This window comes from Thalassovita taeanensis (assembly GCF_900110775.1).
Taxonomy (GTDB): domain Bacteria; phylum Pseudomonadota; class Alphaproteobacteria; order Rhodobacterales; family Rhodobacteraceae; genus Litorimicrobium; species Litorimicrobium taeanense.
Genome location: NZ_FOEP01000004.1, coordinates 288,267 through 343,968 on the forward strand (window position 1 = coordinate 288,267; position 55,702 = coordinate 343,968).

General features: G+C 60.0%; 56 protein-coding genes (1 of these 56 running past the window's edge). 19 read left to right on the forward strand and 37 right to left on the reverse strand.

Annotated features, from left to right (window positions below; all coding sequences use genetic code 11):
- Positions 1-42 precede the first annotated feature (42 nt).
- Positions 43-1,194: a phosphoserine transaminase gene (locus BSF79_RS08195; RefSeq protein WP_090269370.1), complete on the forward strand. Its 1,152-nt coding sequence runs from the start codon at positions 43-45 to the stop codon at positions 1,192-1,194.
- A 125-nt stretch (positions 1,195-1,319) separates the two neighbouring features.
- Positions 1,320-2,915 carry a phosphoglycerate dehydrogenase gene (gene serA, locus BSF79_RS08200; RefSeq protein ID WP_090269371.1) on the forward strand — a complete coding sequence of 532 codons (1,596 nt, stop codon included), beginning with the start codon at positions 1,320-1,322 and terminating at the stop codon, positions 2,913-2,915.
- Between the two features lie 58 nt (positions 2,916-2,973).
- On the opposite strand, the gene BSF79_RS08205 is transcribed toward serA, so the two are convergent.
- Positions 2,974-3,345: a hypothetical protein gene (locus BSF79_RS08205; protein ID WP_090269480.1), complete on the reverse strand. Its 372-nt coding sequence runs from the start codon at positions 3,343-3,345 to the stop codon at positions 2,974-2,976.
- 187 nt (positions 3,346-3,532) lie between these two features.
- Here BSF79_RS08205 and BSF79_RS08210 point away from each other — a divergent pair, with 187 nt between their 5' ends.
- Together BSF79_RS08210 and BSF79_RS08215 are read left to right on the forward strand one after the other, a co-directional pair.
- Positions 3,533-4,267 carry a metallophosphoesterase family protein gene (locus BSF79_RS08210; protein WP_090269372.1) on the forward strand — a complete coding sequence of 245 codons (735 nt, stop codon included), beginning with the start codon at positions 3,533-3,535 and terminating at the stop codon, positions 4,265-4,267.
- Positions 4,268-4,698: 431 nt separating this feature from the next.
- Positions 4,699-5,874, forward strand: coding sequence for an acetyl-CoA C-acyltransferase family protein (locus BSF79_RS08215; protein WP_090269373.1), 1,176 nt, complete (start codon positions 4,699-4,701; stop codon positions 5,872-5,874).
- A 284-nt stretch (positions 5,875-6,158) separates the two neighbouring features.
- On the opposite strand, the gene pbpC is transcribed toward BSF79_RS08215, so the two are convergent.
- Positions 6,159-8,195, reverse strand: a complete 2,037-nt coding sequence (gene pbpC / locus BSF79_RS08220; protein WP_090269374.1) for a penicillin-binding protein 1C — start codon at positions 8,193-8,195, stop codon at positions 6,159-6,161.
- Positions 8,192-13,624, reverse strand: coding sequence for an alpha-2-macroglobulin family protein (locus tag BSF79_RS08225; protein WP_090269375.1), 5,433 nt, complete (start codon positions 13,622-13,624; stop codon positions 8,192-8,194). The genes pbpC and BSF79_RS08225 overlap by 4 nt, the downstream gene beginning before the upstream one ends.
- Positions 13,625-13,778: 154 nt before the next feature.
- Between BSF79_RS08225 and BSF79_RS08230 the strand changes: the two genes are divergently transcribed.
- Entirely contained in the window at positions 13,779-15,995 is a 2,217-nt protein-coding gene (locus BSF79_RS08230) for a response regulator (protein ID WP_090269376.1), read from the forward strand.
- On the opposite strand, the gene yaaA is transcribed toward BSF79_RS08230, so the two are convergent.
- From yaaA to BSF79_RS08245, 3 genes are all read right to left on the reverse strand, one after another.
- Positions 15,971-16,747 (reverse strand): peroxide stress protein YaaA, encoded by a 777-nt coding sequence (yaaA, locus tag BSF79_RS08235; RefSeq protein ID WP_090269481.1) that lies wholly within the window; start codon positions 16,745-16,747, stop codon positions 15,971-15,973. The two genes, BSF79_RS08230 and yaaA, sit on opposite strands and share 25 nt — an antisense overlap.
- 30 nt (positions 16,748-16,777) lie before the next feature.
- Positions 16,778-18,829 carry a DNA helicase RecQ gene (gene recQ, locus BSF79_RS08240; protein WP_245776350.1) on the reverse strand — a complete coding sequence of 684 codons (2,052 nt, stop codon included), beginning with the start codon at positions 18,827-18,829 and terminating at the stop codon, positions 16,778-16,780.
- Between the two features lie 75 nt (positions 18,830-18,904).
- The gene (locus BSF79_RS08245) at positions 18,905-19,192 is read right to left on the reverse strand and encodes a YggT family protein (protein ID WP_090269377.1); all 288 of its coding nucleotides are present in this window, start codon (positions 19,190-19,192) and stop codon (positions 18,905-18,907) included.
- A 129-nt stretch (positions 19,193-19,321) separates the two neighbouring features.
- On the opposite strand from BSF79_RS08245, the gene BSF79_RS08250 reads away from it, so the two are divergent.
- The 7 genes from BSF79_RS08250 (at position 19,322) to BSF79_RS08280 (ending at position 25,747) form a co-directional block, all read left to right on the forward strand.
- Positions 19,322-19,858, forward strand: a complete 537-nt coding sequence (locus tag BSF79_RS08250) for an acyl-CoA thioesterase (protein ID WP_090269378.1) — start codon at positions 19,322-19,324, stop codon at positions 19,856-19,858.
- Positions 19,859-19,925: 67 nt separating this feature from the next.
- A complete protein-coding gene (locus tag BSF79_RS08255) occupies positions 19,926-21,266 on the forward strand; it encodes an MFS transporter (protein WP_090269379.1) in 1,341 nt (446 codons plus the stop codon).
- The gene (gene mepA, locus BSF79_RS08260) at positions 21,245-22,168 is read left to right on the forward strand and encodes a penicillin-insensitive murein endopeptidase (protein ID WP_090269380.1); all 924 of its coding nucleotides are present in this window, start codon (positions 21,245-21,247) and stop codon (positions 22,166-22,168) included. The genes BSF79_RS08255 and mepA overlap by 22 nt, the downstream gene beginning before the upstream one ends.
- Positions 22,141-23,058 (forward strand): esterase-like activity of phytase family protein, encoded by a 918-nt coding sequence (locus BSF79_RS08265; RefSeq protein WP_090269381.1) that lies wholly within the window; start codon positions 22,141-22,143, stop codon positions 23,056-23,058. The genes mepA and BSF79_RS08265 overlap by 28 nt, the downstream gene beginning before the upstream one ends.
- 63 nt (positions 23,059-23,121) lie before the next feature.
- Positions 23,122-23,745, forward strand: a complete 624-nt coding sequence (locus BSF79_RS08270) for a queuosine precursor transporter (RefSeq protein WP_090269382.1) — start codon at positions 23,122-23,124, stop codon at positions 23,743-23,745.
- 281 nt (positions 23,746-24,026) lie between these two features.
- Positions 24,027-24,449: an alternative ribosome rescue aminoacyl-tRNA hydrolase ArfB gene (gene arfB, locus BSF79_RS08275; protein ID WP_090269383.1), complete on the forward strand. Its 423-nt coding sequence runs from the start codon at positions 24,027-24,029 to the stop codon at positions 24,447-24,449.
- An 83-nt stretch (positions 24,450-24,532) separates the two neighbouring features.
- Positions 24,533-25,747 (forward strand): MFS transporter, encoded by a 1,215-nt coding sequence (locus BSF79_RS08280; RefSeq protein ID WP_090269384.1) that lies wholly within the window; start codon positions 24,533-24,535, stop codon positions 25,745-25,747.
- A 73-nt stretch (positions 25,748-25,820) separates the two neighbouring features.
- Here the strand turns inward: BSF79_RS08280 and trhO are convergent, their stop codons facing one another.
- On the reverse strand, positions 25,821-26,735 hold the full coding sequence (gene trhO, locus BSF79_RS08285) for an oxygen-dependent tRNA uridine(34) hydroxylase TrhO (RefSeq protein WP_090269385.1): 915 nt from the start codon (positions 26,733-26,735) through the stop codon (positions 25,821-25,823).
- A gap of 96 nt (positions 26,736-26,831) precedes the next feature.
- Between trhO and pncA the strand changes: the two genes are divergently transcribed.
- The 3 genes from pncA to pncB all read left to right on the forward strand — a co-directional run bounded on the left by pncA (position 26,832) and on the right by pncB (position 31,135).
- Positions 26,832-27,443 carry a bifunctional nicotinamidase/pyrazinamidase gene (pncA, locus tag BSF79_RS08290; RefSeq protein WP_090269386.1) on the forward strand — a complete coding sequence of 204 codons (612 nt, stop codon included), beginning with the start codon at positions 26,832-26,834 and terminating at the stop codon, positions 27,441-27,443.
- A 66-nt stretch (positions 27,444-27,509) separates the two neighbouring features.
- Positions 27,510-29,741 carry a PAS domain-containing hybrid sensor histidine kinase/response regulator gene (locus BSF79_RS08295; RefSeq protein ID WP_090269387.1) on the forward strand — a complete coding sequence of 744 codons (2,232 nt, stop codon included), beginning with the start codon at positions 27,510-27,512 and terminating at the stop codon, positions 29,739-29,741.
- Between the two features lie 104 nt (positions 29,742-29,845).
- Positions 29,846-31,135, forward strand: coding sequence for a nicotinate phosphoribosyltransferase (gene pncB / locus BSF79_RS08300; RefSeq protein WP_090269388.1), 1,290 nt, complete (start codon positions 29,846-29,848; stop codon positions 31,133-31,135).
- A 147-nt stretch (positions 31,136-31,282) separates the two neighbouring features.
- Here the strand turns inward: pncB and BSF79_RS08305 are convergent, their stop codons facing one another.
- Positions 31,283-32,017 (reverse strand): SDR family NAD(P)-dependent oxidoreductase, encoded by a 735-nt coding sequence (locus BSF79_RS08305; RefSeq protein WP_090269389.1) that lies wholly within the window; start codon positions 32,015-32,017, stop codon positions 31,283-31,285.
- A gap of 132 nt (positions 32,018-32,149) precedes the next feature.
- Between BSF79_RS08305 and argB the strand changes: the two genes are divergently transcribed.
- From argB to BSF79_RS08320, 3 genes are read left to right on the forward strand one after another with little or no spacing between them, the layout of a single operon-like run.
- Positions 32,150-33,028: an acetylglutamate kinase gene (gene argB, locus BSF79_RS08310; RefSeq protein WP_090269483.1), complete on the forward strand. Its 879-nt coding sequence runs from the start codon at positions 32,150-32,152 to the stop codon at positions 33,026-33,028.
- 2 nt (positions 33,029-33,030) lie between these two features.
- The gene (locus tag BSF79_RS08315; protein ID WP_090269390.1) at positions 33,031-33,678 is read left to right on the forward strand and encodes a ferredoxin; all 648 of its coding nucleotides are present in this window, start codon (positions 33,031-33,033) and stop codon (positions 33,676-33,678) included.
- On the forward strand, positions 33,675-34,184 hold the full coding sequence (locus BSF79_RS08320; protein ID WP_090269391.1) for a SixA phosphatase family protein: 510 nt from the start codon (positions 33,675-33,677) through the stop codon (positions 34,182-34,184). Before BSF79_RS08315 ends, BSF79_RS08320 begins: the two co-directional genes overlap by 4 nt.
- A 53-nt stretch (positions 34,185-34,237) precedes the next feature.
- Here the strand turns inward: BSF79_RS08320 and BSF79_RS08325 are convergent, their stop codons facing one another.
- The 29 genes from BSF79_RS08325 to rpmC form a co-directional block, all read right to left on the reverse strand.
- Positions 34,238-35,029 carry an amino acid ABC transporter ATP-binding protein gene (locus BSF79_RS08325; RefSeq protein WP_090269392.1) on the reverse strand — a complete coding sequence of 264 codons (792 nt, stop codon included), beginning with the start codon at positions 35,027-35,029 and terminating at the stop codon, positions 34,238-34,240.
- A gap of 11 nt (positions 35,030-35,040) precedes the next feature.
- On the reverse strand, positions 35,041-36,354 hold the full coding sequence (locus tag BSF79_RS08330; protein ID WP_090269393.1) for an amino acid ABC transporter permease: 1,314 nt from the start codon (positions 36,352-36,354) through the stop codon (positions 35,041-35,043).
- A 1-nt stretch (position 36,355) separates the two neighbouring features.
- Entirely contained in the window at positions 36,356-37,624 is a 1,269-nt protein-coding gene (locus BSF79_RS08335) for an amino acid ABC transporter permease (RefSeq protein ID WP_090269394.1), read from the reverse strand.
- 132 nt (positions 37,625-37,756) lie between these two features.
- The gene (locus BSF79_RS08340) at positions 37,757-38,773 is read right to left on the reverse strand and encodes an amino acid ABC transporter substrate-binding protein (RefSeq protein WP_090269395.1); all 1,017 of its coding nucleotides are present in this window, start codon (positions 38,771-38,773) and stop codon (positions 37,757-37,759) included.
- Between the two features lie 198 nt (positions 38,774-38,971).
- Positions 38,972-39,688: an ATP12 family chaperone protein gene (locus tag BSF79_RS08345; protein WP_090269396.1), complete on the reverse strand. Its 717-nt coding sequence runs from the start codon at positions 39,686-39,688 to the stop codon at positions 38,972-38,974.
- The gene (locus tag BSF79_RS08350; protein ID WP_090269397.1) at positions 39,685-40,371 is read right to left on the reverse strand and encodes an HAD-IA family hydrolase; all 687 of its coding nucleotides are present in this window, start codon (positions 40,369-40,371) and stop codon (positions 39,685-39,687) included. The genes BSF79_RS08345 and BSF79_RS08350 overlap by 4 nt, the downstream gene beginning before the upstream one ends.
- Positions 40,368-41,411: an RluA family pseudouridine synthase gene (locus BSF79_RS08355; protein ID WP_090269398.1), complete on the reverse strand. Its 1,044-nt coding sequence runs from the start codon at positions 41,409-41,411 to the stop codon at positions 40,368-40,370. The genes BSF79_RS08350 and BSF79_RS08355 overlap by 4 nt, the downstream gene beginning before the upstream one ends.
- On the reverse strand, positions 41,408-41,785 hold the full coding sequence (gene crcB, locus BSF79_RS08360) for a fluoride efflux transporter CrcB (RefSeq protein WP_090269399.1): 378 nt from the start codon (positions 41,783-41,785) through the stop codon (positions 41,408-41,410). Before crcB ends, BSF79_RS08355 begins: the two co-directional genes overlap by 4 nt.
- A 157-nt stretch (positions 41,786-41,942) precedes the next feature.
- On the reverse strand, positions 41,943-43,253 hold the full coding sequence (locus BSF79_RS08365; RefSeq protein ID WP_090269400.1) for a replication-associated recombination protein A: 1,311 nt from the start codon (positions 43,251-43,253) through the stop codon (positions 41,943-41,945).
- Between the two features lie 7 nt (positions 43,254-43,260).
- Positions 43,261-44,640 (reverse strand): Do family serine endopeptidase, encoded by a 1,380-nt coding sequence (locus BSF79_RS08370; protein ID WP_090269401.1) that lies wholly within the window; start codon positions 44,638-44,640, stop codon positions 43,261-43,263.
- A 131-nt stretch (positions 44,641-44,771) separates the two neighbouring features.
- Positions 44,772-45,191, reverse strand: a complete 420-nt coding sequence (gene rplQ / locus BSF79_RS08375; RefSeq protein ID WP_090269402.1) for a 50S ribosomal protein L17 — start codon at positions 45,189-45,191, stop codon at positions 44,772-44,774.
- 199 nt (positions 45,192-45,390) lie between these two features.
- Positions 45,391-46,407 carry a DNA-directed RNA polymerase subunit alpha gene (locus tag BSF79_RS08380; RefSeq protein WP_090269484.1) on the reverse strand — a complete coding sequence of 339 codons (1,017 nt, stop codon included), beginning with the start codon at positions 46,405-46,407 and terminating at the stop codon, positions 45,391-45,393.
- Between the two features lie 113 nt (positions 46,408-46,520).
- Positions 46,521-46,913: a 30S ribosomal protein S11 gene (gene rpsK, locus BSF79_RS08385; RefSeq protein ID WP_090269403.1), complete on the reverse strand. Its 393-nt coding sequence runs from the start codon at positions 46,911-46,913 to the stop codon at positions 46,521-46,523.
- 15 nt (positions 46,914-46,928) lie between these two features.
- The gene (gene rpsM, locus BSF79_RS08390) at positions 46,929-47,297 is read right to left on the reverse strand and encodes a 30S ribosomal protein S13 (protein WP_090269404.1); all 369 of its coding nucleotides are present in this window, start codon (positions 47,295-47,297) and stop codon (positions 46,929-46,931) included.
- A 456-nt stretch (positions 47,298-47,753) separates the two neighbouring features.
- Positions 47,754-48,395: an adenylate kinase gene (locus tag BSF79_RS08395; RefSeq protein WP_090269405.1), complete on the reverse strand. Its 642-nt coding sequence runs from the start codon at positions 48,393-48,395 to the stop codon at positions 47,754-47,756.
- On the reverse strand, positions 48,392-49,753 hold the full coding sequence (gene secY / locus BSF79_RS08400) for a preprotein translocase subunit SecY (protein WP_090269406.1): 1,362 nt from the start codon (positions 49,751-49,753) through the stop codon (positions 48,392-48,394). Before secY ends, BSF79_RS08395 begins: the two co-directional genes overlap by 4 nt.
- Positions 49,754-49,861: 108 nt before the next feature.
- Positions 49,862-50,347, reverse strand: coding sequence for a 50S ribosomal protein L15 (rplO, locus tag BSF79_RS08405; RefSeq protein ID WP_090269407.1), 486 nt, complete (start codon positions 50,345-50,347; stop codon positions 49,862-49,864).
- Between the two features lie 135 nt (positions 50,348-50,482).
- Entirely contained in the window at positions 50,483-51,016 is a 534-nt protein-coding gene (locus BSF79_RS08410; protein ID WP_090269408.1) for a hypothetical protein, read from the reverse strand.
- 119 nt (positions 51,017-51,135) lie between these two features.
- The gene (gene rpmD, locus BSF79_RS08415) at positions 51,136-51,324 is read right to left on the reverse strand and encodes a 50S ribosomal protein L30 (protein ID WP_090269409.1); all 189 of its coding nucleotides are present in this window, start codon (positions 51,322-51,324) and stop codon (positions 51,136-51,138) included.
- A 12-nt stretch (positions 51,325-51,336) separates the two neighbouring features.
- A complete protein-coding gene (rpsE, locus tag BSF79_RS08420; RefSeq protein ID WP_090269410.1) occupies positions 51,337-51,897 on the reverse strand; it encodes a 30S ribosomal protein S5 in 561 nt (186 codons plus the stop codon).
- A 12-nt stretch (positions 51,898-51,909) separates the two neighbouring features.
- A complete protein-coding gene (gene rplR / locus BSF79_RS08425) occupies positions 51,910-52,269 on the reverse strand; it encodes a 50S ribosomal protein L18 (RefSeq protein ID WP_090269411.1) in 360 nt (119 codons plus the stop codon).
- 11 nt (positions 52,270-52,280) lie between these two features.
- Complete coding sequence (gene rplF / locus BSF79_RS08430) at positions 52,281-52,814, reverse strand: 50S ribosomal protein L6 (protein ID WP_090269412.1); 534 nt, start codon at positions 52,812-52,814, stop codon at positions 52,281-52,283.
- 11 nt (positions 52,815-52,825) lie between these two features.
- Entirely contained in the window at positions 52,826-53,218 is a 393-nt protein-coding gene (gene rpsH, locus BSF79_RS08435; protein ID WP_090269413.1) for a 30S ribosomal protein S8, read from the reverse strand.
- Between the two features lie 13 nt (positions 53,219-53,231).
- Complete coding sequence (gene rpsN / locus BSF79_RS08440; RefSeq protein ID WP_090269414.1) at positions 53,232-53,537, reverse strand: 30S ribosomal protein S14; 306 nt, start codon at positions 53,535-53,537, stop codon at positions 53,232-53,234.
- Between the two features lie 17 nt (positions 53,538-53,554).
- Positions 53,555-54,118, reverse strand: a complete 564-nt coding sequence (gene rplE, locus BSF79_RS08445; protein ID WP_090269415.1) for a 50S ribosomal protein L5 — start codon at positions 54,116-54,118, stop codon at positions 53,555-53,557.
- Positions 54,111-54,422 (reverse strand): 50S ribosomal protein L24, encoded by a 312-nt coding sequence (gene rplX, locus BSF79_RS08450; RefSeq protein ID WP_090269416.1) that lies wholly within the window; start codon positions 54,420-54,422, stop codon positions 54,111-54,113. The genes rplE and rplX overlap by 8 nt, the downstream gene beginning before the upstream one ends.
- 1 nt (position 54,423) lies before the next feature.
- Positions 54,424-54,792, reverse strand: a complete 369-nt coding sequence (gene rplN / locus BSF79_RS08455) for a 50S ribosomal protein L14 (RefSeq protein ID WP_090269417.1) — start codon at positions 54,790-54,792, stop codon at positions 54,424-54,426.
- A 66-nt stretch (positions 54,793-54,858) separates the two neighbouring features.
- Positions 54,859-55,095, reverse strand: coding sequence for a 30S ribosomal protein S17 (gene rpsQ, locus BSF79_RS08460; RefSeq protein ID WP_090269418.1), 237 nt, complete (start codon positions 55,093-55,095; stop codon positions 54,859-54,861).
- Between the two features lie 13 nt (positions 55,096-55,108).
- On the reverse strand, positions 55,109-55,312 hold the full coding sequence (rpmC, locus tag BSF79_RS08465) for a 50S ribosomal protein L29 (RefSeq protein WP_175545287.1): 204 nt from the start codon (positions 55,310-55,312) through the stop codon (positions 55,109-55,111).
- 207 nt (positions 55,313-55,519) lie between these two features.
- Between rpmC and BSF79_RS08470 the strand changes: the two genes are divergently transcribed.
- Positions 55,520-55,702 carry the 5' end (the start) of a 2OG-Fe(II) oxygenase family protein gene (locus BSF79_RS08470; RefSeq protein WP_090269421.1) on the forward strand. Its footprint extends 438 nt past the window's final position, so the window shows 183 of its 621 coding nt (coding positions 1-183); the start codon lies at positions 55,520-55,522; the stop codon falls past the right edge of the window.

The window sequence follows — 55,702 nt, forward strand, 5'->3', positions numbered from 1 at the left end:
CCCCTCCCCAACGGGGGGCGCTTATCTGGAAGGGTAGCACAAATGACGACGACACAACCGGCACTGCGGCCGGCAAATCCGCGGTTCTCCTCTGGCCCCTGTGCCAAAATCCCCACATTTGATCTGGCCAAACTGTCTGGCGCGCCCTTGGGCCGCTCGCACCGTGCCGCTGTTGGCAAAGCCAAGCTGAAAGCCGCGATCGAAGGCACCCGTGAGATTCTCGGCATCCCCGCCGATTACCGCATCGGCATCGTGCCCGCGTCAGATACCGGCGCCGTCGAAATGGCGCTCTGGTCACTTCTGGGCCAACGCAAAGCTGAAATGGTCGCATGGGAAAGCTTCGGCGCGGGCTGGGTCACCGACGTGGTCAAGCAGCTGAAAATCGAAGCCGAGGTCAAGACCGCCGACTATGGCAAGATCGTTGATCTCAGCAGCATCGACTTCAACAACGACGTTGTCTTCACCTGGAACGGCACCACCTCGGGCGTGCGCGTCCCGAACGGTGATTTCATTCCCGCCGACCGTGACGGCCTGACCATCTGCGACGCCACCAGCGCTGCCTTCGCGATGGACCTGCCTTGGGACAAGCTGGATGTGACCACCTTCAGCTGGCAAAAAGTGCTGGGCGGCGAAGCAGCCCACGGCATGATCGTGCTCAGCCCCCGCGCGGTGGAACGCCTCGAAAGCTACACCCCCGCTTGGCCGCTGCCGAAAATTTTCCGCATGACCAAGGGCGGCAAGCTGATCGAAGGTATCTTCGTCGGTGAAACCATCAACACCCCCTCGATGCTGGCAGTCGAAGATTACCTGCTGGCCCTCGATTGGGCGCGCGACGTTGGCGGCCTGTCCGGGCTGATCGCCCGTGCGGATGCCAATGCCGGGGCGGTCTGGGATTTCTGCGCCGCACGCGACTGGATCGACAATCTGGCCGAAGATGACGCCACGCGCTCGAACACCAGCGTGTGCCTGAAATTCACCGATGACCGCATCAAGGACGGCGCCGCATTCGCCAAGGCAGTGGCCAAGCGTTTGGAAGCGGAAAACATCGCGCTGGATATCGGCGCCTATCGCGACGCGCCCGCCGGTCTTCGGATCTGGTGTGGTGGCACGGTTGAAACCTCGGATGTGGCGGCGATGCTGCCCTGGCTCGAATGGGCGTTCGAGGCCGAGATCGCAGCGCAGGCTGCGGCCTAACGATATTCTGGCTGCGCATTCGTGCGCAGCCTCCCCCAAAATTGGAAACTTTCGTGCGAAAATCGCGTATGCATGTGATGTGTATGCCCTGTGCATCGAAAGTGTAGAGCAAAAAGGACCCAGAAATGGCCCCTCGCGTACTCATCTCTGACAAACTCTCTGACGCCGCCGTACAGATCTTCAAGGATCGCGGTATTGACGTCGATTTCCGCCCCGAGCTGGGCAAAGACAAAGATGCCCTGCTGGCCGTGATCGGCGAGTATGACGGCCTGGCGATCCGTTCGGCCACCAAGGTGACCGACAAGATCCTCGAAGCGGCCACCAACCTTAAAGTGGTCGGCCGCGCCGGGATCGGCACCGATAACGTGGACAAGGACGCCGCCAGCAAAAAAGGCGTGATCGTCATGAACACGCCCTTCGGCAACATGATCACCACCGCCGAACATGCCATCGCCATGATGTTCGCCGTCGCCCGCCAGATCCCCGAGGCATCCGCCTCAACCCACGCTGGCAAATGGGAAAAATCGAAATTCATGGGCGTCGAGCTGACCGCGAAAACGCTGGGCGTGATCGGTGCAGGTAACATTGGCGGCATCGTTTGTGACCGTGCCCGTGGCCTGAAAATGAAAGTGGTCGCCTTCGATCCTTTCCTGTCCGAAGAAAAAGCCGCCAAGATGGGCGTCGAAAAAGTCGAGCTCGACGAGCTGCTGAAGCGCGCCGATTTCATCACCCTGCACGTGCCGCTGACCGACACCACCCGCAACATTCTGTCGGCTGAAAATCTGGCCAAAACCAAAAAAGGCGTGCGGATCATCAACTGCGCCCGTGGCGGTCTGGTGGATGAGGCCGCGCTGGCGGAACTACTGAAATCCGGCCACGTTGCCGGCGCCGCCTTCGACGTTTTCGCCGAAGAACCCGCCACCGAAAACGTCCTCTTCGGCCTGCCCAACGTCGTCTGCACCCCCCACCTCGGCGCCGCCACATCCGAGGCGCAAGAAAACGTAGCCCTGCAGGTGGCCGAGCAGATGTCGAACTATCTGCTTGATGGCGCAGTAGAAAATGCGCTGAACATGCCGTCGATGACCGCCGAGGAAGCCAAGGTCATGGGCCCTTGGGTCAAACTGTCGGGTCATCTGGGCAGCTTCATCGGTCAGCTGACCGACGAGCCGATCAAGGCGATCAACATCCTTTATGATGGTGTTGTGGCCGAGATGAACCTGGCCGCACTGAACTGCGCCGTGGTCGCCGGGATCATGAAAAAATCCAACCCAGACGTGAACATGGTGTCAGCCCCGGTTGTCGCCAAAGAGCGCGGGATTCAGATCTCGACCACCAATCAGGACAAATCCGGCGCCTTCGAAGGATATGTCAAAGTGACGGTCGTGACCGAAAAGCGCGAGCGTTCGATCGCGGGTACGGTGTTCAGCGATGGCAAGCCGCGCTTCATCCAGATCAAGGGCATCAACATCGATGCCGAGGTCGGTGAAGACATGCTCTACACCACCAACGAAGATGTCCCCGGTATCATCGGGACGCTGGGCGGTCTCTTGGGCAAAAATGGCGTGAACATCGCCAACTTCACCCTCGGCCGCGCCAAAACCGGCGGCGAGGCGATTGCCCTGCTCTATGTCGATGGCCCGCTGCAAGCCAATGTTCTGCAAGAACTGACCGCGACCGGTCTGTTCCGGCAGGTCAAACCGCTGCACTTCGACATCGCATAACAAATTGCCCCGGTGCCGTATTCGAACGGCACCGGGGCCTCAGATCGGCCATACTGTCTCAGCCACGGCGTACCTGCAGCACAACGATCACCAGAAACACCAGCATTGAGGCGAGCGTAAGAAGCGAGCCCAGCTTGGCCAGTGTTTCCCCGGTTTCTTTCACCGCCATGGCAATGCCCGGCACGATCGTAACCAGCCCCAGCACTGCCAGCGCCAGATGCAGTTTGGGCAAAGCCCCCAGCGCCGCGTCCGGCACAAGGTGATAGTAAAAGGCAAAAATTGCCATAGACACCCAGCCCAGCAAGTTCAAATGTGCATGCGCCGGTGCCATGATATGATCATGGCTGGCAGACATCTGAATGCCCCAGATCATACCAAGAGAGACCGAAACAATCGCGACCAGAAAGAAATAGATCGAAATACCCTTCATCTGTGCAGACTCCGTTGAATTGAGTTGATTTGTATACATCCGACCGGAAAATGCCGACGGACAGCGGGCACAATACCCTATTTCCCCGCGCCAATCACGCCCGTCCAACACTTCAGACTGTCAAAGTCTTTCCGCACCATCGGCAATGCGCTAATAACGCCCCGAGCAACACTGAAACGAGTTCCAGATGCCCGACTTTCCACTTTATGCGATCGGTGACATTCACGGTCAGATCGACATGTTGAACGCGGCGATTGCGCTGATCCAGGACGATGGCGGCGCCGATGCCAATATCGTGTTTCTTGGCGATCTGGTGGACCGCGGCCCCGGCAGTCGTGAGGTGATTGATCTGTTGCAACAGGGCCAGTCCGCAGGGCGCCCTTGGACCGTACTTTCAGGCAATCATGATAGGATGTTCGCCGATTTCTTGTCCAGCGGAAGGATTGACCACCCGCGTATTCTGTCGGGTATTTCCTGGGAGAATCCACGTTTGGGGGGGCTGGAAACGCTAGCCTCCTATGGCGTGAACGCGATCGACATGCCCGTTGAACACCTCTGGGCCGCCGCGCAGGAGGCCGTGCCCGCGCGGCATTTGGCATTCCTGAACAATTTGCCGACATACCATGAGGTTGAGGATCTTCTGTTTGTGCACGCCGGCATCGCGCCGGGTGTACCACTGCAGATGCAGACAGCCGAAGATATGATGTGGATACGAGGCCCGTTCCTGACGCACACCAAGCCGCACCCGTGGCTGGTTGTGCATGGGCATACCGCGGTTGATCAGGCAGAGCATCAAGGGAACCGCGTCAATCTGGACAGTGGTGCAGGCTACGGTCGCCCGATCACCGCAGCGGTGTTTGAGAGCGGCCAAGTCTGGACCCTGAAGCCGGGAGGGCGCCAGGCTCTGCGACCGGTCGTTTGACTGAGACCTGCGGCGGGCCGCTGTTTCAGGCCGGTCCTTTGCAAACTTTTGGCAAAAAAGTTACACCACATGCTCGCTCCCCGGAGAGGCGCATTACAAGCCTGAGAAACGATAATGCGCCAGAAAATCAAACGGATCAGGCCGAGCTTCTGCCAGAAAGTCTGCATGCCGTGCCGCGCGGCGAGCAGACGGAAAACCGGCGTGGTCCGACTGCTGAGTGAAATCAACGCGTAGAGCATATGTCAGACCGGCTGGAGCAGTGAAACATACCCGACGGGCACTTTCCGGGTAGGAAAATTCAACCCCGCGCCGCCTGTCCAAAACCTATACCAACGGGGTAGAAACCGAAGTTCTGGCGCAGGTTCACGCTGTATATTGCTCAATCGATAGGGTAGCCTTCGCCAGAAATCACTGCTTCGGAGAGAACACCCATGACTGATATCGTAATCTTGGACGGTGCCCGCACCGCCATCGGCACGTTTGGCGGCTCTTTGGCGGGTATTCCCCCCACGCAGCTTGCGACGATTGCCGCAAAGGCCGCGATGGAACGCTCGGGCGTCGAACCCGGCCAGATCGGGCATGTGGTCTTTGGCCATGTGATCAACACCGAACCGCGCGACATGTATCTCAGCCGGGTTGCCGCAATTGACGCGGGCATTCCTGATACGACACCCGCGATGAACGTAAACCGCCTGTGCGGATCGGGTGCGCAGGCAATCGTTTCTGTTGTGCAATCACTGATGCTGGGGGATGCCGAATTCGGCCTGGCCGGCGGCGCCGAAAACATGAGCCGCTCGCCCTATATCGTGCCAGATCAGCGCTGGGGCAGCAAGATGGGCGACATCCGCACGGTCGACATGATGCTGGGCGCGCTGAACTGCCCGTTTGGCACCGGCCACATGGGGGTGACTGCAGAAAACGTGGCGGACGAAAATAACGTCACGCGCGAACAGATGGACGCCTTCGCACTGGAAAGCCAGCGGCGCGCGGCGGCCGCCATCGAAGCCGGATATTTCGCGTCACAGATCGTGCCTGTCGATGTGCGCGTAAAACGCGACACGGTGGCTTTTGCCACAGACGAGCACCCCAAAGCCACCACAGCCGAAGCGCTCTCCGGCCTGCGTCCCGCCTTCCGCAAAGATGGCGCCGTGACAGCGGGCAACGCCTCGGGTCTGAATGATGGCGGTGCAGCGCTGGTTCTGGCCCGCGCCGACGCGGCCGAAAAAGCTGGGCTGAAACCCAAAGCCCGCGTCATCGGCTATGCCCACGCCGGCGTGCGCCCCGAGGTAATGGGAATCGGCCCGGTTCCCGCCGTGCAGAATTTGCTGGCCCGCACCGGCCTGAGCATTGCCGATTTCGACGTGATCGAATCGAACGAAGCGTTTGCCGCGCAGGCACTGGCAGTCAATGCCGGGCTGGGCCTGGATGCGACCAAGGTGAACCCCAACGGCGGCGCGATTGCACTTGGCCACCCGATCGGTGCCACCGGCGCGCTTATCACCATCAAAGCTCTGTATGAACTGGAGCGGATTGGCGGCTCGAAAGCGCTAATCACCATGTGCATCGGCGGCGGTCAGGGTATCGCGCTTGCGATCGAGCGTATCTGATCTTCACTTTGACAAAAATACTCCGGGGGAACGTTCCAAATCGCAGATTGGGAACGTGGGGGCAGCGCCCCCGCCCCGCCCGCCGCAGGCGACATGCTTGCGTTTGCTTGGCTCCCCCGGTCTTTCCGATATCCACCCCAGAAAACACCTCAAGTGCCGCATGAACGGCTTGAATGGACGCTAGGGCGCGCAGATATGCATACGGATTTGCCCGACCGCGAGCAATTTGGTTAAGTTTTCCGCAGGAAAATCCGTACCAATCCAATTCGCCCCGTCCCGCAATCTCACTCAACTCTCAGATGCACGCGGTCTGACCTTCCCTGCGCGTCGATCACAGACAGCGTGACAAATCCCGCACCGATTCCCTGCAACACGGCCTGACGCCCATGCGCGCCCGTCAGCACCGGCGTGCCATCTGCCAGCCAGGTGAAAGGCGGCACCCCGTCGCGCAGCTTGACCGTCAGGGCGCCCCCTTCCAACGGCAACTCTGCGCCATCGGGCGGAAAGATCAACTTCGGCGCATCGGCTTGCGGCAAAAAAAGCGCCTGCCGCCCGCGAAATCTCTGTAACGGCTGCGGCAGCAGCGAAGCGCCGACCAGCAGCGTTTCCGGCGGCGGTGGCGGCAGCGGTTCAAGCTTTGGCTTAAGCCGCTGAAACGCCTCGAACAGGACGGGGGCCGCCAAATCGCCGCCGAAGGCCCCGGGCACCGGCGTGCCATCCGGCCGCCCAAGCCACACACCAATCACATGCGCCCCATCAAACCCCAGCGCCCAAGCATCGCGGTGGCCATAAGACGTGCCCGTTTTAAAAGCCAGCCGGTTGCGCGGTGCGCCAGGGGGCGGCGCCATGTCAGACAGGATATTCCCCACTTGCCAGGCCGCGGTACGGCTGACGATCTGGGCCCCCACCGTGGCCGGTCCCGGTCGCCAGTGTAGCGGTTTGGCGACACCACCATTGGCCAGCCCCCCATATAGCTGCACCAGATCCTCAAGTGTCAGGCCAACCCCTCCCAAAGCCACCGCAAGGCCGGGTTTGCCGCCCGGCACCACGGGCTGAGCCCCTGACCGGCGCAGCGCTGCGACCAACCGGGTCGGGCCAAGTTCTTCGGTCAGCAGGACGATGGGGATGTTCAGCGACAGGCGTAGCGCGTCGGCGACGCGGATTTCCCCCCGAAACATCCCATCGAAGTTTTGCGGGGCATAGTTGCCAAAAGCCACGGGGCGGTCGTCAATCAAGGTTTCGGGATGGGCCAGTCCCTGATCAAAAGCCATGGCATAGACCAGCGGCTTCAACGTCGATCCCGGCGAGCGCAGGGCGCGGGTCATGTCGACAAAGCCCTGTCCCAGCCCCGGCCTAAAGCCACCCGACCCGACCGAGGCAAGGATGTCACCACTCCGGTGGTCCGCCACAAGGATCGCAATGGACAGCGCCTCGGATTTGCCGCGCAGGGCGGTGATCGCCAAGGCCTCAAGCTGCGCTTGCAGGTCGGCGCTCAGCGTCAGGTCGTGGCGTTGGCGGTCGGGCGATTCAGCCAGCGCGCGATCAGACAGGTGCGGCGCCAGCGCAGGAAAAGCGCGTTTGGTATCGGGCACCGGATCGGTCAGAGCGGCGGTGGCATCGCCAGTGCTCAGCACACCCGCGCGGGCAACACGCGCCAGAATCCGGTCGCGGGCCTGCTGCGCGGTGGCCGGGGCGCGGTCGGGGCGGCGGGCCTCGGGCGCTTGCGGAAGGGCAACCAGCAAAGCCGCCTCGGCTGGGGTCAGACGCGCAGGTTCCTTGCCGAAATAGGTCAGTGTCGCGGCACGAATGCCTTCGATATTGCCACCGAACGGGGCCAGTGTCAGGTAAAGGTCAAGGATCTGCGCCTTGCTCAGCCTCCGCTCCAGCGCCAGTGCCACGCGCATCTGCCGCAGCTTTCCCGCCCACGCCCCGGTGCCGCTGCGCTCCAGCAGGCGCGCCACCTGCATCGTCAGGGTCGAACCGCCGGACACGATCCGGCCATGTCGCAAGGCCTGCACCGCTGCGCGCGCAATGGCAACGGGGTCGATCCCTGCATGGTCATGGAACCGCCGATCTTCATAGGCCAGCAACATCGCAAGATAGGTCTGATCAACCTGCGCCGCCTGCACCGGCAGGCGCCATACACCATTCGCTGCCGTATAGGCCCGCAGCAGCGTCCCGGCGCGGTCGCGCACTTCCACCGACGTGTCCAACAGTGTCACCGGCAACGCGGTGCGATCAATCCAGCGATCTGCGGCATCGCGGCTGGCGGCGACCAACAGTAACGCCGCCACCAGCAGAAAGGGGGCGAACCGCCTCATTCCACGATCATCATCCGACCCGCGTTGGTATTGGCGCGGTATTGCGGGCGATACATGTCTTCGACCGTGGCCGCCGAATGTCGGAATATCCCCGGCGAGATCGCGCGCACGATATAGGCCAGCTGAAATGGCTTGTCCGAGCGCCAATCGACCGCCGCAAGGAAGCGATCCGAGCGGAACTCGCTATGCTCGGCCTCACTCGGCGTCAGCCAGTCAAGCGCGCGGATATCACCCGAGCGCAGCAGATTGGGGTTGTCGATCTCGAACCCGGCGGGCAGCGGATCGTTTATCATCAGCCGCGCGCCACCTTTTTCGAAAGGCGTGACCTTCAGCACGGCCACCAGACGGTCACCTACCCTGACCGATTGCGGTAGAGCCTCGGCTCCGTCGATGGTGTAATATGTCCGGTCGATGCGATAGCCATACCCGCCCTGCGTGACCGGCGTTTCCGGCACTCCCGTGGTGGTCAGCGTGATCTGCGTGGCGCTATCACGCGCATTGCGAATTGTGATCGGCGCCGCGCCAATCTGATCCTCAAACAGCCGCACAAGCGGCCCTTGAGCAACGGTGCCGTTCACCTCGATCCCAGCAATACCGGGATCGGTGACCAGAGCCCGCGCCGCCATCAGCGCCCAAGCGCTTTCCTGAGTGGAAAGCCCGCGCACGGTGGCGCTGATCCGGTCAATCAGGGCCTCACGGTTGACCACGGCACTGCCCGCCTCAACCGCCAGCGACAGAACACCTGCCGCGTCGCGCAGGTTGCTACCATAGTCAGCACGCCACAGCCCGGCCTCTTCCCCCATGCGTGGCACCATCAGATGGGCGGCGCGGGAAAACATCGCCTCGGCCCGCGTCGGATCACCATAAGAGGCCAACGCCGCCCCCAACTGCGCCGCCGCCAGCGGCGTGTCAAAAGCATCGCCCTTGACGTCGGAATAATAGCGCAGGTCGCCCATCGCCGCCGCGCCTTCGCGCGCCAGCACCATTAGCGCATAGGCTACATCCGCGCCGCCAGTGTCAAAGTCGGGGGCATAGTTGATGCGATTGCGCAGGTTATCCATCGCCAAGCGAAAGGCCAGATCGGGTACGGCGTATCCTTCGGCGCGGGCCCTGCTGAGGAAATCAGAGACATAGGCATCAAGCCAGAAATCACCGGCTTCGGCCCGCCACAGTCCAAAGGCCCCGTTATTGGCCTGCCGCGTCAGGATACGGTCAATCGCCTGACCCACACGGGCCTGGATCGTGGCGCGGTTGCCAAGGCCCAGCGCCTCGGACACTTGCCCCAGATAGAGCAGCGGCAGCGCCTGACTGGCCACCTGTTCGGTGCAGCCGTAAGGGTAGCGATCAAGGGACGCCAGCAGCGCAGGCGCATTGAGTTTGGCCAGCGGTCCCGCAGACAGCACTGCCGACCCCGTGCCGGGGCGCAGTCCAGCAAAAACATCGCGATCAAGGGTAAAGGTATCGCCTGCACCCAGCGCAAAACGCCGGGTGACTGACACAGCCGGATCATTGTCACGTACCGCCAGCACCAAATCTTTGACCAACGGCCGCCCATCTGGCGTGGTCAGCGCCACGCGCAGGCTGTGGTCGCCCACCTCGCCCGCCGTGACCGGGATGCTCAGCACCGCCGTGCCCTTCTCAGTCAGCATCACGTCTGAGGGAAGATTGCCCCCCACAAGACTGATGCCCTGCGCGGTAACATCCAACCCCATCCGCCCAGTGGGGCCGGTGGCATGCACGATCTCAAGCAACAAGCGACTGCTGTCGCCGGGGGCCAGAAAGCGCGGCAGGCTGGCGGTGATCACAACCGGATCACGCACCAGAACATCGGCTTCGGCTTGCCCGACGCCCGTGTCCGACCAGGCCACCGCCATCAGCCGCACTGTGCCGTTGAAGGCGGGCAGGTCAAACGTCACCTCGGCCCCTCCGTCCGGGCCAACCGTAAGTGGGCCACTGAAATAAGCGACCAGTTCTTCGGTCGGCGGTGGCGATTGCAACCGCGCGGCACTGCCCGCATCCCCGCCCGAGCGGATGGCGCCCATTGCACCGTTCATCCCGTCGATCAGGCGGCCATAGATATCGCGGATCTCGACCCCCAAGCGGCGCTGGCCAAAATAGTGATCCGAAGGATCCGGGCTTTGAAAGCCGGTGAGGTTCAGGATACCCACGTCCACTGCGGCCACAGTGACGTAGGCGGCCTGGCCGTCAGCCACGCCATCCACCTGTACCGTGGCGCGTAGGGTGCCGCGCGGGTCCGCCTTGGCCGGAGCATCAAAAGACACTGCAAGCTGTTTGGTACCGGGGTCAATCTTAGCATAGCTCAGCCCCAGAGACCGCGCCGGATTGCGACCCGAAGCGGCATCCATCGGCCGGATCACCGAGGCGGTAACATAGGCCCCCGCCCCCCAGTCATCCGTCACTGCGAGTGGGATCAGGTTCTCACCCTCGGTCACCGCGACCGCTTTCATCGCGATCACCCGGTTTGACATGACACTGATCAGCGCCGTGCCCGCATACCGCGGCACCAAACGCACCATCGCCGTGTCACCGCTCTGATATCCGGGCCGGTCTAATGACAATTCCAGCGTGTCGGGCGTGGCCGACGCATCGGCGGGCGCATACCAACCAGCGTAGAACGAGGTCGCGGCAGCAACATAACCGCCATCAAGCCGCTCTACCTCAAGCTCATAACTGCCCCACTCGACCGGGGCGGCAACTTCAAGCGGCGTACTGCCAAGCGTGGCTTCGGCGCTGGTGATGCGTTTGCGGGTGGTGATCGGCTCCCACTCCCAATTGCCATATTGCTGATACCACTGATACCGTCGCTCGACCCGGTTCAGGGTCCACCGCACGCGCATCGGCAGCGGTTTCAAGTCCGGCCCGAGTGCGATCACCTGAAGTCGCGCTTGAGTATTTTCCGGCACAACCCCATCAAACATCGGCTTGATACCGATCACCGGCGCGGCAGGCGCCAGCGCGCGGGTCAGGCGACGTTCCACCGGGCGGCCCGAGCCTTCGGCCAGGTTGACAGTGATCAACGCCTCAAGCGGGCGATCGGCATCCTCTGCCTCTGGCAGCTCCAACGGTACGCTGGCAGTCCCGTCATCATCGGTCTTACCACCGCTCAGAAAACTGGTGCGTCGGCCAAATGTCTCGTCCTGACGGCCAAAGCGGAAGCCGGGAAAGCTCTCCAGTCCACTGGCCTCTTGCAGCACCACGGTGCCTTCGATCGCAAGCCCACCGGCGGGCGGGCCAAACAGATAGCGCGCCGCAATGCTTAGCGGTGGAGTGTCGCCGGGGCGCATCGGGGCATCAGGCAGCGACAGGTCAAAATCAATCCTCTCGGGCAGGAAATCCTCGACCAGCACGGTTTGGCTTGCCAGCGGCGCGGCATCTGCATCGGCCCTGAGGTCAAGCCGCCAAGTGCCACGCGGCACGGTTTCGCCCAACAGCAAGGTGAAGACATGCCCGCCAGCGGCATCGGAAGTAGACACGTGGCGGGAATATTCCACGCCATCCGGGCGAGTCAAAATCGCCGTCACTGGTAGGCCGGAAATGGCCGCAGCCACATCGTCGCGTGCCAGAGCGGTGGCATAGATCACCTCGCCCGCGCGATATGCCCCGCGATCAGTGGTCAGGAACATGTCGATCGGCGGACTGGGCGCGCGCCCCTCCACACCTCGGTCCGACAGATCGAACGCCGGGTCGGTCAGCGACAGGAACGCGATATCATCGTTGCCCTGCGCCACAGTGATCAGCGCAGGTGCCGCGCCCCCGGTGCCACGCGTCAGGCCTGGGGTAAAAAGCGCATGCCCCTGATCGTCGGTCAAAGCCGTGCCCAGCACCCGGTTGGCTCGCGACAGCAGTGTGGCTGTCACGCCGGGCCGCGCACCCGCATCACCCAACCCGCGCACGAATACATGCAGACCGTCGGTGCCGTTCAGCGTCGTCACCCCCAGATCAGACAGCACAAACCACTGCGTCGCCCCCGCATCGTCATAGGGGTCGGCCCCCGGCACCCGCGCCGTCAGCGCATAGATCCCGGCGGGCAGGTCAGAGATTGCCTCGCCCATCGGCAAGCGGGTGGTCATGTCGCGGTTCAGGGCGTTGTGCACCTCGCCCTGCCCGGTCCAGACCTGCTCGGCGATGTTGGTGGCAAAATCCTCCTGTTCCCAATAGCTGAGCGGCCGCCCGAAATAGCTGTCCTGAATCGCGCGCAGCAAATTGCGGTCGCTGACCCGGCGCAGCACCAGATCAATCTGATTCAGGTTCACAGTTTCCACCGGCAGCGCGGCATCAGGCGATTTTGGCAAAACATAGGCCCGCCCCGGAAAGCTAACGCGGGGACTGCGGTCGCGAACATAGAGCGTCAGCGTGACGTCCTTGGCCATCGTTTCACCACTGGCGGCGGGCAGACCCTCGCGGAAGGTCACGGCATAGCGTTCGCCGTGCTCGGCCCCGTCTACACAAAGCTGATTGCCGCTGGCCTGAACTGCCATTCCTGCGACAGGCAAACGGACATATGTGCTGTAGTCGACACCGGTTTTAGCCAAAGGTTCCGAAAATTCCGCACAAAGTCGCGGCGCCGCGCTGTCGCTTTCAACGCTATGCTCGATGATGCGGAAGCCGTATTTGCCAATTGCAGCCTCAAGTGCCGCCCCAATGTCGTTGCGCGCGGGGTGTAGGTTCAGCGCCAGACGTAACGCCGGAATCATATCGCCCCCGCGCCGGTTTGCTTCCAGCGCTTCGGCCAGCACGTGCAAGGCCGCAATCCGCTGCGCCGGGGCCTGCGCCCGCAGATATCCGTTGGTGGCGGCGCGCAAAGCCCGCTCGCGGTATTTGCGCTTATCGCTGTCACTGCCACCGATAAGCAGCGACAGACGGGCATATTCGACCCACAGGTCGCTTTGATCTGTGTGCGAAATGGCCCCCCCCGTCCAGCGCATCGCGCTTAACCAGTCGCTGTTTTTACGACGGTCCTGCGCGGCGTCCAACAGCGCCTGAATAGAATAGTCCCCAGCCGGATGGATCCGCCCAATCTGATCCGCCTGCTCGCGCGCTCTGGACAGATCATCAGCGGACAGGAAGGACAGATCGCCCGCTCTTGCCCGCGACGTTTTCATCACCCCGGGATAGGTCGCCACTACCACCGCAGACCACGCGCCATCATAGGGCTTGCGATCACTGACCTCGCGTTTCGGAAAACAGGAGTTCGAGCGGTCGTTGAAAGTGAACGCCCTGCACTGCGAATCGGCCAGACAGGCGTTGACGCAAGACTGATAGGTCGTATCGAACAGCGCCTGAAGATCGGCGCCGTAAAAATCGACATTGCGGGTTACGATCAACCGTTTGTCCGGCACTTCATCGGCGGCAACAGCAGGTGAGGCCAGAATAAGACCCGCTAAAATCATTGAAAGAATACGGTGCATCAAACAGCTCCTATATCAAATGCCAAGATGGTGACACGCGGCCTGATCGCTTGGCAAGTCTGCGCGAAACCTGCTCTGATCACGTTTTAAGCGATTTTTCATTCCCTTTGCCGATCCTGCGCTGCGACGGAATCGCGCGAATCGAGGGACAGGCATGAGTCTTGCCAACAAACTGGCCGAAGAACGCCGCGCACGGCTGGCGGCCGAACGGCTGTTGGAGCTGAAACAGGCAGAGCTGTTTTCCGCCAATCAGAAACTTGGTCGGCATGCCCGCGCGTTGTCAGAGGAAATTGTTGAAACCCGCGCTCAGGTGGAAACGATCCGTGATGAAAATCAGCGGGTCAAATCCGATCTGACCGCAGCGCATGAAAAGATAGAGATTGCTGAAAGGCGGCTGTGGCACTCGATCGAGACCATTCAAGACGGCTTTGCTTTCTTCAATGTTGACAGTCACATGATCGCGGCGAACCGTTCGTATTTGTCGGTTTTTGACGGTCTGAACGAGGTGGAGCCGGGCGTATCCTATACCCGTATCCTTCAGCTGATGACCGATGAGGGTATCGTCAATATCGGCGAGAAATCTGCCGATGACTGGCGTGCCCGCATGCAGAAACGCTGGCAATCCCCTTCGCCGGACCCGGTGGTGATCCGGCTGTGGAACAATCAGTATATTAAGCTGGTCGATCAGCGCGGCCACGGCGGCGATGTGGTCAGTCTGGCACTGAACATCACCGATACGGTCCGCCATGAAAAAGAACTGAAGAAGGCCAGCGCCAAGGCTGAAGCCGCAAATCGCGCAAAATCAGCCTTTCTTGCCAATATGAGCCACGAAATCCGCACCCCGATGAACGGTGTCGTCGGCATGGCGGATCTGTTGACGGATACGCCGTTGACCAAGGAACAGCAGCTCTACGTCGACACGATCAAGAATTCGGGCGAGGCATTGCTGGTGATCATCAACGACGTGCTGGATTATTCCAAGATCGAAGCCGAAAAGCTGGTTCTACACAACGAGCCTTTCGATCTTGAGCGCTGCATTCACGAGATCATCATGCTGTTGCAACCCTCGGCACGGGACAAGGCAATTGATCTTCTGGTGGATTACGACCTGTTCCTGCCCACCATGTTCATCGGCGATCCCGGACGGGTTCGGCAGGTACTGACCAACCTTCTGGGCAATGCAGTCAAGTTCACATCGCAGGGGCATGTACTGGTCCGTGTTGTCGGAATGCAGCCCGAAGGCAGCAGTGCAACCCATGTGCATATTACAATTGAGGATACCGGAATTGGTATTCCGACTGAAAAGATCGACCATATTTTCGGCGAGTTCAATCAGGTCGAAGACGAGCGCAATCGCCAGTTTGAGGGCACCGGGCTGGGGCTGGCAATCTCGCAACGGCTGATCAAACTGATGGGGGGCAAGATCTGGGTCGATTCCGAAGAAGGCGTAGGGTCCAGTTTTGGCTTCCGGGTCACCCTGCCCGCCGCCGAAAGTATCCCGGATACGGCACCGATCCTGTCGGGTCGTTTGCGACGTGCACTTGTGGTGGATGATCTTTCCGTGAACCGGGCTATTCTGGAAAAGCAGCTAGAGGTCCTGGGGATCGAGAGTGTCAGTTGCCCCGGAGGGCCCGAAGCACTTGCGGCGCTGGACGGCTCTTTTGACGTGGTCCTGACCGATCACAATATGCCAGGCATGGATGGGTTGGAGCTCGCGCTTGAAATCCGTAAAGCGGGGCAGGATGTGCCGATCCTGCTGTTCAGCTCCAATTCGTCGTACGCAGAAACAGATGCCGCGCGCTCAGCCGTGCAGGCGATCTTGCAAAAACCCACCCCCCGGCGCGAGTTGTTCGCCCGTCTGCAATCGCTGGGCGCAGATATCGTGGCCCCGGATCCCACCGATGGGATCCCTCCCGTCGCGCCCCCGCCCCCGGTGCTAAGGCCGATGCGCGTTCTTGCGGCCGAGGACAACAAGACCAACCGACTGGTGTTTCAGAAAATGGTCAAACATCTGGATATCGACCTGCGATTTGCCGAAAACGGATTGGAGGCCGTCGAGCAGTTCCGGAATTTCCGACCAGACTTAGTTTTCATGGACATTTCCATGCCCAAAATGGATGGCAAGGAAGCGACCTCAAATATCCGCAAGCTCGAACAGCCCAGCGGGCAGCGCACGCCAGTGGTAGCCATGACTGCCCACGCGATGGAGGGCGACGGCGAAGGCATTCTGGCGGCGGGGCTGGATGAATATTTGACAAAACCTTTGCGAAAGGAGGCGATCACAGAAAAAATTCTGGAAAATTGCCCGCGAAATGCACGCCCGCCTTTGCCGCAAGAGCCAGATGCTCAGGCGGCGTCTGCCGCCAGTTGAGCCTTGCGAACAAAGACCCATTTGTCACCATCGGACAGGGCCGAACTGAAACCATATCCACCCGCGTCGAAATCGCGAATACTGTCAGGGTCGGTGAGGCGATGCTGAATGATGAACCGCGCCATGGCGCCCCGTGCACGCTTGGCATAGAAGCTGACAATCTTTGGCACACCGGCCTTTTCTTCCATGAAGACCGGCGTAATCACGCGTGACCGGAGTACAGAAAGATCAACAGCACTGAAATACTCGTGGCTGGCGCAGTTGATCAGCACATCCGTATCAACCGCAGTGGCATCCGCGTTCAGCGCCTGCGCGATATCACCGCCCCAATACTCATACAGCGATTTGCCGCGTGGGGTTTTCAGGCGGCTGCCCATTTCCAACCGGTAAGGCTCGATTTCGTCCAGTGGGCGGAGCAAACCGTAAAGTCCGGACAAGATGCGCAAGTGATCTTGCGCCCAGCTCATCTCCTCTGAATCAAGCGAAGCAGCTTCCAATCCCTGATATGTATCACCGGCAAAGGCCAGCGCGGCGGGTTTGGTCTGCATCGTGCCAAAATCCCGAAACCGATCCACATTCAACCGGGCCAGATTTTCGCTGATCCCCATCAGTTTGCACAGCTGATCCACAGACAGATCGCGAGCGACAGTGGCCAATTCCACAGCGCGCGCGGCGAATGCGGGTTGGGTCGGGACGATGCCCTCAGTCGGCGTCATGTCCAGCTTTTTGGCCGGGGAAACCACGATCAACATATTAAACTCCTTCTGCGCATTCAAACGACCCTAGCCAGCCTCGCGCAATACGTCCAGAAACGCGGCGGCAAACCTGTCGGCGCGTCGCTCGCCCAAAACCCGCGCCATCGCGCCCGCATCACCCGGCTTCATCTGGGCAACTTTCGCCAGAAGCGACGCCGAGCAACTAAGCGGTTTATCCAATCCGTCCGCGCCGCGCGTCAGATCTGCCTGCACTTCCAGCAGCCGGTCATACAGAACCGCCGCGTCACGCCCGGCGATCTTGCGGCGTGACGGGTGCATTTCTTCGGCGGCACCATTGATCACCGCTAGAAAATCATCACCATACCGCTCCAGCTTTTTTGCCCCCACACCGCTGATCCGCGCCATCTGATCCAGATCGGCGGGGCGGCTCTCGGCCATCTCGATCAGGGTGCGGTCGGTGAAAATGATATAGGCAGGCACATTCGCCGCCTCGGCCAGCGCCCGACGTTTGGCCTTGAGCGCAGACAGCAGTGGCGCGTTTTCCTCTGCCACCAGAGTTTTTACCGCCGGTCGACGCGGCGCATTGCGGATTGTGTCCATGCGCAGGCTGATCTCGACCTCGCCGCGCAGAATCGGCAGAGCGGCATCCGTCATGCGCAGCGCGCCGTGGCGTTCGGGATCGGGGCGGATAAGGTCATGCCCCATCATCTGCCGGAAAATCGCCTGCCACTGACGCTTGTCATAGGCGCGTCCAACGCCGTATGTCGGCAAGCTGTCATGCCCCCGCTGGCGGATTTTATCAGTCTCGTTGCCGGTCACGATATCAATCAGATGCCCAGCGCCAAACCATTCCTCTGTCCGCAAGATCGCCGACAGGGCCATACGCACGGGTTGCGTGCCATCGAACACCTCGGGCGGGGTATCGCATAGGTCACAATTGCCACAAGTGACCTGCGTTTCGCCAAAATAACGCAGCAGAGTTTCGCGGCGGCATTTCAACGCCTCGGCCAAGCCCAACAGGGCATTCAGCCGCGCGTGATCTGCGACACGGCGTTCAGGCGGAGCAAGCCCTTCGTCGATCTGACTGCGACGCAGGCGGATGTCGTCGGGGCCGAACAGCGTCAGCGTTTCCGCCGGGGCGCCATCCCGCCCGGCGCGACCAACCTCTTGATAATAAGCCTCAATCGACTTTGGCAGATCGGCGTGCGCGACCCAGCGGATATCGGGTTTGTCCACCCCCATACCAAAGGCCACCGTCGCCACCACAATCAGCCCGTCCTCTTGTTGAAACCGGGTTTCGGCGGCGCGGCGCGCATCGGCCTCCATCCCGCCATGGTAATGACAGGCGGAATGGCCCGCCTCTTGCAGTGCCTGCGCCAGGCTTTCGGTCTTGGCGCGGGTGCCGCAATATACGATGCCGGATTGCCCTTTGCGCGCCGCGGCAAAATCCAGAATCTGACGGCGCGGCGAGTCTTTGGCGGCAAAGGCAAGGTGGATATTGGGCCGGTCAAACCCGCGCAAGAAGGTTTGTGGCGCGGCACCATCAAACAGCCGTTGCACGATCTCGACCTGCGTTTCGGCGTCCGCCGTTGCAGTGAATGCCGCCAGCGGCACATCCAGCGCGCGCCGCAATTCGCCGATGCGCAAATAATCAGGCCGGAAATCATGACCCCATTGGCTGACGCAATGCGCCTCGTCCACAGCGATCAGGCTGACATTGATCCGGTGCAGCATCGCCATGGAAGAGCCCGCAGCCAACCGTTCTGGCGCGATATACAGCAGCTTCAGCCGCTCTTCCTCCAGCGCAAGCCAGACCGCATCGGTTTCCTCTTGCGTATTACCGCTGGTCAGCGCGCCTGCCTCGACCCCGGCCTCGCGCAGGGCACGCACCTGATCCCGCATCAGCGCAATCAGCGGCGAAATCACCACTGTCACGCCTTGGCGCATCAGCGCCGGCAACTGAAAACACAAGGATTTGCCACCACCCGTGGGCATGATGGCCAGCACATTTTGCCCCTGCGCCACGGCCTGCACGACCTCTTGCTGCCCCGGACGGAAGCCGTCAAAGCCGAAAATGTCCTTCAGAAGAGTGTCGGCGCCGGACAAGTGATCGGGCATATGATCCTGTAAATCTGTCTATATCTGCTGTTACAGGAGTTTTCACACACAAGGCTTAGCGCGGCAAGGCCCGGATCAGTAGAAAGCCGCCACATTGTTGATCAGGATCATCCGCAAGGCTGCAATCCCGATGATCACCACCAGCGGCGCGAGGTCGATCCCCGACATCGGCGGCAAGATGCGCCGGATCGGGCCATAGATCGGCTCCAACACCCGGTTCAGCATATACCAGATCTGCGAGACAAGTTGCTGACGCAGGTTCAGCACCTGAAAATTGATCAGCCAGCTCATGATTACGTGGGCCAAAATGAAATACCAAATTACATCCAGCACCAACATCAGGATCTGAAACAGTGACATCATGTGTAGCGACCTTTTTCCTTCAAACGCCCAACAGGTAAGCGCGCGGAACCGAAACCGCAAGCTTTGACGCACCGTTTGCGTTGACCGGCGTCGCGGGCTTGGCACATCTGACCGAAAAAGGAGGCCGCCATGTATCCGATCCTGCGCCTGACCAAGGAATTCATCAAGTTTCGCAATGCGCCCGCGCTGCCACTGAACGGCACCCACGTGTCCCAGCACATGTGCCTGCCGTGGGACATCGATATATGGATGGAACTGAACAATGGCCGCACCCTGACCCTGTTTGATTTGGGGCGCTCGGTTCTGGCACAGCGGTCCGGGCTGCTGCATGCGCTGCGCCAGCAAAAATGGGGCATGACGATGGCCGGGGCCTGCGTGCGCTATCGCCGCCGGATTCGCATGTTCGAGGTGATCGAAATGCGATCCCGTGCCGTGTGCTGGGACGAGCGGTTCATCTATCTGGAACAATCCATGTGGAAGAAGAACGGTGAATGCGCCAACCACATCGTTTATCGCACGGCGTTGACAGACGGCGCGGGAATCGTGGCACCCGAGCGTGTGCTGGCGGCCATCGGGCAGGGCATCCCCTCTCCGGCCATTCCCGATTGGATCGCGGCTTGGATCCGATCAGAAGATATCCGGCCATGGCCCCCCATGCAGGATTGACTTGCCAGCGTTACAATTTGCCTATCTTATCCGCGCAGTTGGGGTTTTAGCACGATTGGGGGCAGCTATGCGCAAGCGTATCTGGGGATGGTTCTTTTTTGATTGGGCCAGCCAGCCTTATAACACGCTGCTGATCACCTTCATATTCGCCCCCTATATCAAAGAGTTGCTGGGTGACGGCACAACCGCGCAATCGGCGTGGGGGTTTGGCATCGGGTCTGCGGGTCTGGTGATTGCACTGCTGGCGCCCATTCTGGGAGCGATGGCAGATACATCCGGCAATCGTCTGCGCTGGATCTGGGGGTTTTCACTGCTGTATGTGATCGGCGCCTTTGGCCTGTGGTGGGCCGCGCCGGGCAATTTCAATCTACTGCTGACGCTGGTCTTGTTCGCCATCGGCATGATCGGGATGGAATTCGCCACGATCTTCACCAACTCCATGCTGCCCGATCTGGGCACCAAAGAAGAGATTGGCCGGATTTCGGGCAACGGATGGGCGTTTGGTTATGTCGGCGGGCTGTTCGCGCTGATTATCATGTTGATGTTTTTCGCCGAAAGCGCCGCGACCGGAAAAACCTTTGTCGGCCTGTCGCCTGCCTTTGGGTTGGATCCGGCCATGCGCGAAGGCACCCGTTTTGTCGGGCCGCTGACGGCGATCTGGTATGCGGTTTTCATGATCCCTTTCTTCCTGTGGGTGCGCGACCCAAAGCCGACCAAGCCGCAAAAAGGCGCTGTTTCTATTGCTTTGCGCGAGGTTTGCACAACCGTCAGCCGCCTGCCACGCACGCCCTCGCTTTTTGCATATCTCGCATCGTCGATGCTTTATCGCGATGCGTTAAACGGAATGTATGTGTTCGGTGGCATCTACGCCGCCGGCGTTCTAGGCTGGAGCGTGGTTGATACCGGCATTTTCGGCATTCTTGCGATTGTATCAGGTGCGATCTTTGCCTGGCTCGGCGGTCATGCCGATGAACGGTTCGGCCCCAAACCAGTGATTACCATCTGCATCCTGATCCTGTCTTTCGTAGCCATTTCCATTGTCTTTGTCGCGCGCGACAGTGTCTACGGTATCCCGGTCGAGGCGGGCTCGAAGCTGCCTGACATTGTGTTCTATGCCCTTGGCGCACTGATCGGTGCGGCGGGCGGCGTTTTGCAATCGGCCAGCCGCACGATGATGGTCCGCCAAGCCAACCCCAACAAGATGACCGAGGCATTCGGGCTGTACGCACTGGCAGGCAAGGCCACGTCCTTTATCGCGCCGCTGTCGATCGGGGTCATGACCATGGTGACACAAAGCCAGCAATTGGGCGTTTCTCCGCTGATCGTGCTTTTCCTTTTGGGTCTTGTTTTGCTACGCTGGGTCAAACCAGATGGAAACCCCAACGCATGGTCCGCCTCGCCCGACTGATTGCCATTTCTCTTGCCCTGACCGGCTGCGGCGGCACATCGCAGACCGCAGACACTGGACAGACCATTTCAACCCAGCAGGCCGTGCCCAAAGCCATGCGCGGAGTTGAGGCGAAAAAGCTGTTCTCGCAACACGAACACGGCTCGGCTCAGCCCGCGGCCCCCTTGGGCAGCTATGCCAAGGGTTGTCTGGCGGGTGGGATACAACTGCCCGAAACCGGCCCAACATGGCAGGCAATGCGCCTGTCGCGTAACCGCAACTGGGGCTATCCCGAGACGGTGAATTTCATCCGCGATCTGTCCGCCAAGGCCGCACGGCAACCGGGGTGGAACGGGCTCTATATCGGCGATATCAGCCAGCCACGTGGCGGCCCGATGGCGACCGGCCATGCCAGTCATCAGATCGGTATGGATATCGACATCTGGATGCTGCCACCGAACCGGTTGAACCTATCGGCCTCAGAGCGCGAGAGCTTATCCTCGGTCTCGATGCGGCGCGCCAAGGGGGCCTATGTCAATTCAAGCTGGACCCCACAGCATCACGAGATCCTAAAGGCCGCCGCCCAAGACCCTCGTACCGCCCGGATATTCGTATTTCCCGGCGCCAAAGTGCAAATGTGCAAGGACGAAAAAGGCGACCGCAGCTGGCTGCGTAAAATTCGCCCGTGGTGGGGGCACCACTATCATTTCCATGTCCGGCTAAATTGCCCCAAAGGCGCGCAAAATTGCGTCAATCAGGCTCCGCCGCCGCCCGGTGATGGCTGCGCCGACGCGGAAAAGTGGGCACATGATATTCTCAATCCGCCACCGCCCAAGCCCAACGCGCCCAAGCCCAAACCGCGCCGCGAACTGACCCTGAATGACCTGCCCGGCCAATGCGTTTCCGTATTGCAGTCGCGTTAATCGCACTGGCCGCCTTGTTTTACGCTCTGTCAGGCACCGCCGAGGTGCCGGGAAAAGCGCGTTTCGTCGGCACATATATCTGGCGGTCGAATGATCCCAATGTTGGCGGGCTGTCAGCGCTGGAGTTGCTGCCGAACGGGACAGACTTCATGGCGGTGTCGGATCGGGGCATGCTGATCCGCGGGCAGTTGCTGCGTCGCGACGGGAATATTGTCGGCGTAGTGAATGTCACCCCGACCCCGCTGACGCCCCCCGAAGGCACGCCTGTGCGCGCCCCGCACTCTGACGCTGAAGGGCTGGCGCGGCACCCGGACGGGCGGCTGTTTGTGTCCCTCGAAGGACCTGCGCAAGTCTGGGCCTACAAAGCTCCCGGCACCGCTGCAACATTGCTGCCGCACCACCCGGACTTCAACAAGATGGGAAGCAACTCCTCGCTCGAAGCGCTGGCCATTGATGCGCACGGGCGACTGTTTGCCATCCCCGAAAAACCGCTGACCCGTCGTGATGGCGTGGCGGTCTATGTTTACGCCGGGGCGGGGTGGCAGCGGGCCTTTACGCTGTCACGCAACTCCCGTTTTTTGCCCGTCGGCGCCGATTTTGGCCCCGACGGCAAACTCTATCTTCTGGAGCGGCGGTTTGACGGGATCGGGTTTTCCAGCCGTGTGCGCCGGTTCGACCTGTCGAGCGACACGCCTGACGGTGGCGAGGTGCTGCTGCGCTCGCATCTGGCGCAGTTTGACAACCTTGAAGGGCTGTCGGTCCGGCGCGACGGTCAGGACCAAATCCGGCTGACGATGGTGTCGGATGACAACTTCAAGTTCTTCCAGCGCACTGAACTGGTCGAATATGTCATAACGGAACCGCTTGCCAAAGCCGCCTCCAAGCAGTAAACGCCGCCCGTCCCCGATGGTCGGGGGCCAAGTCGCCGCTACCTTGACAAAACGGGCATCAAAATGAACCGCACACATATCCCCGGCATTCTTGCCATGGCCGCCATCGTCGTGGCCTCGAACATCCTTGTTCAGTTCCTGTTCGGCCAATGGCTGACATGGGGCGCCTTCACCTATCCCCTCGCTTTTCTTGTCACCGATGTGATGAACCGCGTCTATGGCGCAGGCCCGGCCCGCAAGGTCGTGATCGCGGGCTTTATCGTCGGCGTTATCTGCTCGCTGATCGGCACGCAGATTATGGGCGAGTTTGGCCCACTGGTCACCCTGCGTATCGCCATCGGTTCGGGCCTTGCGTTCCTTGTGGCACAACTGAGCGACGTTGCGATCTTTGACCGCCTGCGCGCGGGAAAATGGTGGCGCGCGCCGCTGGCCTCCACGCTGGTCGGCTCGTCGCTGGACACTGCCATTTTCTTCACCGTCGCTTTTTCCGGCGCGCTGACCTTTCTGGAACCCGCCAATGATGTCAGCTGGGCCGCCGAGGCGCTGCCGCTTCTGGGGGTTGGTCCCATTGTGCCGCTCTGGGTTTCGCTGGGCGTAGCGGACTGGCTGGTGAAGCTGGCGCTCGCTTTGGTGGCACTTGTGCCCTTCCGCATGATCGTGGGGGCGATGACAGCAAAGACCACATGATTTTGTTTTGACAAACGCGAAATCTGTGCGAACCTCCTTGTATCGAAACATTCAGAAAGGAGGTGCTCTAGTGTCTAATGGGATAATGGAGAGAGGTGTCGGAACAGTTTGGGAGGCGAGCAGCCAAGGCAGCCCTTGGTTGTGAATCCATCCGAATTGGTGAGCGCCTAACCGGCCCCACCTCCTTAATTCTCTAAGGGCCGTTCCATGGGAGCGGCCCTTTTTGATGTGCTCTTGATATGATTTTGCTATGACGGCCTGACAGGACACGGAGCCAGAGCATGCTAAAGATCAGCGACACGATCGCGATTGAGGATTGGGAACTGACCGAACAGTTCATCCGCGCCAGCGGCCCCGGTGGTCAGAACGTCAACAAGGTTTCGTCGGCGGTTGAGTTGCGGTTCGAAGCCGAACGCAGTCCCAGTCTGCCCGGCCCGGTCAAAACCCGGTTGCGCCGCTTGGCTGGCCGACGCTGGACCAAAGAAGGCGCGCTGGTGATCCAGTGTGACGAGACCCGAAGCCAGGCCCGCAACCGCGAAATCGCACGCGAGCGACTGGCGCAGTTGATCTCTCAGGCGCTGGTGGCCCCGAAACGCCGGATTGCCACAAAACCCACCAAAGGCAGCCAGCGCCGCCGCATCGCTGCAAAAAAACAGCGTGGCGAAGTCAAGTCGATGCGCGGCAAAATCACCGGCGAAGAATAGCGCGACAGAGCTGTCCACAAATTGCGCTGACCGCCAGTAAAAGCCCCCTATACAGCGCCCCCCGAAACCGGAATAGTCGCGCCATGACCGGTGCAGACACACTCGACAGCCGATATTCCTGGACGCGCCTTGGCGTCTCATTGCTGATTGCGATGATCGGCAATGTCGGCATGTGGGTGGTGATTGTGGTTATGCCTGCCGTGCAGGCTGAATTCGGTCTAGACCGGGCCGAGGCATCGTATCCCTATACCCTGACCATGATCGGCTTTGCGCTTGGAAATCTTCTGATCGGGCGCGCGGTGGATCGATTTGGCATCACCTTGTCGCTCTCTGGTGCCGCGCTGACCATCAGCGCGGGCTTTGTTCTGGCGGCGATCAGCCCGACGATCCTGATCCTGTCCATCGTGCATTTGGCGGTGGGGCTTGGCACGGCCGCAAGTTTCGGGCCGCTGATCGCCGATGTCTCGCTGTGGTTTCTAAAGCGACGCGGAATCGCGGTGGCGATTGCCGCAAGTGGCAATTACCTGTCCGGGGCGATCTGGCCGGTGCTTTTGTCCGGTGTGCTGGCTGAATTCGGGTGGCGCGCGGTTTATCTGGTGCTAGCGGTGATTTGCACTGGTGCGGTGGTCCCGCTGTCGCTGCTGCTGCGCCGCCGGGTTCCGTTGGAGGCAACAGCGCATTCCGACACGATTTCAGGCCTGCGCGCCCGCGCGACCGGGTTTTCCCCTCGGGCGCTGGCGGGGCTTTTGGGGTTGGCTGGAATTGGCTGCTGCGTGGCCATGTCGATGCCACAGGTACATATCGTCTCGTTCTGTGTTGATCTGGGATACGGCCCCGCCGTGGGCGCCGAAATGCTGTCGCTTATGCTGTTGGGCGGAGTCGTATCACGGCTGATCTCTGGCCTGCTGGCAGATCGGCTGGGCGGCGTGCGGACCTTGCTGATCGGCTCGGGCCTGCAAGGTCTGGCGCTGTTTTTATACCTGCCGTTTGATGGGCTGGTCTCGCTATACGTCGTCTCAACCATCTTCGGGCTGAGCCAAGGCGGTATCGTGCCCAGTTATGCCGTCATTGTTCGCGAATACATGCCCGCGAAAGAAGCCGGAGCCCGCGTCGGGTTCGTGATGATGGCAACGATTATGGGCATGGCCTTGGGCGGCTGGATGTCGGGCTGGATCTATGACGTGACGGGCAGTTACCATATGGCGTTTTGGAACGGGATTGCGTGGAATGTGCTGAATATCGGGATCATGCTGCTAATCCTGACGCGCGGGCGCACTGCCACGCGGGCGCTGGCGTGATCCGGCTATTGCGTTCGCACGCGGTGCCCCCAGAAGCCTCCGGCGGGGATATTTGAAAAATGTGAACGCCGGGTTACGGATCCAAATGACGTCCCATATGGGTTTCGCCACGGGCGCGGGCCAGTGCGATCTGTTTTTCGCGTTCGCGGAAGCGGCCCTTGTCCTGTTCGGTGGTTTCGGAGATGCATTGATGGCAGGACACGCCCTGTTCAAACTCGGGGCGATCGCAATCTTCAGGCAGGATCGGGCGGCGGCAGGCGTGGCACAGCAGGTGCGGCCCTTCGGTCAACCCGTGTCCGACCGAGACGCGGCCATCGAAAACGAAACATTCGCCCTGCCAGCTGCTGTCGTCCTGCGGCACCTCTTCGAGGTATTTCAGAATGCCGCCCTTGAGGTGATAGACGTCCTGCACACCCTGCCCCAGCAGGAAATTGGTCGATTTTTCGCAGCGGATCCCGCCGGTACAGAACATGGCGATGCGCTTGTTGTGAAAGCGGTCCTTGTTCTGTTCCCACCAAGCCGGAAAATCGCGGAAGCTGCTGGTTTCGGGGTCAATCGCACCGTCGAATGTGCCGATCGCCACTTCGTAGTCATTGCGCGTATCGATCAACGCCACATCCGGCGCGCGGATCAGGTCGTTCCAGTCGGTGGGGTCGACATAGTGCCCCACGCGCGCCAGCGGATCGACATCGGGTTGCCCCATCGTGACGATCTCTTTCTTCAGCTTCACTTTCATCCGTGGGAAGGGCGGCGCGCTGGCGGTGCTTTCCTTCCAGTCCAGGTCCGCGCAGCCGGGCAGCGCGCGAATATGAGCCAGCATCGCATCAATCCCGGCGCGCGGACCGGCGATGGTGCCATTGATCCCTTCATGAGCCAAAAGCAGCGTGCCGGTGACCCCATGGGACAGGGCCAAATCCTGTAGCGGCGCGCGCAGCGCAGCGGGATCAGGGAATCGGGTGAAGTGATAAAGGGCGCAAACGGTCAACATGCCGGGCGATTTACGCCCAAGTGCCGCGTCGGGCAAGGGCTTGCATTGACGCGGGCGCTGTGCGCGCCTAGGCCTTGAAGGCAAAGGAGAGCCGCCATGCCAGACATTCCCCACGCTTTGATCATCATCGACGTCCAGAATGATTTTTGCCCCGGCGGCGCCCTGGCCGTGCCCGAAGGCGATGCCATCATCGACGGGATCAACGCCCTGATGCCCGAGGTCGGCGCTGTTGTGTTGACGCAAGACTGGCACCCGGCGGATCATTCCTCATTCGCAAGCCAACATGCAGGCAAAGCCCCCTATGATCTGGTTGAAATGCCCTATGGCACGCAGGTGCTGTGGCCTGATCATTGCCGTCAGGGCAGCGACGGCGCGCTGTTTCACCCGCGCCTACATATTGACCCTGCCGACATGATCCTGCGGAAAGGGTTTCGGCGCCAGATAGACAGCTATTCCGCGTTTTTCGAGAATGATCACACCACCCCGACCGGGCTGGAGGGGTATCTACGGGCACGCGGCCTCACCCGGTTGACCTTGGTTGGTCTGGCCACAGATTTCTGTGTGAACTATTCGGCACAAGATGCGGCGAAGCTGGGTTTTGAGGTTAGCGTGCGATTGGATCTGTGCCGCGCGATTGATCTGGATGGATCGCTAGATGCCGCGTTGACCGCCATGGGCTCAGCTGGAGTCAACTTAATCGGTCGCTGATTTGCGGCTTGTTTACGAATTTCGCGCTTATTGGTCGGGACACAGGTAAACCGCCCGGACCGATGGATGCGCGCTGAACAATCAGACACGACTCAAAGCCTTGCTGAGTTCGACAGCCGCCACACGCGTGAAGGGCTGTTGCTGCGCTATGCCCGTGGCCGCCTGAGCAGTTTCTGGAAACGTCAGGCGCTGACGCTGAGCGGGGCCGTGCTACTGTTCTTTCTGGTGTCGCCCGAGGTTGGGCTACTGGCCTGCACCCTTGCGATTGCGGGTGAGGTGTTGGATTGCGTCCTTCTTGCCGCCATTCCGACGCTTCTGACGCGAGGGATCACTGTGCGGTGTCTCTATCGGTGGACCACGGTGACGGGCGGGCTTCAGGCGCTGACCATTGCCGCATGCGTTGCGCTGGCCTGGTTCACTGCCCCGAATGACAGTGCGTCTCTTTTCTCCCTCGCCTATCTCACCGGGGCGGGGATCAACGCGGGTATTGTGCTGCCATTCCACCCCGCAGCGACGAAGGTACGGCTATGCATCTTTGCTGGGACCGTCGTTGCACTTTTTGCCCATGCGGCGTTTCTGATCACACCGCAGAACGAGCAAGATCAACTGATTGCCCTGACATATGACGCACTTGGCAGCTGCATGATGATGTATATGGCTTCCATTTTTGTCGAATTCGTCGCAGCTGGGCATCAAAGGCAGCAGGCAAACCGGCGCGAGCTTCTGGTGCGCAGTCAAGCGCTGGCGCAAGCCCTTGCCGAGCTTCGTGAAAATCAAAAGGAAGCGCGCAAACTGTCGTTGGTTGCGCGTCACGCAATGGACAGTGTGATCATGTCCGACCCCCAAGGCCGTGTTCAGTGGGTGAATGAGACCTTTTCGCGGGTCACCGGATACGATTTCGAAGAAATACGTGGCAAGCGCCCATCAGAAGTGCTGAACGGCCCCGAAACATCGCAGGACACCGCCGACAGCATTGCCGCGGCGATATCCGCGGGAACGCCACACCGGGCCGAAATCCTAAACTATCGCAAGGACGGGAAGAAAATCTGGATGGAAACCATGCTGGTCCCCGTATTACAAGAAGATGGCAATACTGAAATGGTCGTGGCGATCGAACGCGATGTAACCGCGTCGAAACAGCATGCGGCAGAATTGGCACAGGCCAAAATTGCCGCCGAAGATGGCGCGCGCGCCAAATCGTCGTTTCTTGCCACGATGAGCCACGAAATCCGAACGCCGATGAACGGGGTGATCGGCATGGCTGATCTGCTGTGCGAGGCGCCTTTGTCCCCCGAACATCACAGTTACGCCGCCACGATCCGCACTTCAGCCGAAGCGCTGCTGACCATCATTAACGACATTCTGGACCTGTCCAAATTAGACGCCGGGCGGGTCGAGCTTTGTCAGGTCGATTTCAACCTTAGGACCTGCATCGAAGATGTGACCAAGTTGCTGAGCCCACAAGCCCAGTCGAAGGGGCTATTTCTAACAGTCGAAACCTGCGTGGCCAACACTCTGATCAATGGTGATGATGGGCGCCTGCGGCAAATTTTGCTGAACGTAATCGGCAATGCGATCAAATTCACCGAATCTGGCGGTGTGCACGTCACCACAACTGAGCACGAGACCGACGCAGGCCCTCTGGTCATGATCACGGTTCTAGACAGCGGTATCGGGATCCCTGCTGATCGGCTGGAGCGGGTGTTCGATCAGTTTTCTCAAGCGGATGCGGCCACCACGCGTCGGTTCGGTGGCACGGGACTGGGGTTAACGATCTCTCGCATGTTGGCGCACGCGATGGGGGGTGACATCAAGGTGAGCTCGCCCGAAGGACAGGGAGCATGCTTTACCCTGACTTTCCCCATGCGTGCCGCGAGTGGCACGCAAACCATTTATGAACCCGTTCCAGCCATCCTGGCGGAGGTCGCGCAAGGCTTGGTTGTTTTGGTTGCAGAAGACAATAAAACCAATCGGTTGCTGGTGCGGAAATACCTTCAGGACGCCCCCGTTTCGCTTTTCTTCGCCCATGATGGTCACCAAGCCGTGGAAATGACGCAGACGCACCAGCCCGATATCATTTTCATGGATATGTCCATGCCCGGAATGGACGGGCTGGCGGCGACACGGGCGATCCGCCGGGAATGCCGACGGCAACCTCGGATTGTTGCGCTTACGGCCAATGGCTTTGCCAGCGACAGGCAGGCGTGCCTTGATGCTGGAATGAATGATTTTCTGGCCAAACCCGTCCGCAAGGCGCAGTTGCTGGAATGTCTCGCGCTTGTACATCCAGCCCTTTGAAGCAGACAACAAGATTCGGGTGCTTTGATGCTGTGCTGGGTTTTCGCTTGGACAGCAGTTTTCCGCTGGCGTATCAACGGAGGGCATAAGAAAAGAGGCCCGCCTTGGATATCGCTACCCGCGTCTGGAACCACAAGTGGAAGATCGACCCGATCGTGCGGTCTCTGATCGACACAGATTTCTACAAGCTGCTGATGTGCCAATCGGTGTTTCGCAACAAACCTGACACTCAGGTGACCTTCAGCCTGATCAACCGTAGCAAATCTGTGCGGCTGGCCGAACTGGTGGATGAAGGCGAGCTGCGCGAGCAGTTGGATCATATCCGCTCGCTCTCGCTGACCCGCGGCGAAAGCACTTGGCTGCGCGGCAATACCTTCTATGGCAAACGTCAGATGTTCCGCCCCGATTTCATGGAATGGTTTGAAAACCTTTCGCTGCCCCCCTATCACCTTGAAAAACGCGATGGTCAGTACGAGTTGACCTTCGAAGGTAGCTGGCCGGAGGTCATGCTGTGGGAAGTCCCCGCGCTGGCCGTGCTGATGGAACTGCGCAGCCGTGCGGTTCTGGACGGAATGAAGAAATTCGAGCTTCAGATACTCTATGCCCGCGCGATGACCAAGCTGTGGGAAAAGGTCGAACGCCTGCAGCAGGTTGATGGGCTGCGACTTGCCGATTTCGGCACGCGTCGTCGGCACTCCTTTCTTTGGCAGGATTGGTGCGTGCAGGCCCTGAGCGAGGGGCTGGGTAACAAATTTGTCGGCACATCGAACTGTCTGATCGCCAAGAACCGCGATCTTGAAGCGATCGGGACCAATGCGCACGAACTGCCAATGGTCTATGCTGCGCTGGCTGAAACCGACGCGGATCTGGCTCGCGCACCCTATCAAGTGCTGGCCGACTGGCACGAAGAGCATTCCGGCAACCTGCGCATCATCCTGCCTGACACATACGGCACCGAAGGCTTTCTGAAACGCGCGCCGGACTGGCTGGCCGGATGGACCGGCATCCGCATCGACAGCGGCGATCCCGCAACTGGGGCCGAAACGGCCATCAACTGGTGGACCGAACGTGGCGAAGACCCGCGCAAGAAAATGGTCATCTTCTCGGACGGGCTTGATGTCGAAAAAATCGCCGAATTGCAGGCACAATTCGCTGGCCGTGTACGCCCATCTTTCGGCTGGGGCACCTTGTTGACCAATGATTTCCGCGGCTTGACGATGGACGACGCGCTGGCGCCTTTTTCGGTCGTCTGCAAAGCAGTTTCCGCCAATGGCCACCCAACGGTCAAGCTGTCGGACAACCCCAGAAAGGCCATGGGCCCCGCATCCGAGATCGACCGCTACAAACGCGTGTTCGGCGTGGGCGAGCAGGAAGAACAGGAAGTGGTGGTCTGAACCGGCAATCTTACCCGCCGAGAAGCAATACCGACGCAGCTAGACTCCAGCAAAAACTGACTGTGTCCGGCTGGTCCGAACCGAAGATACCCGGCGCGAACAGCCAACAAAGCGAAGAGTGCCCGCACCTTGGCGGGCACCAACGGATCAGACGTGTTGCCCGCCGTTCACCTCGATCTCGGTGCCCGAGATATAAGATGATTCGCCGGAACACAGGAAAAAGATGGTCGCTGCGACCTCTTCGGTCTGACCAAGGCGGCGCAGCGGGATATCTTCGATCAGCTTTTCAGTGCCTTTCGACAGAATCGCGGTTTCGATCTCGCCGGGTGCGATGGCGTTCACGCGCACGCCTAGCGGTCCGAAATCATGCGCCATCTCGCGGGTCAGCGCGGCCAGTGCCGCTTTTGATGTGGCATAGGCCGCACCCGCGAAAGGATGCACCCGGTAGCCCGCAATCGAGGTCACATTCACGACCGCGCCGCGCGCGGCGGCCAGTTCATCCTTCAGGCCGCGCGCCAGCACAACCGACGCGAAGAAATTGACGTGAAATACGTGCCCCCAGGTCATCAGATCGGTCGTGAGTGTGTTCAGACGCTCACCTTCGGGGCCTTTGGGGGAAATGCCGGCGTTATTCACCAACGCGTCCAGTCGCCCGTCCAGCCGCTCGCGGATCTCGGCGACTTTGTTGATCGTATCTGCCGGGTCGGCAAGGTCGATCTGCACGTGGTTTTCGGCACCGCCGCCCCAGGGGCATTCCTCTGGGAAGGGCGCGCGCGAGCAGGTAATCACCCGCCAGCCTTCGCGGTTGAAGCGGCGCACTGTGGCATGGCCGATCCCACGGCTGGCGCCGGTCAGAAGCATAGTTTTTTGTGGTTTTTTCATCGGGTCCTGCCGTGTCTGTCTTTCCGAGAACCTAGCACTGTGCAGCCCAAGTGCAACGAGCCACTTGGCACAAAGCCCGTAAGCCGCTAACACAAGGCGGTTCTGAGGACACAAATGATGAAGAAGCAGAATATGAACCGTGATTGGATCGCCACCGCCCGGACCTTGTCCGAGGCCCTGCCCTATCTGCAACGCTTCACCGGCGCTGTTGTCGTTGTGAAATTCGGCGGCAACGCCATGGGCGATGATGACGCCATGGCCGAGTTTGCGCGCGACATGGTGTTGATGCGACAGGTTGGCGTGAACCCGGTTGTGGTGCATGGCGGCGGCCCGATGATCAACGATCTTCTGAAGCGTCTGGGGATTCACAGCGAGTTCGTACGCGGCAAACGCGTGACCGACAAAGCCACGGTCGAGGTGGTCGAGATGGTTCTGTCGGGCCTAGTCAACAAGCGCATCGTACAGGCCATCAACGACGAAGGTGGCCGCGCCGTTGGCATCTCGGGCAAGGATGACGACCTGATGGTATGCGAGGCGGATGACCCCGAACTGGGCTTCGTCGGCAAACCGGTCGAGATGAACGTGCAGGTGATCCGCGACCTGTATAACGCAGGTATCATACCGGTGATCGCGCCCGTGGGCACGGGCATGGCCGACAACGAGACGTTCAACGTGAACGGCGACACGGCAGCCGGGGCGATTGCCGGCGCGCTTCAGGCGGACCGGTTGCTGTTGCTGACCGATGTGGCAGGCGTCAAGGACAAGGACGGTGAGGTCGTCACGCAACTGTCGCCCGATCAGGTGCGCGAAATGATCGCCGATGGCAGCATCGCAGGCGGCATGATCCCCAAGACCGAAACCGCATTGGCGGCGTTGGAAGCCGGGGTACGGGCCGTAGTGATCATGGACGGGCGGATGCCGAATGCCTCTCTGCTGGAGCTGTTTACTGAACATGGGGCGGGGTCGATCATCCGATCATCCGAGCCGCGCGTTCACCCCGGTCTGGACTGACGATGGCCCGATATGCGCAGATCGAAAATGCCGCCCTCGGGCGGCATTTGTGCATTCTGGGTGGGCTACACCCGGAAGATATGGCCGGGGTCGGCACGCTTTTGTTGCTCGGGCCGGATGAGCCGGGTTTTTGGCCCGCCTTCACCGCGGCCCCCGAGTATCAGGACGGGCTGCCGGATCCGATGGATCGCTGGTCGGCGCGAGAGATCGGAGCGCTGGCCACCGGCCTGGGAGCGCAGGCATTGTTTCCCTTCGGCGGGCCGCCGTTTCAACCGTTTATCCAGTGGGCCAAGGGCAGCGGACGAGCATTCGCCTCGCCGGTTGGGTTACTGGTGCATGAACACGCGGGTCTGTTCGTTTCCTATCGCGGAGCGCTGGGATTTGCCGAACGGATTGGCCTGCCTGCGCCCCCCGCAGCGGCCCCTTGCGACAGCTGCGACACGCGCCCCTGTCTGAGTGCCTGCCCCGTCGATGCTTTGGGGGATGCGACGGTCGGATATGATGTGGCCACCTGCAAGGATTGGCTGCACAGCCCGCAGGGGCGTGACTGCATGGCGCAGGGCTGCGCGGTACGGCGCGCTTGTCCGATCAGCCGTGCACATGGCAGGGTAGCGGCACAATCTGCCTTTCATATGGAGGCCTTTCGATGAGCCATTTGAAGCCCCTGCGCCTGATTTTGATGCGCCATGCGAAGTCCGACTGGGGCAGCCCGGCGCAACGGGATCACGAGCGCCCGCTGAATAGCCGTGGCGAAAGGTCGGCGGCAGCGATGGGAGACTGGCTGCGGGCACAGGGATATCTGCCGGATCTGGTGCTGTGTTCGGATGCGGTGCGCACCCGCGAGACATTTGCAGGGCTGAATTTGGACACCGAGGTGCGGTTCTCACCGGCACTATATCATGCCAGTTCCGACCAGATGATGGGAGTGCTGCGCAGCGCCAATGCGCCCTGTGTTCTGATGATAGGGCACAACCCCGGAATTGCAGAGTTTGCCGAACGGTTGCTGAGTACCGAGCCCGCGCACGAGCGCTTTTTCGACTATCCGACCTGCGCCACTCTGGTCGCCGACTTCGAGGTGGAGACTTGGGCGGAGGTGCGGTACGGCACCGGCGTGCCATTGGCCTTCGTTATCCCCGCTGAGGTGATGCAGGCATAAGAAAAGCGCGCCCCACAATTGCGAGGCGCGCCTGAAATTTGTGCGGTCGTTCTTTAGTGGCCGAGGATCTGGCTGAGGAACAGTTTGGTCCGCTCGGATTTGGGATTGTTGAAGAACTCTTCGGGTTCGTTCTGTTCAACGATCTGACCCTGATCCATGAAGATCACGCGGTTGGCAACCTGACGGGCAAAGCCCATCTCGTGGGTCACGCAGAGCATCGTCATGCCTTCTTCGGCCAGCTCGATCATGGTGTCGAGAACTTCTTTGATCATCTCTGGGTCGAGAGCCGAGGTGGGTTCGTCGAACAGCATGATCCGCGGCTTCATGCAGAGCGAACGAGCGATGGCGACGCGCTGTTGCTGCCCGCCCGAAAGCATACCAGGGTATTTGTCGGCCTGCTCGGGGATCTTGACCTTTTCAAGGAAATACATCGCCGTTTCGATTGCTTCCTTCTTGGGCGTTTTGCGCACCCAGATCGGGGCCAGCGTCAGGTTTTCCAGAATGGTCAGATGCGGGAACAGGTTGAAGTGCTGAAAGCACATGCCAACCTCTGAGCGGATCTTGTCGATGTTTTTCAGATCAGAGGTCAGTTCAGTTCCGTCCACGACAATCTTGCCCTGCTGGTGTTCTTCCAGCCGGTTGATGCAGCGGATCAACGTGGATTTCCCCGAACCCGATGGGCCAGCGATGACAATCCGTTCGCCCCGGTTAACGGTCAGGTTGATGTCGCGCAGCACGTGGAAGGTGCCGTACCACTTGTTCATATTGGTGATTTCAATCGCGACCTCATCAGAGACCTGCATTTTGGAACGGTCGATATCACGGTCGAGTGCAAGATCAGACATATTCGATCTCCTTAATGATGGTCTGTTGTGAGCTTACGCTCGAGATACATAGAATAGCGCGACATGGAGAAACAGAAGACGAAGAACAGCAGGGCGATGAAGCCATAAAGTTCCCAGACAATCCCGTTCCAGTTCGCGTCGGCGCGGATGGCGTTGCTCAGGCCCAGAGGGTCCAGCAGGGCGATAATCGACACCAGCGTGGTATCTTTGAACACCCCGATGAAGGTCGACACGATGCCCGGGATCGAGATCTTGAGCGCCTGCGGCATGATCACCAAACGCTGTGCCTGCCAGTAATCGAGTCCGAGACTGTCGGCGCCTTCGTACTGGCCCTTGGGCAGGGCAGCGAGGCCCCCGCGGATCACCTCGGCCATATAGGCAGCGGCGAAAAGCGTAACCATGATCAGCACCCGCAGGATGATGTCAAAGTTGGTGCCCGGCGGCATGAAGATGTTCAACAGGGTCGAGGCCACGAACAGCAGCGTGATCAGCGGCACGCCGCGGATGAACTCGATGAAGCCGACGCAGAGCGATTTGACGATCAGAAGATCCGACTGACGCCCCAGCGCCAGAATGATCCCCAACGGCAGCGAACAGATGATCGCGGTAACCCCGATGGTGATCGACAGCATGAAGCCGCCGAAATTCCGGCTTTGGACCGTCTCCAGCTCCAGTGGGATCACCGAGGACAGCCCCGAGGCCACGGGACCAGCGAGGAACACCCACCAAAGGATCGGCACCAACGCCGCAAGGATGATCGCGGCAAGAGCCCCCAGTGCGGTCGAGGCATAGCGAAACACACCAAAACCGATGGCAAAACCGGCGAGTGCCACGAGCGGGTTCCAGATCGAGCCGCCCCACAGCAGCCAAGCCGCGATGAAGGGGAACAGGCCCGAGAACCAGATCAGTTTCGAGGGCACGAAATCCGTGAACAGGATCGGGCCAAGCGCCACGAACAGCATCACGAAGGTTAGGATCGGCCGCCAGTAAAGCTCGGACGGGTAGAAGCCGAACATCAGCTGCAACCAGCGTTCGCGAATCACGCCCCAGCAGGCACCGGTGGTGCCGTGTTCGCCAACCGAGCCAGCGGCGGTCAGGATCTCGCGGCAATTGGCCAGCGAGGTGCCGTTCCAAGTAGGAGAAAACACCCATGGCAGGATCGACGACAGGACAGAGAAGATAACCGCAAGCGACAGCACTGTCAGGATCGAATTGAACCAGCCGGAGAACAGGTTCTCGCGCGCCCAGCCGATAAACCCGGTCGCGGCGACGGGTGGCGCTTTTTGCGGCAGTATTTCGGTGCGGACAAAAGCAATGTCAGACATCTCAGCGCTCCCTCAGCTTTACGGATTCGTTATACCAGTTCATCACGAACGAAATGGTCAGCGAGATCACAAGGTAGACCAGCATCAGCATCAGGATGCACTCCAGCTCGCGGCCAGTCTGGTTCATGGTGATACCGCCCAGAGTGCCGGTAATGTCCATGTAGCCGACGGCGATCGCCAGTGAAGAGTTTTTGGTCAGGTTCAGATATTGCGAAATCAGCGGCGGGATGATCACCCGCAGCGCCTGCGGCAAGACCACAAGGCGCATGATCCGGCTGGGGCGCAGACCAAGCGCGCCTGCGGCTTCGGTCTGACCTTTCGAGATTGCCAAAATGCCCGCACGCACGTTTTCCGCGATGAAAGCCGCCGTATAGAGCGACAGGGCCAGCCACAGCGCGATCAGCGAGTTGCGCATATGCGTGCCGCCCTGAAAGTTGAACCCCTTGAGCGCAGGATAGCCCAGATGGAACCCAAGCGCGGCCATCACGATTATCGTCGGCACCGCGATCAGGCCCAACACCAGATACCATGTGGTGGGACGATCGCCGGTTGCCTCTTGAATGCGGTCGGCGCGTTTTTTGACCATACGCGCACCGATGATACCGCCGATCAATGCGATCAGGACGACCACAAGATCAAGGCTGATGTCGAAACGGACGGCGCTTTCGCCGAACAGATGCAAATCACCGAGGCTACGGGAAAACAGCGGTTCCGGAACATAGACGCCGCGGTTGGTGAACGCCACCGAATCGGACAGAACCATTGTTGCCGTCGCATTTTCGCCGCGAAAGGCGTTTGGCGGCGGCAGTGTTTCGATCAGGATCGCCATCAGGAATACGATCCAGAGCAGCACCGGCACGTTGCGGAACATTTCGACATATACCGTCATGATCCGGGCAATCAGCCAGTTCTTTGACAGCCGCAGCACCCCGATGATGATCCCCAGAACGGTCGCCGTCAAACACCCCAGAACCGCAACGACCAGCGTATTGAGCAGACCAACAAAGGCTGCGCGCATATGCGAGCTTCGCGAGCTGTAATCAATCAGGCGCTGGTTGATGTCATACCCGGCCGATTCGCCCAGAAAACCGAAATCGATTGGTTTGCCCAAAGCGTTCAGGTTCTGCGCGGTGTTGTTAATCAGCCAAGCCGCCAGCAGCATGAACCCCAACATCGCAACAACCTGAATGGTCGCCGAGCGATAGCGGGTATCATAGATCAGCATAGATAGGCGGAACGACTCCTTAGGAGGGTCGGTGAGTGTCGTCATCTGGGTTGTTCCCCGTCATTCGGCCGTTATTTTTATCCGGTCCCCGCAGGGCCGATGGCCGATATTTTTTTCAAAACTGTCGTGGTATTGGCGAAAGGGCGCGGAAGAACCGCGCCCTGTGCAGATTCCGGATTAACGGAACGGAGGAGTGTAGAGCAGACCGCCATCGGTCCACTGCGCGTTCAAGCCGCGCGACAGGCCGATCGGTGTGCTGGCGCCGATGTTCTTCTCGAACAATTCGCCATAGTTGCCACCCGCCATGATGGCGTTCTTGGCCCAGTCAGGCGACAGCCCCAGCATCTCGCCCAGGGTACCTTCGGTGCCCAGAATACGGTTGATTTCCGGGTTGTTGGTACCTGCGGACAGCTCGGCGATGTTGGCCGAGGTGATGCCCAGCTCTTCAGCAGCGATCAGCGCGTTCAGCGCCCAGCGAACCACATCGCCCCATTCATTGTCGCCGTGGCGAACAAGCGGACCGAGCGGCTCTTTCGAGATGATCTCGGGCAGAACAATGTGTGCTGCAGGGTCTTCAAATGTGGCGCGAGTCGCGGCCAGACCGGAGGCGTCTGTGGTGTAAACGTCACAGGCACCGGCAAGGTACTGCTGCTGCGCTTCGGCGTTGGTTTCGATCGGAACCGGCTCGTAGCTGATGTTGTTCGAGCGGAAGAAATCCGCCAAGTTCAGCTCGGTCGTGGTGCCGGTCTGAATACAAACGGTTGCGCCATCCAGGTCCTTGGCCGAGCTGACGCCCAGAGCCTTGGGAACCATGAAACCCTGACCATCATAGTAGTTCACGCCGACGAAATCGAACTTCAGATCGACATCGCGCGAGAAGGTCCAGGTGGTGTTACGGGCCAGAACGTCGATCTCACCCGACGCCAGCGCGGTAAAGCGCGTCTTGCCGGTTGTGGGAACGAATTCAACTGCGGTCGGGTCGCCGAGAACAGCAGCAGCGACGGCGCGGCAGATGCCAACGTCAAAACCGTCCCATGTGCCGTTTGCGTCAGGCGCAGCGAAACCAACAAGACCGGTGGTCACGCCGCAGTTCAGCTTGCCGCGTGCCTTGACGTCGTCGAGTGTTCCGGCTGCAGCAGCACCGGCAGCAAGGCCGGCGACGGTCAGCGCGCCAAGAAATACGGATTTTTTCATGTTTACCTCTTCCTGATTTTCCGCCCATTTTAAGAGCGGCTCATCCAGCCCTTTTTGGGCCGGGGGCTATACTGTAAAGGGTTGCCCCCCTCTCAGTGACCAAAGTTTGGGCGGATTCATCTGCAAAGGTCAACCCTATCGTTTTCAAAACCGCGTGGCTTTTCAGATTTCCGTAAGGGAAGCCGTGTCTTCGCGCACCTAGAAGGCAGGCGCGCACAGGTCGTGAAAACTTTTGGCGTGCAGGAAAGCCATCTGCTTGGTCTCGGCCAGAGCTGTGGCCTCGTCGTCGGCGCCCCATTGCTCTTCCTGCCAAAGCTCGTCAATGCGCGACAGCGCCCATATCTGCTGAGGTGGCAACAGGTCATGCACCGCAGCAAAGCCCAGAACCAACGAGCCGGACAGGCTGACAAGATCATGGAATGCCGTAAGCCGGAACGGATCCATCGCGCGCACACGTGCCTGCAATACGCACTGCCCCTCGGGGTCTTGCGCGATATGCATAACCCCCTCCGCGCAGATCAGGCGCACACCAAGGCTCTGCTCGGCCCAATCAAGGATCGGATCCCAGGCTGCAGCCTGACGGGCGATCAGTTCTTGCGGCGCGGGTGCACGATAGCACAGCAGATCGGTGCCGCCGTAATCGGCAATCAGCGCGGCGACCTCGTCATGCTGCTGCGCGACCTTATCGAGCGCGGCATTGGCGGACCGGGTGACGGGCATGGTCTGGGGCTTGATCTCGCCCTCTTGCGCGTCCCATTCATCGGCGACGGCTAACGCCATGGCCCGCGTCGGGACCACCAGCAGCGTCTTGGCCGGGGTGCGCACTGGGCGCCCGTCCAACTGTACGGTGAAGCCGTCGTCGGCCTCGGTCACACTTGCCTCTTTCCAGAACCGTTTGGCTTTCCAGTTGCTCATCGCTTTGTGTCCCACACCCTGTTCAGAACGCCGGGCAATTCACGGAAATCGCTGACCATATGATCGGCCATCCCAGCCAGATCCTGCGCCGGATGATAGCCCCAGCCAACTCCGATGGCGCGCACCCCGGCGGCCTGCGCCATTTCCATGTCAAAACTTGTGTCGCCGATCATCACGGTATCCGCAGGCCCGATGCCGGTTTCCGCCATCGCGGCCTGTATCATCGCCGGATGCGGCTTGGACGGGTGATGGTCCGCCACCTGCCGCGTCACGAACACGCCCTCCAGCCCATGCCCGGTCAGCAACGCATCCAGCCCGCGCCGCGATTTACCGGTAGCCACGCCAAGGATGTTTTGCGGTACGCCACCCAAATGCGTCAGCACGTCACGCACATGCGGATAAAGCGGCGAACTTCGCGCCGATCCCTGCTCTGCGCGCAGCTGCATATATGCCTCTTTATACCACGCCTCCATCTGCGTGTGCTGCAGCGGGGACAGGCCCGGCGCAAGGCGCGGTATTGCCACCTGAAGCGACAGACCGACAATGCTTAGGACAGCCTCGCGCGGGGGCGCGGCCTGACCGGCCTGCTCAAAGGCACGACTCATCGAGGTGACGATGTCGCCCTGACTGTCCACCAGCGTTCCGTCCACATCGAAGATGATCAGCCGTAGCTGCCCCGTCATTCCAGATCCTCGAACGGGTCCTCGGGGACATCATTTTCGTTCCACTGGAACGTATTCCAGGTGCGTGTCATGTGCTCGGGCAGCGCTGCGGTGAAGCTGATAACCTTCTTGGTCATCGGATGCTCGATTCGCAACGAGCGCGCGTGAAGATGCAGCTTGCGACTGATATCCCCCCCCAATTGCGCGCCCCATCCATCGCCTAGGTTTTCCTGCCCCGAACCGCCGTATTTACCATCGCCGATGATCGGATGCCCGATCTCGGCCATATGCGCGCGCAACTGATGGGTGCGGCCGGTGATCGGCACCAGCGCCACCCAGGCACAGCGTTTCGCCGCCGTATCCAGCACTGCGTAATCGGTGGTGGCGCGTTTGGCGCCTTCGGTTTTGGCCACGTCGGACGGGTGCAGGCAGATCATCTTCTCACCTTCCCCACCGCTGCCATGGCCGGGCGCCTTGATCAGACCGTATTTAATCGTGCCCATCCGCGGCGCAGGCACACCTGCAACGGCAGCCCAATACATCTTGCGGGTTTCGCGGTGGCGAAACGCTGCGGTCAGCGCCGCCGCCGCCAAACGGTGCCGCGCCAGAACCAGCACACCCGAGGTATCCTTGTCCAAGCGGTGCACCAGCCGTGGCTTTTCATCCGCGCCAAAGCGCAGCGCCTCGGACAGGCTGTCGACATGGCGGGTCTGCTTGCTGCCGCCCTGAACCGGCAATCCGGGCGGCTTGTTCAACACGATCATATCATCGTCGCGGTAAATCACCGCCGATTGCATCATCTTGATATCGGCGTTGGAAATATCGGTTCGTGGCCCAGCCTCGATCTGGTCGGGTGTGGGCAACGGCGGAATGCGCACGTCCTGCCCGGCTTCAAGCCGGGTCGCAGGCTTGACGCGACCGCCATCGACCCGCAATTCGCCCTTGCGACACATCTTCTCGATCCGGCCCTGCGACAGATGCGGGAACATCCGCTTCAACCAGCGGTCCAAGCGCTGGTCGCCATCACCCGGCCCCACAGTAATTGTCTGAACCCGGCTCATGCCAGCACTCCTCGCATCAAATTTACCCCGACCACCAGCGCAGCCAACGACAACACAACCGACAGCCCGACATACATCGCCGCCTGCCCCACCGCCCCGCGTTCAAACAAGGTATACGCCTCTAGCGAAAACGCCGAGAAGGTGGTGAATCCTCCCAAGACCCCGGTCATCAGCAACGGGTTAAGATGGCTCAGCCCCTTTTGCCCCAGATAGACAATCAACGCGCCCATGACCCCGGACCCAAGGATATTGACCGCCATCACCCCAAGCGGAAACCCCGGCCCGACAAAACGAAAAATCGCAATCCCCGCCAAATACCGCAGGGATGCGCCGAACGCGCCGCCAAGAGCGACCTGAAGAAGGGTTGTAAACATGCCGCCCCCTCTGAGGCTGCATCGCCCGAATGTCAAGCAATCAAGGCCCATCCTGCCCTTCTGCTTCTTTCTGAGCGAAATACTCCCGCGCGGAGCGCGCCGCTTCGTGCCCTGTGCACGAAGCTCACAAAGTGATGCCAACGGCATCCCGATCAGATCAGCTGCGTTGCGCACGCAAACGGGCGAAATACTCCAGCCGTTTTTTCAACTCGCGCTCAAACCCACGCTCGACCGGCTGGTAATAGCTGCCCCGCTGCATCGTTTCGGGAAAGTAATTCTGCCCCGAAAACGCATCTTCGGCGTCGTGATCATAAGCATAACCTGCGCCATAGCCCTGCTCTTTCATCATCTTCGTCGGCGCGTTGAGGATATGCTTGGGCGGCGGCTCGCTGCCGGATTTTCGCGCCGCCTGCATCGCCGCCTTGTAAGCAGCATAGCCCGCGTTGGATTTCGGCGCCAGCGCCAGATAGGTCACGGCTTGCGCCAGCGCCAGCTCGCCCTCGGGGCTGCCCAGACGCTCATAAGTTTCCCACGCGTGCAGGCAAACAGTCTGCGCCTGCGGGTCGGCCAGACCGATATCCTCGACCGCCATGCGAATGATCCGCCGCGCAAGATAGCGCGGATCTTCGCCGCCGGTCAGCATCCGTGCCATCCAGTACAGCGCCGCGTCAGGATCAGAGCCGCGCACCGATTTGTGCAGCGCCGAGATCAGGTTGTAATGCTCTTCGCCGCCCTTGTCATATTTCGCTGCGCGCTTCATCAGGCGTTTGCTCAGCGCCTCGGTGTTCAGCTTGCCCTCGACCCGCCAGGCAGCAACCTGTTCGATCAGGTTAAGCAGCGCCCGCCCGTCACCATCCGCCATTTCCAGCAGTGCCTCGCGCGCCGGGCCGTCCAACGGCAGAGCGCGGGCCAGCTGTTTCTCGGCCCGCTGCGTCAGCCGCTCCAGATCGGCCAGCGACAGCCGCTCCAGCACCAGAACCTGAGCGCGGCTCAAGACCGCGGCGTTCAGCTCGAAGCTGGGGTTTTCGGTGGTGGCCCCGACCAGCAGGATGGTGCCATCTTCCATATGCGGCAGGAAGCTGTCTTGCTGGGCTTTGTTGAAGCGGTGAATTTCGTCGACGAACAGCAACGTGCCCTGCCCGTTTTGACGGCGCAGCCGGGCGGCCTCGAAGACTTTTTTCAGATCGGGCACACCGGTGAAAATCGCGCTGATCTGCACGAAATGCAGGTCGGTTTCATCCGCCAGTAACCGCGCGATGGTGGTCTTTCCCACTCCCGGCGGACCCCAGAAAATCAGTGATGAAAGGCTGCCTGCGCCCAGCATCACGCCAAGCGGCGCCTCCGATCCCAAGACCTGCTCCTGCCCGATCACCTCGGACAGCGCCTGCGGGCGCAACTGGTCGGCCAGTGGGCGTGGCGCGGTGCCTTTCGGGGCGGGCGGTGTGTCAGAGGCGAAGAGATCGGCCATCAGCGCATCACAACCGGAACCGAATGACCAGCCGCTGCAGCCCGCGCTGCACATCCAGCGTCAACCGTCGCACGCGCCCGGTCAGGGCTTTTTCGACGTCTTTCGTAGCCTCGATCGTGTCGCCATTGATGACATGCAGGATGTCGCCGGATTTTAGTCCGACCTGTCCCGCAACCGGGCCGGGATCTTCAACCACGACCCCGGTGCTGCTGAGCGGCAGGCCATACTCCGACAGGACGGCGGGATTGATGTTCGATACGGTCAGGCCCGGCAGCGCCGACGCCTCGCTCAGCACGCGGCGGTCGCGTGCGGGGGTGTCGGGGGCAGCCATCAGCCCGACCGTGACCTCCTGTGCCGTGCCATCGTGGACGCGGGTGATGCGCGTTTGCGCCCCAAGCCCGGCCACGGACATACGGAACACCATCTCGGCGGGCGTGTTCACCGGCTGGCCATCAACGGACAGGATTACATCGCCGGACTGAAACCCGGCAGCCAGAAATGGGCTTGCAGGATGCAGTTCCGCAATCAGGATACCACTGGCGCGCTCAAGCCCAAGGCTGGCTGCGATATCGGCATCAACGGGCTGTCCGTTTATCCCGGCCCAGGGGCGTTTGAACTGGTTTTCACCGGCGCGGGCCTGTGCCACGAACTGCGCCACGAGGTTGGAGGGAATGGCGAAGCCGATGCCGTTTGACCCGCCCGAACGCGTCAGGATCGAAGTATTTACCCCGATCAGCCGCCCGTTCACATCAATCAGCGCACCGCCAGAGTTTCCGGGGTTGATCGCCGCATCGGTCTGCAAAAAATAACCGCGAGCGCTGCCGGTAGCGGTGCCCGAACGCGCCAGCCCCGACACGATGCCGCTGGTCACGGTCTGGCCGACGCCGAAGGGATTGCCAATGGCCAGTACCAGTTCGCCAACCTCGACGCTCTCGCTGTCGCGCAGAGCAAGAGAGGGCATGTCCTGTGCACTATCAAGACGCAGGATTGCCAGATCGCTTTCTTCATCAGAGAGCAGCACCGACGCCTCGAATTCGCGCCGGTCATTGAGCACCACGCGGATGTCCGTCGCACCGCCAACCACATGATAATTCGACACAACATAGCCATCCGAGGACAAAATCACACCAGAGCCAAGCGAGTTTTGCACCTGCGGGCGGATGGTGCCGAAATCGCGGAACATGTCGCGGAAAAACGGATCATCCTGAAACGGGCTGGTCCGGGTGGCGACGATGCGCTTGGCATAGATGTTCACCACGGCGGGGGCGGTTTGTTTCACGAGCGGCGCAAAGCCAAGCTGAATTTCGGTTTGCGACTGCGGCACGCGGGTATCCGCCAACAGCGGCGTGGCAATAAGCGTGAGAACGAAAATGAATGACCGAACCATGCGGACCCCCTGAATAGCTATCTCTGATATGCTGAGCCGGGCGGCGGATTGCAAGGTGGGGTGCCGCCGCAACGAAAAACCCCGCCCGCAAAAGCGGACGGGGCTGACAGTCGGCGCGGGGCCGGTGTGTCTTATTCTTCGGCGGCTGCCTCGGCGGCAACGCGGGCCTTGTCGCCAGCGCCTTTGGCGTCAACGTCGCGGTCCACGAATTCGATGATCGCCATCGGTGCCATGTCACCATAGCGGAAACCGGCTTTCATGATACGGACATAGCCACCCTGACGCTCTTTGTAGCGCGGGCCCAGAACTTCGAACAGTTTCGCAACATATGCGTCCTGCTTCAGCTGTGCACCGGCCTGACGACGCGCGTGCAGATCGCCGCGCTTGCCCAGCGTGATCAGCTTTTCAATGATCGGGCGCAGTTCTTTGGCCTTGGGAAGGGTCGTTTTGATTTGCTCATGTTCGATGAGCGAGCCGGCCATGTTTGCCCACAGCGCCTTACGGTGCTCGTGGGTACGGTTCAGGCGGCGGTAACCTTTTGCGTGACGCATTTTCTATCTCCTACAGCGTTATGCTTTGTCTGGCAGCCGATGCGTGTCAGCCACTCTCCTTGGGGCGGTATGCCCAGTTTTGGCGCCTCTGTAATACGTCGGTATCACGTCGGTATTTCGTCGGTGCCGGGGTCGGTATGGCGAGATCAAGCCCGCCCTACCCGTCGTGTACAGGGCGGGGTTACCCCCGCCCTTGTTCTTAGAAGGCGTCTTCGAATTTCTTCGCCAGATCTTCGATGTTGTCTGGCGGCCAATCCTCGACGTCCATGCCAAGGTGCAGGCCCATGCCGGACAGCACTTCCTTGATCTCGTTCAGCGACTTGCGGCCGAAGTTCGGGGTGCGCAGCATCTCGGCTTCGGTTTTCTGGATCAGGTCACCGATATAAACGATGTTGTCGTTCTTCAGGCAGTTTGCCGAACGCACAGACAGTTCCAGCTCGTCCACTTTCTTCAGCAGAAGCGGGTTGAACTCGAGACCATCATCATCGTCCTGACGGGTGGCCGATTCCGGCTCGTCGAAGTTGACGAAGATCGACAGCTGGTCCTGAAGGATACGCGCGGCATAGGCCACGGCATCATCCGGGGTCAGCGATCCATCGGTTTCGACCTTCAGCGTCAGCTTGTCATAGTCCAGCACCTGGCCCTCGCGGGTGGGCTGCACATCGTAGCTGACTTTTTTGACCGGCGAATAGATCGCATCGATCGGGATCAGGCCGATGGGGGCATCGTCGGGCTTGTTCTTGTCAGCCGCAACATATCCCTTGCCGGTGTTGACCGTCAGTTCCATGTACAGATCGGCGCCATCATCGAGGTGGCAGATCACGTGGTCCTTGTTCAGAACCTCGATCCCGGCGCTGTCGGTGATGTCGGCAGCGGTGACGACACCGGGGCCTTTGGCGTTGATCGACAGGCGCTTGGGCCCTTCGACTTCCATGCGCAGCGACACGCCTTTGAGGTTGAGGATGATGTCAGTCACATCCTCGCGCACACCGGCGACGCTGGAGAATTCGTGCAAAACGTTGTCGATCTGCACCGAAGTGATGGCCGCGCCTTGCAGCGAGCTCATCAGGATACGGCGCAGGGCGTTGCCCAACGTCAGACCAAAGCCGCGTTCCAGCGGTTCAGCGACGACAGTTGCTTGACGAGTCGGGTCATTACCCGGCTTTACGTCAAGCTGTGTCGGCTTGATCAGCTCTGCCCAATTTTTATGGATCATGCGTCCCTCCATTCCTGTCTTGTCCCCATGTCCTAAAGTCCAAGACGCCCGAGGTTTCTAAATGACGGATTGGGGCCGTGCAAAAGCACAGCCCCGATTCGTGTCGTGTCGGATCAGACCCGGCGGCGTTTCGGCGGGCGGCAACCGTTGTGAGCCATCGGCGTCACGTCACGGATCGAAGTGATGTTGAAACCGACTGCAGCCAAAGCGCGCAATGCGCTTTCGCGTCCGCCACCGGGGCCTTGCACTTCGACTTCAAGCGTTTTCACGCCGTGTTCCTGAGCTTTTTTGCCTGCGTCTTCGGCAGCCATCTGAGCAGCATAAGGCGTCGATTTACGCGAGCCTTTGAAGCCCATGGTCCCTGCAGAGGACCATGCGATAGCGTTGCCCTGAACGTCAGAGATCAGGATTTTGGTGTTGTTGAACGATGAGTTCACATGCGCCACGCCTGTGGCGATGTTTTTGGAGACCTTCTTCTTGCCTCCGCGACGGGTATCACGTGCCATTGATGCAGCCCTCCCTTATTTCTTCTTACCGGCAATGGCCTTTGCGGGGCCTTTGCGGGTACGAGCGTTGGTGTGGGTCCGCTGACCGCGAACGGGCAGGTTACGACGGTGACGCAGGCCGCGGTAGCAGCCCAGATCCATCAGACGTTTGATGTTCATCTGCGTCTCACGGCGAAGGTCGCCTTCAACGGTGAAGTTTGCGTCGATATGTTCGCGAATCGACAGAACTTCGGCATCCGACAGCTCGTTTACACGGCGGGTTGCGTCGATGTTGACTGCGTCGCAGATGGCTTTGGCCGAAGTATGACCAATTCCGGTGATATATGTCAGGGCGATCGGGACCCGTTTGTGGGTCGGGATGTTTACGCCGGCGATACGTGCCACGTTTCACTTTCCTTTTCGTTGCGGTTCCGTAGCTCCAGAACCTTTTTTCACAACGCAGGCCCGAGGCGTGAACGCGCCGGGCCGCAGCTGATCCAGGTGATACAACTCCCAGTACTATGTCGCACAGGGAATCAACCTCTCGAGAGAGATAGGGCTGGGTATGTGGAAATCGAAGATAGGTCAAGGCCGAACCGACAGATAACTTGCCGTGCAGGCAAGAGCGTGCGAATCCCCAGCCTCTGCCCCCGTCTTCCCGCCGTTGGTTGGCGTTGCAAGGGCTGCGGCAAGGGTAAGCATCATCCGCAGGATTAGCAACCTTGTGGTGAGCTTGCGGCCGTCTTTGTGCAGCGGCGTCGGGACTTGAGCCGGAGGGGGCGCTGTGTCCCTGTGCGGAGCTGAAACGAAAAAGGGCAGAGGTTGCCCCCTGCCCTGCATTCATCAATCTCAAGGTCCGACTCAGTCGAGGATGGAGGCAATCACGGCCTGCACGTCGGCGATATCGGCCAGACCATCAACGCTGCTGAGCTGACCCTTGGCGTAGTAGTAGCCGATCAGCGGCGAGGTCTTTTTGTAATATTCCATCAGGCGCTGGCGCAGACTGTCTTCGTTGTCATCGGCGCGGCGCTTCATGTCGGTGCTGCCGCATTTGTCACAGGTGCCAGCCACGGCGGGGCGTTTGGTGTCATCGTGATACACTTCGCCGCAATTGCCGCAGGTGTAGCGACCGGTGATGCGCGACACGAGGGCGGCGTCATCCACCTGCATCTCGATCACGGCGTCCAGAGTTTCGCCCGAGGCGGCCAGAAGATCGGCCAGTGCATCAGCCTGTGCCAGGGTGCGCGGGAAGCCGTCAAAGATGAAGCCGCCGACCTTGTCGCCCGCCAGCTTTTCGCGGATCAGGCCAATCACGATCTCGTCGGTGACCAGATCGCCGCGTGCCATCACGTCGGCCACGATCTTGCCCATCTCGGTGCCGCTGTCCTTGGCTTCGCGCAGCATGTCGCCGGTCGAAAGCTGGATCATGTTGCGGGTCTCGACCAGATGGCGAGCTTGCGTTCCCTTGCCCGCCCCCGGCGGTCCTAGCAGAATGATGTTCATCGGCGAGCGGCTCCCTTCCGCGGGCGTTTCTTGGATTTGCCGCGTAATTGCGACTTTTCGAGCAGCCCTTCATATTGGTGCGCCAAAAGGTGACTTTGCACCTGCTGGATCGTGTCCATGGTCACGGACACAACGATCAGCACCGAGGTTCCGCCAAAGTAGAAGGGAATCGCCAGCTGGTGGCGCAGAATTTCAGGAAGGAGACAAACTGCCGCAAGGTAGGCCGCGCCAAGCACAAGGATACGGTTCACCACATATTCAAGATACTCAGCGGTTTTCTTGCCCGGGCGGATACCGGGAACAAAGCCATTCTGGTTCTTCAGGTTGTCGGCCACCTCATCGGGCTTGAACGCCACGTTGAAGGTATAGAAATAGGCGAAGAACACGATCATGCCGACGAAGAACAGCAAATAGAGCGGCTGTCCGGGGCCAAAGTAAGCCAGCAGTGTGGACATGATCGGGCCCGTCTGCGCGCCCGAAAAGGTGCTGATCGTGGTCGGCAGCAGCAACAGCGAGCTGGCGAAGATCGCCGGGATAACGCCCGCCGGGTTGACCTTGATCGGCAGGTGGCTTGAGCCACCGTCATAGACCTTCATGCCGACCTGACGGCGCGGATATTGGATATGGATCTTGCGCAGGGCGCGCTCCATGAACACCACGAAAGCGATTGTGGCGATCACCATCAGCAGCACGCCGACGATCACGGCCGGGCTGACGGCGCCCGAACGCCCCTGAGACAGGAACTGCGCCAGCGCGGCGGGCACTTCGGCAATGATGCCGACAAAGATGATCAGCGAGATGCCGTTGCCGATGCCGCGGGCGGTGATCTGCTCGCCCAGCCACATCAGGAACATCGTGCCGCCGACCAGCGTCACAACACAAGAGGCGCGGAAGAACATGCCCGGATCGGTGACCAGATCACCGGCTTCAAGCGAGGCCGCGAGGCCATAGGCCTGAAGCGTGGCCAGCACCACGGTGCCATAGCGGGTATACTGGTTGATCTTTTTGCGACCCGAGTCGCCCTCTTTCTTGAGCTGCTCCAGGGAGGGCACCATCGAGGTGAGCAACTGAATGATGATAGAGGCCGAGATATACGGCATGATCCCAAGCGCGAAGATGCCCATGCGGCCAAGCGCGCCGCCGGTGAACATCGACAGGATACCGCCAAGACCGGCTGCTGCACCTTCCATGAAGTCGCGCAGCGCCTGCCCGTCGATCCCCGGAACGGGAATGAACGTGCCAAGGCGATAAACAATCAGAAGCCCAAGGGTGAACAGAATGCGGCTGCGCAGGTCGGTCGCTTTGCCAAGGGCGGCCCAGCTGGTGTTCGCTGCCATTTGTTCTACTGCAGATACCATTCGCGGTCTCTCTATCGTGACAACGCCGCCAAGAGCGTTTTCCAGCTCTGGCGGCGTTTGGGAAAACTAGGGATGTATGTAAGCGGCACGGGCGCCGCTCACAACCCGTTATTCAGCCGCAGGGGCAGCCACCGTCGCGGTTGTGACCGTCAGTGAGCCACCAGCGTTTGCAACAGCCTCGATCGCGGTTTTGGAGGCGCCGGTCACGGTCAGGTCGACTTTGGTCGAAAAATCGCCCTTGGCCAGAACCCGGATGCCGTCCAGTTTGCGGCGGATCAGGCCGGATGCGACCAGCACATCTTCGGTGATCGGCGCGGAGGCGTCGATCTTGCCGGCTTCGATGAACTTGGCCAGCAGGCCCAGGTTCAGAACGGCAAATTCTTTACGGTTCGGCTTGTTGAAGCCACGCTTGGGCAGACGCTGGTAGAGGGGCATCTGGCCGCCTTCGTAGCCACCGATCGAAACACCCGAACGGGATTTCTGACCTTTGATACCACGGCCACCCATCTTACCGGTACCGGAGCCCGGACCACGACCAACGCGCTTGCGTTTCTTGGTGGCGCCAGCGTTATCACTCAGTTCATGCAGTTTCATGTCGCTTCTCCTTATGCCGGAACTGCCCTCCAGCGACGGAGTGGGCAAACACGGCGTTTTTCATTGATTCTTGGGCCACGGAGGGCCACCGGGGGCGTATAGACGGCAAGTATGAACTTTGCAAGCGCATCACTGCTAGGATCTACGCCGCGTCTCTGATCGCATCGAGACAACGAGTGCCTCCTCTGCATCTTCGATAGCCTTGTTCAGGGCGAGGATTTCATCTCGAAGCTTTGCTGCTTCATCCGCAGGAATATCTTGATCATAAGTCAGAGCTTCATTGAGTAGCGCCTGAACTTTTTCCCTTATCCCACCCTTGCCATATGCGATTTCTCGCAAGACACGCTCAGCTCGCAATGTCAAAAATCCATCGGGCTGACCATCTGAAGGGTCTAACCGAAATAGCATTCGTTCAACAAAATGCTCACCATCGTTGAACCTTGGCAGGATCAGTTCAATTTCTTCCCTGTTGGGCCGGCCCCCCTTTGCAAGATCATCGAGCAATAAAATTACGCCTCGTGGCGCAAAGTAAATTAGGCGAAGAGCCTCAATAATGCTTTTGGCGTGGAGTAGTTTCCGTTGATCGTGGCGCGGTTTTTCGCCCACTCTCGCACTATCTGCTAATTCCTTCGCGCCCACTACAAGCTCAAGGACCCACGAAACATCCATTTTACATCCAACCAAATTTGGCCATTAAGTGAGATAAATATGAATACCTCAAGAAAAAAACGCCCCACAGTTTCCTGCGGGGCGTTTTTGAATGCCGTAAAACGGTTGCCCGCCTGCGTTTAGTCGCGCTCTTCGATGATCTCGACCATGTGAGAGATCGAAGCGACCATGCCGCGGATGGAAGGTGTATCTTCCAGTTCACGGGTTTTGTGCATCTTGTTCAGACCCAGACCGATCAGCGTTGCGCGCTGTTTGGCGGGGCGGCGGATCGGCGAACCGACCTGCTTGACGACGATGGTTTTTGCCATTGGTCCCGTTCCTTATGCTTCAGCAGCTTCGGCGGCCGGTGCATCATCCTTTTTGAGGATGTCGGCGACCTTCTTGCCACGACGCTGTGCGACCATACGAGGGCTGGTTTCTTTGGTCAGCCCGTCAATGGTTGCGCGGATCATGTTGTAGGGGTTCTGCGAGCCAATCGACTTCGACACAACGTCCTTGATCCCCAGCATTTCGAACACGGCACGCATCGGGCCACCAGCAATGATGCCGGTACCTTCCGGTGCGGTGCGCATGACGACCTTACCGGCGCCATGACGGCCTTCCATGTCGTGATGCAGCGTGCGGCCTTCGCGCAGCGGCACACGGATCATCTGACGCTTGGCCTGCTCGGTGGCTTTGCGAATGGCCTCGGGGACCTCTTTCGCTTTGCCTTTACCGAAGCCGACACGGCCTTTCTGATCGCCTACCACCACAAGTGCGGCGAAGCCAAAACGCTTACCACCCTTCACGGTTTTCGACACGCGGTTGATCGCTACGAGACGATCGGCGAATTCCGGCGTTTCGTCGCGATCGCGACCCCGGCGGTTATCTTCTCTTGCCATTCTATCGTCTCCTTAGAACTTGAGGCCACCTTCACGCGCAGCGTCGGCCAAGGCCTTCACTTTGCCGTGAAAGAGGAAACCACCACGATCGAAGTAGCAGTCTTCAACACCAGCTTTCTTGGCGCGCTCGGCGATTGCCGCACCCACCTTGGTTGCTGCTTCGACGTTGTTCTTGCCAACCACGCCCAGATCTTTCTCCAGAGTGGAGGCAGAGGCCAGGGTGACGCCATTCACATCGTCGATCAGCTGAACGCTGATGTTCTTGTTGCTGCGGTGAACGGAAAGACGAACGCGCCCGGCGTTCACTTTCCGCAGTTTGTTCCGAACGCGCAGGCGGCGCTTCAGAAACAGGGTTCTTTTGCTGTTTGCCATATCCTGGGTCCTTACTTCTTCTTGCCTTCCTTACGGAAGATGAACTCGCCTTTGTACCGGATCCCTTTGCCTTTGTAGGGCTCGGGACGGCGCCAATCGCGAATGTTCGCGGCCACCTGGCCAACGAGTTGCGAATCATCGCCCTCGATCGTGATCTCGGTCTGCTTCGGGCAGGTCACGGTGACACCGGCCGGCACGTCGAAGTTGACCTCATGTGAGTAACCCAACGACAGCTTCAGAACGTTGCCCTGGATCGCGGCGCGGTAACCCACACCTGTGATCTCGAGCTCTTTCTTGAAACCGCTCGTCACGCCCTGAACCATGTTCGCGACCATAGTGCGCGACATGCCCCATTGCTGAAGGGCGCGTTTCGACGACCCACGCGGGGCCACGGAAACGAGGTTACCATCGACGGTGATGGTGACATCGTCAGTTGCGGTAAAGTTCTGAGTCGCTTTCGGACCCTTAACTTCGATGGTCTGGCCGGACACGGACGCCGAAACGCCTGCGGGCAGCTCGACCGGTTTCTTACCAATACGAGACATTGCCTTCCTCCTTAGAAGACCGTGCAGAGCACTTCACCACCAACATTGGCGGTCCGTGCTGCTGCATCCGACATCACACCTTTCGGAGTGCTGACAATCGACACACCCAGACCCTGACGGATCGTGGGGATATCTTTGACGCCCATGTAAACGCGACGACCGGGTTTGGAGACCCGCTTGATTTCGCGAATGACGGGGGTGCCATCAAAGTATTTCAGGCTGATTTCCAGAGCCGGGTGGCCGTTGGCGCCTGTGGATTTCTCATAACCGCGGATGTAGCCTTCGTCGGCCAACACATCCAGAACCCAGGCACGCAGCTTGGACGCAGGAGTGGAAACCGTCGATTTGCCACGCATTTGAGCGTTGCGGATACGGGTGAGCATGTCGGCGATAGGATCGTTCATATCATTCTCTCCCTTACCAGCTGGATTTCACCAAACCGGGGATCTGGCCAAACGAGCCAAGTTCCCGCAGCATGATACGGCTGACCTTGAGCTTACGGTAGTAAGCGTGGGGACGGCCTGTCAGCTGACAGCGGTTGTGCAAACGGGTAGCCGAGCTGTTGCGCGGCAGTTGAGCCAGCTTCAGGGAAGCGCGGAAACGCTCTTCCATCGGCTTGCTTTCGTCATTCACGATCTCTTTGAGAGCAGCGCGCTTGACGGCGTATTTCGCCACCAGCTTCTCGCGCTTTTTCTCGCGTTCGATCATTGCTTTTTTAGCCATAACTCTCTCTCCCGCGCTTAGCTGTTGAAGGGCATGTTGAAATGCTTCAACAGTGCCTTCGCTTCCGCGTCGGTTTTCGCGGTGGTGGCAATCACGATGTCCATACCCCAGGATTCGTCGATCTTGTCGAAATCGATCTCGGGGAACACGATGTGCTCTTTCAGGCCCATGGCATAGTTGCCGCGGCCATCAAAGCTTTTGCCCGACACGCCGCGGAAGTCGCGGATACGGGGCATTGCAACGGTGATCAGACGATCAAGGAATTCGTACATCCGGTCGCCGCGCAGGGTCACTTTCGCGCCCATCGGCATGCCTTCACGGACGCGGAAGCCAGCGATCGAGTTCTTAGCGATCGTGGTCAGCGCCTTTTGGCCGGCGATGGTGGTCAGGTCTTCCTGAGCGGATTTGGCTTTTTTGCTGTCACGGACAGCTGCAGCGCCACAACCGATGTTCAGAACGATTTTGTCCAGACGCGGGATCTGCATGTCGTTCTTATAGGAAAATTCTTCCTTCAGAGCGGCGCGGATCGTGTCTGCGAACAGCGTTTTCAGACGCGGGGTATAGGTTGCAGTATCAAGCATCGATCACGTCCCCCGTGGTCTTGGCAAAACGCACTTTCTTGTCGCCTTCCATGCGGAAGCCAACGCGGCTGGCTTTGCCATTTGCATCGACAAATGCCAGGTTCGACAGTGCAATCGGCATCGCCTTGGGGATGCGGCCGCCCTGATCGGTCTGGCTTTGGCGGGTGTGACGGATGGCCATGTTCAGGCCGTCCACAACCGCTTTACCGGCTTTGGGGTCAACAGAGGCGATTGTGCCTGTCTGTCCCTTGTCCTTACCGGCAAGAATGACGACCTTGTCGCCAGTTTTCAACTTAGCAGCCATCTTACAGCACCTCCGGGGCGAGTGAGATGATCTTCATGAAGTTCTTTGCGCGAAGCTCGCGAACAACTGGCCCGAAGATACGGGTCCCAACAGGCTCGTTGCTGTTGTTCAGGATGACGGCGGCGTTGCGATCAAAGCGGATCGCGGTGCCGTCTTCACGACGGACTTCTTTAGCTGTGCGAACAACGACGGCCTTGCGGACATCGCCTTTTTTCACACGGCCGCGCGGAATGGCTTCTTTCACCGATACTACGATGATGTCACCGACCGACGCGTAACGACGGTGCGAACCGCCGAGGACCTTGATGCACTGCACCCGGCGAGCGCCGGAGTTGTCAGCGACATCCAGATTGGTCTGCATCTGGATCATTTGGTTTCTCCCGACCTGTGGGGGGCATTATTACCTATTCCCCAGGGTTTCGATCAAACTGAAAAGTTATGCCTCGGCGGACAGAACTTCCCAGCGTTTCGTTTTCGACTTCGGCGCACATTCCTGAATGCGGACGGCGTCACCGACATTGAAAGCGTTGGTTTCATCGTGAGCCCGGTACTTCTTGGACTTACGGATGGTTTTCTTCAGAACAGGGTGCGTGAAGCGACGCTCGACAGAGACCGTTACGGTCTGTGCGTTTGCAGTGCTGGTCACGGTGCCAGAGAGGATACGTTTGGGCATCTTGAGGCTTCCCTTATTCTGCAGCCGCAGCAGCGGCCTTTTCGTTCAGGATGGTCTTCACACGCGCAGCGTCACGGCGAGCCGATTTGATGCGAGCAGTGGTTTCCAGCTGACCCGTTGCCTGTTGAAAGCGCAGGTTGAATGCTTCTTTCTTCAGAGCGACCAGTTCCTCGCGGAGTTGGTCCGGGGTTTTGTCACGTAGTTCCTGGGCGTTCATCGCCATCTTCCTTTCAACATCACTGGAGGGCCCGCGAAGGGTCACCCTGATTCCAGTGGAGTTCATGATGAGAGGGCCGTTTACGCCGTGGCGACGCAATAAGCAACCCCTGATACCTTCAAACCCGTTGTTTCATTCGGTGTCGGCGATATCATTGCGATATTGTGCCCTCTCGCCATGCGCTGCAGGCTGGGCTAGAAGGGCGCCATGTCACAGATTGAATCGCTTTTTGCCACCCGCCTCTACCGTGCTGCCCTGTCGGAATTCGGCAAGGCCATCGATACGGATGAACTTGAAACCTCGTGCCTGGCCATCGCCATCGATGATGAGGCCGGTCAGGAATGGTGCGAGAAGAACGGCTATCCCGGCTATACCAGCTATGCCTCGCTG

Excerpts from the sequence above, each read along its gene's own strand:
- BSF79_RS08195 (WP_090269370.1), top strand. The coding sequence starts at position 43 with ATGACGACGACACAACCGGCACTGCGGCCGGCAAATCCGCGGTTCTCC.
- serA (WP_090269371.1), top strand. The coding sequence starts at position 1,320 with ATGGCCCCTCGCGTACTCATCTCTGACAAACTCTCTGACGCCGCCGTA.
- BSF79_RS08205 (WP_090269480.1), bottom strand. The coding sequence starts at position 3,345 with ATGAAGGGTATTTCGATCTATTTCTTTCTGGTCGCGATTGTTTCGGTC.
- BSF79_RS08210 (WP_090269372.1), top strand. The coding sequence starts at position 3,533 with ATGCCCGACTTTCCACTTTATGCGATCGGTGACATTCACGGTCAGATC.
- BSF79_RS08215 (WP_090269373.1), top strand. The coding sequence starts at position 4,699 with ATGACTGATATCGTAATCTTGGACGGTGCCCGCACCGCCATCGGCACG.
- pbpC (WP_090269374.1), bottom strand. The coding sequence starts at position 8,195 with ATGAGGCGGTTCGCCCCCTTTCTGCTGGTGGCGGCGTTACTGTTGGTC.
- BSF79_RS08225 (WP_090269375.1), bottom strand. The coding sequence starts at position 13,624 with ATGCACCGTATTCTTTCAATGATTTTAGCGGGTCTTATTCTGGCCTCA.
- BSF79_RS08230 (WP_090269376.1), top strand. The coding sequence starts at position 13,779 with ATGAGTCTTGCCAACAAACTGGCCGAAGAACGCCGCGCACGGCTGGCG.
- yaaA (WP_090269481.1), bottom strand. The coding sequence starts at position 16,747 with ATGTTGATCGTGGTTTCCCCGGCCAAAAAGCTGGACATGACGCCGACT.
- recQ (WP_245776350.1), bottom strand. The coding sequence starts at position 18,829 with ATGCCCGATCACTTGTCCGGCGCCGACACTCTTCTGAAGGACATTTTC.
- BSF79_RS08245 (WP_090269377.1), bottom strand. The coding sequence starts at position 19,192 with ATGATGTCACTGTTTCAGATCCTGATGTTGGTGCTGGATGTAATTTGG.
- BSF79_RS08250 (WP_090269378.1), top strand. The coding sequence starts at position 19,322 with ATGTATCCGATCCTGCGCCTGACCAAGGAATTCATCAAGTTTCGCAAT.
- BSF79_RS08255 (WP_090269379.1), top strand. The coding sequence starts at position 19,926 with ATGCGCAAGCGTATCTGGGGATGGTTCTTTTTTGATTGGGCCAGCCAG.
- mepA (WP_090269380.1), top strand. The coding sequence starts at position 21,245 with ATGGTCCGCCTCGCCCGACTGATTGCCATTTCTCTTGCCCTGACCGGC.
- BSF79_RS08265 (WP_090269381.1), top strand. The coding sequence starts at position 22,141 with ATGCGTTTCCGTATTGCAGTCGCGTTAATCGCACTGGCCGCCTTGTTT.
- BSF79_RS08270 (WP_090269382.1), top strand. The coding sequence starts at position 23,122 with ATGAACCGCACACATATCCCCGGCATTCTTGCCATGGCCGCCATCGTC.
- arfB (WP_090269383.1), top strand. The coding sequence starts at position 24,027 with ATGCTAAAGATCAGCGACACGATCGCGATTGAGGATTGGGAACTGACC.
- BSF79_RS08280 (WP_090269384.1), top strand. The coding sequence starts at position 24,533 with ATGACCGGTGCAGACACACTCGACAGCCGATATTCCTGGACGCGCCTT.
- trhO (WP_090269385.1), bottom strand. The coding sequence starts at position 26,735 with ATGTTGACCGTTTGCGCCCTTTATCACTTCACCCGATTCCCTGATCCC.
- pncA (WP_090269386.1), top strand. The coding sequence starts at position 26,832 with ATGCCAGACATTCCCCACGCTTTGATCATCATCGACGTCCAGAATGAT.
- BSF79_RS08295 (WP_090269387.1), top strand. The coding sequence starts at position 27,510 with ATGCGCGCTGAACAATCAGACACGACTCAAAGCCTTGCTGAGTTCGAC.
- BSF79_RS08305 (WP_090269389.1), bottom strand. The coding sequence starts at position 32,017 with ATGAAAAAACCACAAAAAACTATGCTTCTGACCGGCGCCAGCCGTGGG.
- argB (WP_090269483.1), top strand. The coding sequence starts at position 32,150 with ATGAACCGTGATTGGATCGCCACCGCCCGGACCTTGTCCGAGGCCCTG.
- BSF79_RS08315 (WP_090269390.1), top strand. The coding sequence starts at position 33,031 with ATGGCCCGATATGCGCAGATCGAAAATGCCGCCCTCGGGCGGCATTTG.
- BSF79_RS08320 (WP_090269391.1), top strand. The coding sequence starts at position 33,675 with ATGAGCCATTTGAAGCCCCTGCGCCTGATTTTGATGCGCCATGCGAAG.
- BSF79_RS08325 (WP_090269392.1), bottom strand. The coding sequence starts at position 35,029 with ATGTCTGATCTTGCACTCGACCGTGATATCGACCGTTCCAAAATGCAG.
- BSF79_RS08330 (WP_090269393.1), bottom strand. The coding sequence starts at position 36,354 with ATGTCTGACATTGCTTTTGTCCGCACCGAAATACTGCCGCAAAAAGCG.
- BSF79_RS08335 (WP_090269394.1), bottom strand. The coding sequence starts at position 37,624 with ATGACGACACTCACCGACCCTCCTAAGGAGTCGTTCCGCCTATCTATG.
- BSF79_RS08340 (WP_090269395.1), bottom strand. The coding sequence starts at position 38,773 with ATGAAAAAATCCGTATTTCTTGGCGCGCTGACCGTCGCCGGCCTTGCT.
- BSF79_RS08345 (WP_090269396.1), bottom strand. The coding sequence starts at position 39,688 with ATGAGCAACTGGAAAGCCAAACGGTTCTGGAAAGAGGCAAGTGTGACC.
- BSF79_RS08350 (WP_090269397.1), bottom strand. The coding sequence starts at position 40,371 with ATGACGGGGCAGCTACGGCTGATCATCTTCGATGTGGACGGAACGCTG.
- BSF79_RS08355 (WP_090269398.1), bottom strand. The coding sequence starts at position 41,411 with ATGAGCCGGGTTCAGACAATTACTGTGGGGCCGGGTGATGGCGACCAG.
- crcB (WP_090269399.1), bottom strand. The coding sequence starts at position 41,785 with ATGTTTACAACCCTTCTTCAGGTCGCTCTTGGCGGCGCGTTCGGCGCA.
- BSF79_RS08365 (WP_090269400.1), bottom strand. The coding sequence starts at position 43,253 with ATGGCCGATCTCTTCGCCTCTGACACACCGCCCGCCCCGAAAGGCACC.
- BSF79_RS08370 (WP_090269401.1), bottom strand. The coding sequence starts at position 44,640 with ATGGTTCGGTCATTCATTTTCGTTCTCACGCTTATTGCCACGCCGCTG.
- rplQ (WP_090269402.1), bottom strand. The coding sequence starts at position 45,191 with ATGCGTCACGCAAAAGGTTACCGCCGCCTGAACCGTACCCACGAGCAC.
- BSF79_RS08380 (WP_090269484.1), bottom strand. The coding sequence starts at position 46,407 with ATGATCCATAAAAATTGGGCAGAGCTGATCAAGCCGACACAGCTTGAC.
- rpsK (WP_090269403.1), bottom strand. The coding sequence starts at position 46,913 with ATGGCACGTGATACCCGTCGCGGAGGCAAGAAGAAGGTCTCCAAAAAC.
- BSF79_RS08395 (WP_090269405.1), bottom strand. The coding sequence starts at position 48,395 with ATGAACATCATTCTGCTAGGACCGCCGGGGGCGGGCAAGGGAACGCAA.
- secY (WP_090269406.1), bottom strand. The coding sequence starts at position 49,753 with ATGGTATCTGCAGTAGAACAAATGGCAGCGAACACCAGCTGGGCCGCC.
- rplO (WP_090269407.1), bottom strand. The coding sequence starts at position 50,347 with ATGAAACTGCATGAACTGAGTGATAACGCTGGCGCCACCAAGAAACGC.
- BSF79_RS08410 (WP_090269408.1), bottom strand. The coding sequence starts at position 51,016 with ATGGATGTTTCGTGGGTCCTTGAGCTTGTAGTGGGCGCGAAGGAATTA.
- rpmD (WP_090269409.1), bottom strand. The coding sequence starts at position 51,324 with ATGGCAAAAACCATCGTCGTCAAGCAGGTCGGTTCGCCGATCCGCCGC.
- rpsE (WP_090269410.1), bottom strand. The coding sequence starts at position 51,897 with ATGGCAAGAGAAGATAACCGCCGGGGTCGCGATCGCGACGAAACGCCG.
- rplR (WP_090269411.1), bottom strand. The coding sequence starts at position 52,269 with ATGGCAAACAGCAAAAGAACCCTGTTTCTGAAGCGCCGCCTGCGCGTT.
- rplF (WP_090269412.1), bottom strand. The coding sequence starts at position 52,814 with ATGTCTCGTATTGGTAAGAAACCGGTCGAGCTGCCCGCAGGCGTTTCG.
- rpsH (WP_090269413.1), bottom strand. The coding sequence starts at position 53,218 with ATGAACGATCCTATCGCCGACATGCTCACCCGTATCCGCAACGCTCAA.
- rpsN (WP_090269414.1), bottom strand. The coding sequence starts at position 53,537 with ATGGCTAAAAAAGCAATGATCGAACGCGAGAAAAAGCGCGAGAAGCTG.
- rplE (WP_090269415.1), bottom strand. The coding sequence starts at position 54,118 with ATGCTTGATACTGCAACCTATACCCCGCGTCTGAAAACGCTGTTCGCA.
- rplX (WP_090269416.1), bottom strand. The coding sequence starts at position 54,422 with ATGGCTGCTAAGTTGAAAACTGGCGACAAGGTCGTCATTCTTGCCGGT.
- rplN (WP_090269417.1), bottom strand. The coding sequence starts at position 54,792 with ATGATCCAGATGCAGACCAATCTGGATGTCGCTGACAACTCCGGCGCT.
- rpsQ (WP_090269418.1), bottom strand. The coding sequence starts at position 55,095 with ATGCCCAAACGTATCCTCTCTGGCACCGTGACCAGCACTGCAAACGCA.
- rpmC (WP_175545287.1), bottom strand. The coding sequence starts at position 55,312 with ATGAACGCCCAGGAACTACGTGACAAAACCCCGGACCAACTCCGCGAG.